Genomic DNA, 51,927 nt, shown 5'->3' on the forward strand with positions numbered 1-51,927 from the left:
GCCGGCGCCCGCCGAGCGGGCCACCGCACCCGCGGGGCCCGCGGGACCGGCACCGGAGACCGTGCAGTCGGTTGGGCGCGTGCTGTCGGAGGGCGGCGCCCCCGAAGCACTCGCGCCGCAGACCGCCGCGCTCCTCGGTGAGGGCGCTCAGGACGTGCTGCGCGCGGACCCCTGGCAGTTGCTCCGGGTCGGCGGGGTGCGGCCGGAGCAGGCCGACGGGTTCGCCCGCGCGCTGCTCGGCGCGGAGTGCGGCCCGGACGACGAGCGGCGCGGCCGTGCCGTCACCGTGTGGCTGCTGGAGCAGGCGGCCCTGGCCGGGCACACCGCGCTGGAGCTGCCACGGCTCACCGCCACGCTGGCCCAGCGGGGCGTGCCGGATCCCGACGCCGCGGTGCAGAGCACGCTCGCCGAGGGCGAGGCACTCGCCTTCCAGGACGCCCTGGACGAGCCGGGCGCCCGCCCGGAGCGCACGGCGAGCGGCGCGGAGGGCGCGGACGGAGCGGACGCGGAGGGCGAGGAGCGCCCCGTCCGGGTGCTGATCGGCCTGGAGCGGTACGCGCTCGCGGAGGAGAGCCTCGCCGACGGGCTGGCCCGGCTGGTGAACTCGGCGCCCAAGCAGGACGGCTCCGCGGCGGACTGGGAGCGGGCGGCCGCCTCCGCTCAGGGCTCGGCGGGCGAACTGATCCGTGCCGTCGCGGCACACGGGCTGGTCCTGCACACCGGTGGCGAGGCGTCCCTGGCCGAGCCCGCCGCCCTGCTGCACGCGGCGCACGCCCTGGGCCTGCGAGCCTGGGCCGCCGCGCCCGGCCCGCTCGGCCGCGACCGCTTCGCCGCCCTGCTGGGCGCTCCGTCGGCCGAGCCGCCCTCCTCGGGACCGGCCGCTCCCGCCGCGGTCACCGTGACGGGGCTGCTGACCGGCGTCGAGGGACCGGGGCGGGACGCCGAGGGGGCGCTGGACCTCGACCTGCTCGTCGTGCTCGACGCGCCGCAGCTCGACGTCGAGGCGGGCGCCCTGCTCGCGGAGTCGCTGCCGGACGGGGCCCGGCTGGTGCTGGCCGGAGACCCGGCGGTGCTCTGGTCCGTGGGTCCCGGGCGGGTCTTCGCGGACCTGCTGGCGGCGCGGGTCTGCCCCCAGATCGCCTCGCGGCGCCCGGACCCCGGTCCGCTCGGCGAGCTGGTCTCCGGCATCGGCGTCGGCGAGCTGAGCCAGGTGGAGGCGCCCGGCAAGGAGGTCGTGATCGTGCCGGTGCGGGACGCGGGCGAGGCCGTGCACCGCACCGTCCAGCTCGTGGCGGACTCGGTGCCGCGCGCGATCGGCGTCCCGGCCGAGGAGACCCAGGTGATCACGCCGGGCCACGGCGGTGCCGTGGGCACCCGGGCGCTCAACGCGGCGCTGAAGGAACGCCTCAACCCCGGCCCCGGCCGTTTCGGCGGCTTCGACCCCGGCGACCGGGTCGTCCACACCCCCGCGCCGGGCCGGGTACTGCCGGGCCGGGTGGTCACGGCCGACGCCGACGGTCTGCACCTGTCGTGCGCGGGCGAGACCGTGGTCGTGCCCAAGGACCGGGTGGAGGGGTCCGTACGGCACGGCTGGGCGCTGACCGCCCACCAGGCGCTGGGCGGCCGCTGGCCCGCGGTGGTCGTGGTGCTGCCCGGCGACGCCGTACCGGCCCTCAGCCGTCCCTGGATCTACACGGCGTTCGGCCGGGCGGCCCGGCACCTGTCCGTGGTGCACGGCGTGGAGCAGGCCCTCCCCCGCGCGGTGGCGGAGATCCCGGCCAAGCCCCGCACGACCCGCCTGCCGACCCTGCTGGCCCCCCAGATCCCGGTCACCGACTGACGGGAAGCACGCCGCGCTCCGCGTCACCCGCCCGGCCGCCTAGGGCCCCGATCCCGCTCGCCGAGTCACCCCCGGGCGGCCGGCACCGCCGCCCCCGCCCGCCTGCGGGTGCGCCGCGACCGCGGCCGCCGGTCGGGTCCGGGCAGCCCCTGGCGCCCGGCCCTGAAGTCTCCGGTGGACACGGCGGTGTCGAGGTCCTCGTCCAGCTCGGCCAGGTCGGCGTCGCCCTCCTCGTCGTCGTCACCGTCGTCGCCGTCGTCGAAGTCCTCGTCGAAGACCGCGCTGACGTCGAAGCGGCAGACCACCCGCTGCGGGTCGACCTGCTCGAACGGGGCCTCCAGCCACTCCCCGGGTTCGGCGCTCTCGTCCGCGGCCGTCACCCAGAGCGTGGAGTCGCCCTCCTCAAGACCGAACTCCTTGTGCCGGGAGGCGATCTCGTCCGGCTCGAACTCGCCGAACAGCAGGCCGAGCGCGCCGTGCACCGTGTCCGAGGTCTCCAGTCCCGGCCCCTCGCCGTCCGCCGCCTCGACCCGCCGGGCCTGGGCCATCAGCCGCTGCGGCTCGGCCACGGCGTAGTCGCGGCGGATCAGGACGCTCAGCGCGCTGGGTTCCTCGGGGCCCGTGTACGGCGGCAGCGTGTCCTCGCCGGGGATCTCGAAGGGCGTGACCTCGTCGTACCGGTCGTAGAGCAGTTCGTCGTACGCCTCCGCGGCCGCGGCCAGCTCGTTGAACGCGTCGTAGACGGCCGGGTCTTCCTCTCCCGACCGGCGTTCGACCGCGGCCAGGTGGCGGTCGAGCGCGGTCTTGACCGCCTCGGCGGCGGCGCGTACCTCGGCAGCGGTGGGCTGCGCAGCATCAGACATAGTGCAGACGCTATCCGTACCGGGCCCCAGCCCGCACAATAGATTCGATGCCGGAATACGAATTTGTCGATGTGTACCTACCGCGCGGGGTCACCCGCAAGGAGGCGGCACGTCAGCTGACGGACCATGCCGAGTACGGACACTGGGAGTTGTACCGCCTGACCCTGCTGCGCGACGGCAGCCGCAAGGTGCGGTTGCGGCGGCGGATCATCCGCCAGGTTCGCGCCACCTGGTGACGGAGGCGGACGCGGAGCGGGCCCCGCCGGTGCGGAGCCCGCTGCGTGCGCCGGTGCGCCCGTCTCACGCCGAGGCGCGCGCCTTGCGGTAGAGCACCGTGCCCGCGAGCAGCGCGCCGGCGCCCACCGGCAGGGCGAGGCCCAGCGGCAGGTCGCTGCCGGTCTCGGCGAGCGCCGCGTCGCCGGCGGGCTGGGCGACGGTCTGGGTGTCCGGCTGGTTGCCCTCCGTGGAGTCGCCCGGCGTTTCGCCCTCCGGACCGGACGGCTTGTCCGGAGTATTCGGCTTGCCGGGGTTGCCGGGGTTGTCCGGCTTCTCCGGAGGCGTCTCGTGGTCGCCGGGCGGCGTCGGGTGGCCTCCGCCCCCGTTGGCGCAGTCGTTGCCGGTGGCCGGGTTGAGGAGACCGACGACGTCGATGCTGTTGCCGCACACGTTCACCGGCACGTCGACCGGCACCTCGACGTGGTTGCCGGAACCGACGCCCGGCGAGTCCGCGGCGTGGCCGCCCGCGTGGGAGCCCCCGTGCGAGCCTCCGTGCGCCCCGTCGTGGCTCCCGGAGTCACCGGAGTCGCCGTATCCGCCCGAGTCGCCGTGCCCTCCGGAGGCACCGCCGCTCTTGTTGGCGCACGAGTTGCCCATCGCCGGGTTGAGGACGCCGACCACGTCCACCGTGTTGCCGCAGACGTTCACCGGCACGTGTACCGGGGCCTGCACCGTGTTGCCGGAGAGTACGCCGGGCGAACCCGAACTCGAGCCGTGCGCACCCGAGTCCGCGTGGGCGGCACCGCCCGCGGCGGCGATCACGCCGGTGGCCGCCGCCATCGTCATCAGGCCCTTGCGGGTGACCTGTCGCATTTCCTGAATCCCTGCCTTGTCCTGGTCCCGTGGTACCGAGAATGCCGAGAGTGCCGGAACTCCGGCGTCGCCGTCGTTACCCCGCCTCGAATGTCCCCCGAAAGGCCGTCGGCCCCGGAGCGCATGGCGTGCACTCCGGGGCCGGCGGAATCAGACCCTCACGGGGCGAGGCACAACGTCACTTGTTGATGCAGACGTTGCCGAAGGCGGGGTTCAGCAGACCGATCACGGAGATCGTGTTGCCGCAGACGTTCACCGGCACGTGCACGGGGACCTGAACGACGTTGCCGGAAAGGACGCCGGGCGAGTGCACGGCGGCACCCTGGGCACCGGAGTCGGCGACGGCCATGCCCGCGCCCGCGAGCACCAGACCACCGGTGGCTGCCGCGGCGGCGACGACCTTCTTGAGCATTGTTCCTCCTAGTTGGCAAACGCGATCTCAAATTTGCCGATCGCATCACCTGTAACGAGGAGGGAGTAATGAGGCTACGAGCTTATGAGCGGATTCACTCGTCCCGGTCGCCTCCCGTACGCACGGACGAATTCAGGACGCGTCGATGAAGCGGTCGAGCACCCGCACGCCGAACTGGAGTCCCTCCACCGGCACTCGCTCGTCCACGCCGTGGAACATGCCCGCGAAGTCCAGCTCCGGCGGCAGCTTGAGCGGCGCGAAACCGAAGCCGCGGATGCCGAGTTCGTCGAAGGACTTGGCGTCCGTACCGCCGGAGAGCATGTAGGGGACCGCCTTGGCCGCCGGGTCCTCGGCCACCAGGGCGGACTGCATGGCGTCGACCAGCGCGCCGTCGAACGTCGTCTCGACGGCCTTGTTGGCGTGCACGTCCTCGCGCCGCACGTGCGGTCCGAGGATCCGGTCGACGTCGGCGAGGAACTCCTCCTCGTAGCCGGGCAGGAAGCGCCCGTCCACGTGCGCGGTGGCCTCACCGGGAATGACGTTGACCTTGTAACCCGCGCCCAGCTGGGTCGGGTTGGCGGTGTTGCTCAGGGTGGCGCCGATGAGTTTGGCGATGCCGCCGAGCCTGGCGAGCGTGCCCTCCATGTCCTCCGGGTCCAGCTCGGTGCCGAGCGCGTCGCCCAGTTCGTCGAGGAAGGCGCGGGTCGTCTTGGTGACGCGGACGGGGAACTTGTGCCGGCCCAGACGCGCGACGGCCTCCGACAACTCGGTGATGGCGTTGTCGCGGTGGATCATCGACCCGTGCCCGGCGGTACCGGCCACGGTCAGCTTCATCCAGTGGATGCCCTTCTCGGCCGTCTGGATCAGGTACAGGCGGCGCTGCTCGCTCACGGTGAAGGAGAAGCCGCCCACCTCGCTGATCGCCTCGGTGACGCCCTCGAAGAGGTCGGGGTGGTGGTCGACGAGGTGACGGGCGCCGTAGGTGCCGCCGGCCTCCTCGTCGGCGAGGAACGCCAGCACGATGTCCCGCGGGGGCTTGCGCCCGCTGCGCAGCCGGTCGCGGACGACCGCGAGCGTCATCGCGTCCATGTCCTTCATGTCGACGGCGCCGCGCCCCCACACGCAGCCGTCGGCGATCTCCCCGGAGAAGGGGTGGTGGGTCCAGTCGTCCGCGTTGGCCGGGACGACGTCGGTGTGGCCGTGGATGAGGAGCGCGGGCCGGGACGGGTCCTCGCCCTCGATCCGGGCCACCGTGGAGGCGCGTCCGGGGTGTGACTCGAAGATCTTCGGTTCGAGTCCCACCTCGGCGAGCTTCTCGGCGACGTACTCGGCGGCCTTCCGCTCGCCCGGCCCCGAGTGGTCGCCGTAGTTGCTGGTGTCGATCCGGATCAGCTCGCGGCAGAGGTCGACGACCTCGTCCTCGCCGGTGACGCTCCTGGCCGTGCCCGAGTCGCTCACGTGGTTCCTCCCGCTGTCACTGCCGATGTCAGTGCCGATGTCACTGCTGGTGGGTCCCCCTCATCCTCCTCCCTGGGCCGTCCGGGCCCAAGGAGGGGGTGATCGGCCACCCCGGAAAGCCTGGTAATGTTTACGTCGTCGCCGCGGGGAACGACCCGCGCGACAGACACCTTGTCCGGGTGGCGGAATGGCAGACGCGCTAGCTTGAGGTGCTAGTGCCCTTTATCGGGCGTGGGGGTTCAAGTCCCCCCTCGGACACCAGCTAAAACCCCTGCTGAGCAGGGGTTTTCTGCTTTTGGTCTGCTGCTCTTCCTCTACAGTGGGCGCCATGACCACCCCTCTCTGCCCCTGCGGTCGGTCCGAGCCGTACGAGCGGTGCTGCGGGCGTTTCCACGCCGGGGCCGCCGCCGCCCCGACCGCCGAGATCCTGATGCGCTCGCGCTACAGCGCCTTCGTGCGCCTGGACGCGGGCTACCTCCTGCGCACCTGGCACCCCCGCACGCGGCCCGCGCGCCTCGACCTCGACCCGGGCACGCGGTGGACCGGGCTGGAGATCCTGGACACGGCCGACGGTTCCGCCTTCCACTCCACCGGGACCGTGACGTTCCGGGCGTCCTACCGGGGTGGCTCGCTGCACGAGCGGAGCCGCTTCGAGCGCGTGGAGGGGGCGTGGGTGTACGTGGACGGGGAGTTCCTCGACTGACGCCTCCCCCGGTGCCCTACGGCGCCAGGATGTCCAGCTCCTGGAGCGCGCCCTCCGTGATCTCCCGGGTCAGCCGCTCGGCGCGCTCCGCGTCACGGGCCCGGACCGCCTCGGCGACCTGGACGTGCAGGGTGACGGCGGCCGGGTCGGGGTCCTCGAACATCACGTCGTGGTGGGTGCGGCCGGCCAGGACCTCGGCGACGACGCCGCCGAGGCGGGCGAACATCTCGTTGCCGGAGGCGGTGAGGATGACGCGGTGGAAGGCCACGTCGTGGAAGAGGTACTCCTCCAGCCGGTGGCCGCGCGAGTTCGCGACCATGCCGAGCGCGCACTCGGTCAGCTCGGCGCACTGCTCCGCCGTGGCGTGCCGGGCGGCCAGGCCCGCGGCGACCGGTTCGACGGCCGACCTGAGCACGGTCAGGGAGCGCAGCTGCCGGGGGCGTTCGGAGCCGGCCAGGCGCCAGCGGATGACCTGCGGGTCGTAGACGTTCCACTCGCACTCAGGCAGGACCGTGACGCCGACGCGGCGGCGTGACTCGACGAGGTGCATGGACTCCAGCACCCGGACCGCCTCCCGCATCACGGAGCGCGACACCTCGAAGCGCTGAGCGAGTTCGTCCGTGCGCAGCACACTGCCCGCGGGGTATGCGCCCGCTGTGATCGCGGGGCCGAGGGTGTCCAGTACGCGGCCGTGCAGCCCCCGGCCCGGTGTGCTCATGCACTCAGCGTACGGGGCACGTCACCGGAACAAAAAGTCAGACTTATATGTCACAGACTCTTGAAGTTGTCGTACTAATAAGTTTCAGTTGCGTCGACATCAGGTGTCGACGAGGACAGCAGACAGCGAGAGTGCGATGCAGCAACTGCACACCCCCCACGTGGTCGTGGTCATGGGCGTCGCGGGCACCGGGAAGACCACCATCGGTCCCCTGCTCGCGGCCCGGCTCGGCGTTCCCTACGCCGAGGGCGACGACTTCCACCCACCGGCCAACATCGCCAAGATGACGGCCGGCACCCCGCTCACCGACGAGGACCGCTGGCCCTGGCTGGACGCCATCGGCGGCTGGGCGCACGGGCGTGCCGGGCTCGGTGGGGTGGTGAGCAGTTCGGCGCTGAAGCGGTCGTACCGCGACCGGCTGCGGGCCGCCGCTCCCGGTGTCGTCTTCGTGCACCTCACGGGCAGCCGTGAGCTGATCGAGGACCGGATGTCGCACCGGCAGGGCCACTTCATGCCGACGGCCCTGCTCGACTCCCAGTTCGCCACGCTCCAGCCGCTGCAGCCGGACGAGGCGGGAGTCGCGGTGGACGTGGCCGGCACCCCCGAGGAGATCACCGAACGGGCGGTCGACGCCCTGAAGGATCTCCCCGAGCCGGTCCGGTAACCCCCGCACCCCCACCCCCCACCTCCCCCGGGGTCGTGCCGCCTTCCGCGCGCACGGCCCCGCACTCCCCCGAATCCCCATCACCGCAAGGGAACCACCGTGACCAGACTCAGCGTCGAGATGCTGGCAGCGGACCCCGTCGAGCCGATCACCTCGGCGGGCCACGCCCAGCTGGGCATCGCCGTGCTCCTGGGCATCGCCGTCATCGTCCTGCTCATCACCAAGTTCAAGCTGCATGCCTTCCTGTCGCTGACCATCGGGTCGCTCGCGCTCGGCGCGTTCGCCGGTGCGCCGCTGGACAAGGTCATCACCAGCTTCACCGCCGGGCTCGGCTCCACCGTCGCGGGTGTCGGCGTCCTGATCGCCCTCGGCGCGATCCTCGGCAAGATGCTCGCCGACTCCGGCGGCGCCGACCAGATCGTGGACACCATCCTCGCCAAGGCCACGCCCCGTTCGATGCCGTGGACGATGGTGCTGATCGCCTCGGTCATCGGACTGCCGCTGTTCTTCGAGGTCGGCATCGTCCTGCTGATCCCGGTCGTCCTCATGGTCGCCAAGCGCGGCAACTACTCGCTGATGCGGATCGGCATCCCGGCCCTGGCCGGTCTGTCCGTGATGCACGGTCTGGTCCCGCCGCACCCCGGCCCGCTGGTCGCCATCGACGCGGTGGGCGCCAACCTCGGTGTGACCCTGGCGCTGGGCGTGCTGATCGCGATCCCGACGGTGATCATCGCCGGTCCGGTCTTCTCGAAGTACGCGGCCCGCTGGGTGGACGTCCAGGCCCCCGACCGCATGATCCCGCAGCGCGCCTCGGAGCAGCTGGACAAGCGCCCCGGTTTCGGCGCCACCCTGGCCACGATCCTGCTGCCGGTCGTGCTGATGCTGCTGAAGGCGCTCGTCGACATCATCGTCGACGACCCGGAGAACGGGGTGCAGCGCACCTTCGACGTCATCGGCAACCCGCTGATCGCGCTGCTGGTCTCCGTGATCGTCGGCATCTTCACGCTGCTGCGGCCCGCCGGGTTCGGCAAGGACCGTCTCTCCGGCCTCGTCGAGAAGGGGCTGGCGCCCATCGCCGGCATCCTCCTGATCGTCGGCGCGGGCGGCGGCTTCAAGCAGACGCTGATCGACTCCGGCGTGGGACAGATGGTCCTGGACATCTCCAAGGACTGGTCGATCCCGGCACTGCTGCTCGCCTGGCTGATCGCGGTGGTGATCCGGCTGGCGACCGGTTCGGCGACGGTGGCGACCGTCTCGGCGGCCGGTCTGGTCGCGCCGCTCGCGGCCGACATGTCGACCACGCACGCCGCCCTGCTGGTCCTGGCCATCGGCGCCGGCTCGCTGTTCTTCAGCCACGTCAACGACGCCGGCTTCTGGCTGGTGAAGGAGTACTTCGGGCTGAACGTCGGCCAGACCATCAAGACCTGGTCCGTGATGGAGACGATCATCTCGGTGGTCGCCGGCGCCCTGGTGCTGCTGTTGTCCCTGGTCATATAGCCGCACCACGCACCAGCCGGAAGGAACGGGAGTACGACGATGACGGCCCACCCCCTCTTCGACATCGGCGGGCGCACCGCCCTGGTGACCGGCTCCAGCCGGGGCATCGGGCTGGCGCTGGCCCGGGGCCTCGCGGAGGCCGGCTGCCGGGTGATCCTGAACGGACGCGACGGCGACCGCCTCGCCGAGGCCGCCGCCGGACTGCCCGGCGAGGTCCGCACCGCGGTGTTCGACGTGACCGACGGTCCGTCCGTGACCGCCGGGATCGCGGAGGTCGAGGAGCGGGTGGGCCCGCTCGACATCCTGGTCAACAACGCCGGGATGCAGCTGCGGGCGCCCCTGCTCCAGTTCGCGGACGCCGACTGGCACCGCATCCTGGACACCAACCTCACCAGCGCCTTCCTGGTGGGCCGGGAGGCGGCGCGCCGGATGACGGAACGCGGCCACGGCAAGATCGTGAACATCTGCTCGTTGCAGAGCGAGGTGGTCCGCCCGGGCATCGCGCCCTACGCGGCCACCAAGGGCGCGCTGAAGATGCTCACCAAGGGCATGTGCGCCGACTGGGGCCCGCACGGCGTCCAGGTCAACGGGCTCGGCCCCGGCTACATCGAGACCGAGCTGACCCGGCCGCTCGTCGAGGACGAGGAGTTCAGCGCCTGGGTGCGCGGCCGCACTCCGGCCGGCCGGTGGGGCCGTACGGAGGACCTGGTGGGCGGGCTGCTGTTCCTCGCCTCGCCCGCCGCGGACTTCGTCGGCGGCCAGATCCTGTACGTCGACGGCGGCATGACGAGCGTCCTGTGAGCGCCGCGGAGGGCGCCGGAGCGGCTGTCGCGCCGGGCTGTGTGATCCACGGCGCGGGCGACCTGCGGGTCGAGGACGTGCCCGTCCCCCGCCCGGGGCCGGGTGAGGCGCTGGTCGCCGTGCGCTACGGCGGCGTCTGCGGCTCGGACCTGCACTACTGGCGGCACGGCGGCGTCGGCGACTTCCGCCTGCGGGAGCCGATGCTGCTCGGGCACGAGGTGGTCGGCACGGTCGTGGCGTACGGCTCCCCGGACACACGCGGTCCGGCGGCCGGTACGTCCGTCGCCGTGCACCCGGCGACCCCGTGCGGGGTGTGCCCGGAGTGCGTGGACGGGCGGCGCAATGTCTGCCGGGACACCCGGTACCTGGGCAGCGCGGCCCGCTTCCCGCACGTCCAGGGCGGCTTCGCGGAGCGGATCGTCGTCCCCGCCGGGCAGTTGCGCGCCCTCCCGGCCGGTCTGGACCCGCGCCGGGGCGCGCTCGCCGAGCCGCTGTCCGTCGCCCTGCACGCCGTACGCCGGGCCGGGGACCTGGCGGGGCGTCACGTGCTGGTCACCGGGGCCGGGCCGATCGGCTGCCTGGTGGTCGCGGCGGCGAAGGCGGCGGGCGCGGCACACGTGACGGTGACGGACCTGCTGCCCGCGGCCCTGGAGTACGCGCGGGCCGCCGGCGCCGACACCCTCGTACGGGCGGACGACCCGGAGGACCCGGGGTGGCCGGTGGACGTGGACGCGGCGGTCGAGGCCTCCGGGGTGGCCGCGGGGCTCGACACCTGCCTGCGGCTGGTGCGGCGCGGCGGTGTGGTCGTCCAGCTCGGCATGCTGCCCCCGGGACAGAGCCCCTTCGCCGGGAACCTGCTGGTGAGCCGGGAGATCGAGCTGCGCGGGTCGTTCCGTTTCGACGGCGAGTTCGACGACGCGCTGCGCCTGCTCGCGGCCGAGCCCGCGTTCGACGCGCTGGTCAGCGCGGTGGTGCCGGTGCGGGACGCGGCGTCGGCGTTCGAGCTGGCCGCGGACCGCGGCCGGTCCTGCAAGGTGCTGCTGGACTTCGGCGCGGCCCCGGCCGCCTGAGGCGGAGGCGGAGCCCGGACGCGCCGGGCTCCGGTCCGCCCCTCCCCCGTTCCCGGCCCGGGGTCAGGAGGAGGCGGCCCTGTCCAGCTGGAACGCCTCGTTGCCCTGGCCGATGCGGGCGTGCCGCTCGGGGGCGCGGGAGCGCAGGATCAGCCCCTGCACCACTCCGGCGACCGCGGCGAGGCCGATGATGCCGGGCAGCACCCAGCTGAGGGCGGAGCCGGGTCCCGCGCCGACGAGGACGTCGAAGTCCTTGACCGTGTAGCCGGCGATCACCAGCAGGGCCAGGCCCGCGACGGTGGAGGTGGCCAGGCGTACGCCCTGGGCCCCGGCGGCCCCGCGCCGGACGAAGAAGGCCACGACGGAGAACGAGGCGGCGGCCATCAGCACGATCACGCCCAGGGCCCCGATGTTGCCGCCCCAGGTGAACAGGTGCAGCACGGGCCCGGTCGGGTCGCCCTGGGGCTTGTCGTCGGCGATCGCGAAGCCGATGACGACGACCGCGGACACGGCGGTCTGGAGCAGCGAGCCGGTGCCGGGCGCGCCGCTGGTGCCGCTGGTCCGTCCGAAGGCGGCGGGCAGCAGGCCCTCGCGGCCCATGGCGAAGGCGTAGCGGGCGACGACGTTGTGGAAGCTGAGCAGGGCGGCGAACATGCCGGTGACGAACAGGACGTGGAGCACGTCGGTGAAGGTGTCGCCGAGCCGTGACTCGGTCAGGAAGAACAGCAGTCCGGCGCTCTGTTCCTGCGCGGTGCCGACGATCCTGTCGGGGCCGGTGGCCACGGTCAGGGCCCAGCTGCTGAGCGCGAAGAAGACGGCGACCCCGCCGACCGCCAGGAACATGACACGCGGGACCAGCACGTGCGGCCGGCTGGTCTCCTCGGCGTACACCGGCGCCTGCTCGAAACCGAGGAAGGCGGCGATGCAGAAGCAGAGCGCGGTGCCGACCCCCGCGCCGGTCAGGGTGTCCGGGTCGAAGGCGTGCAGCGACAGCCCCTGGGCCCCGGGGTCGGCGACGGCGGCGATGTCGAACACCACCACGAGCACGACCTCGATGAGCAGCAGGACGCCCAGCACGCGCGCGTTGACGTCGATCTTCAGCCAGCCCAGCGTGCCGACCGCCAGGACCGCCAGCAGGGCCGGGATCCACCAGGCCACGTCGAGGTCGGCGTAGGTGGACAGCAGGCCGGAGACCTCGAAGCCGAAGATGCCGTAGATGCCGACCTGGAGGGCGTTGTAGGCGACCAGCGCGACCAGGGCGGCGCCCGCGCCGGCGGTGCAGCCGAGTCCGCGGGAGATGTAGGCGTAGAAGGCGCCCGCGTTGTGGACGTGCCGGCTCATCTCGGCGTACCCGATGCTGAACAGGATCAGCACCACGCCCAGCAGCACGAAGAGCAGCGGCTGTCCGACGATGCCCATGACCGCGAAGGTGGTGGGCATCACGCCCGCGACCACCATCAGCGGGGCGGTGGCGGCGAGGACGGACAGGAGCAGCCCACCCGTGCCCAGCCGGTCGGCGCGCAGCGCGCGCTCCTCGCCCTTGAAGGTGCTGATGGCGCCACCGCTCGCGGTTCTGCTCGTGCTCGAACTGCCCGTGGTCATCGCAGGACGTCCTTGTCTCGTGTGGGTGGTGTGCGTCGGGTCTTTCGGGCGGTCAGGCCGTACCGAGCGCGCCGGCCCGGGCGGCCCGGAAGGCGGGGAACGGCTCGCGGTCCGGGTACGACCACGGGGCCGGGGTGGCGTGCTCGCCGATGCGGTGGAACAGGGCGGCGGCCTCGGCGCCGCGGCCCTCGCAGGACTTGGCGTGGGCGAGGAAGTTGAGGTCGATCAGCCGGCGCGGATGGCCGTCCTGCTCCCACTCCAGCCACCAGTCGAAGGCCGCCTTCATCACCAGCCGGGCGCGCCGGCCGGCCCAGTGCCCCGAGGCGGCCGGGTCGGGGGACGCGTGCCCGGCGGCGGCCAGCACGCGGTAGCGCTCGGCGTGCGCGACGACCGGGAGGATGGCCAGCGGGGAGTCGGCGGGGGCCTGCTCGGCGGCCCAGTTGGCGAAGTCGTATACCTCGTGCAGCGGGTCGGGGCCGCCGTCGCCGCCGCGCTCGGCGAGCCGGGCCACCATCAGGTGGTGGGCGTGGTGGTGGTCGGCGTACCGTCCGCGCACCTCGTCGAAGGCCCGGATGACCTCCTCGTCCGGGCCCAGGGAGCGCTCCAGCACGAGGAGGCCGAGCCAGGGCGTGGGGTCGTCCGGCACCAGGGCGGCGGCGTCCCGGCACGCCTCACGGACCCGGGCGGGCTTCTCCTTGCCCCGCAGGGCCCGGTGGACCAGGGCGAGGGCGAGCAGCACCGAGGCGTCGGCGGAGTCGGGTTCGGCCAGCAGCCACTCGCGGGCCCAGGGGGCGCAGTGGGGCTCCTTGGCGAGCACCGCCACCCGGTGTCCCCGGCGGTCCCAGTCGTCACCCGTGTGGACCAGCAGGGAGCGCACGGACTGCCAGCGCCCCTGGGCCAACGCACCGCGTACGGCGATCAGTTCGGCGTCGTCGAGGGCCTCGTCGAAGGTCTGGGCCGCGCGTTTGCGGCCGCGGCCGAGGGGAGGCGGGGGTGGGGACACCGCGGGAAACTTCCTCACGCGACGCGGTAGGTCGTCGTAGCCGGATTTCCATGACCGGATTGCCATGAACTGATCACGCACAGCAAACCGGCAGCCAACGCTTGACGTCAAGGGGAATCAGTCCGTTACACGCGTCAACAGGTGTGACTCCAGGGGAAGTTGGTGCCGACCGCCACGCTTCCCCCACCCCGAATGCGTCACTCGCCCGGCGTCCGGTACCCACCCGCACTAGAGTCGTCCCCGACGCCCCGTGACCCGACCGACGATCGAGGTGCGCAGCGTGTCGGTTCTCGTTCTGGTTCTCGCCGTGTGCGCCGCGTGCTGTCTGGGTCTCGGTTTCGTCCTCCAGCAGAACGCGGCCGAGCGCGCCCCGCTGGGCGACTTCCTCTCGCCCCGCCTCCTGCTCGACCTCGTACGGGTGCCGCGCTGGCTGGCCGGCATGGGACTGATGGTGGCCGGCATGGTGCTGGGGGCGCTCGCGCTGGGCGGCGGCGAACTGACCCTCGTCGAACCCCTCCTGGCGACGAACCTCCTGTTCGCCCTCGCCCTCTCCCGCATCCAGACCCGGCAGCCGCTGGGCCGCCAGGGCTGGGCCGGTCTCGCGCTGCTCGCGGGCGGGGTGACCGCGTTCATCCTGGCGGGCGAGCCGCGCGGGGGCAGTGCGGTGACCGATCCGCTGCGGCACTGGCTGATCGTCGGGGTGATGCTGGGCCTCGCCCTCCTGCTCACGCTGTGCGCCGGGCGCCTGCGGCTGACCTGGGGGCCGACGCTGCTGGCCCTGGCCGCCGGCCTGCTGTACGGGGTGCAGGACGCGTTGACCCGGGTGAGCGGCCGGCGCTTCTCGGCGGGCGGCCTCGCGGACCTGCTGACGGGCTGGCAGCCGTACGCCGTGGTGGTGCTGGGCATCACCGGTCTGGTCCTGGTCCAGAGCGCCTTCGAGACGGCGCCCCTGCGCCGGTCGCTGCCCGCGCTGACGGCGGCCCAGCCGCTCGCGGGCATCGCCTGCGGGGTCGGTTTCCTCGGCGACCGGCTGCACACCGACGCCGTAGCGCTCGCGTGGCAGACGGGCGGCCTCGCGGCGGTCGTGGCGGGCATCGTCCTGCTGGGCCTGCACCCGGCGATGCCGCAGGGGACGGGCACGGGCGAGAGCGGGCGCGAACCGGCGCTGGAGCGGCGCTGAGGCCCGCGGCGTCCGCTGCTTGGATGGGCGGATGAGTTCTGCTGACGAGATCATCGACGTCGTCGACGAGAACGACCGCGTCGTCGGGCGGGCCCGGCGGGGCGACGCGTACGCCCGGGGGCTGCGGCACCGCTGCGTGTTCGTGTGGGCCCGCGACCCGCAGGGCCGGGTCTTCGTCCACCGCCGTACGGCTTCGAAGCTGGTGTTCCCTTCGCTGCACGACATGTTCGTCGGCGGTGTGGTGGGCGCGGGCGAGTCCTACGACGACGCGGCGCTGCGGGAGGCGGAGGAGGAACTGGGGGTGAGCGGGCTGCCGCGGCCGGAGTACCTGTTCACGTTCCTGTACGACGACGGCGCCGGGCGGACCTGGTGGTCGGCGGTGTACGAGGTGCGGGTGGCGGGGCCGGTGTCTCCCCAGGCGGAGGAGGTGGCGTGGTACGCGTTCCTCTCCGAGGGGGAGCTGGAGGGGCGGCTCGGGGAGGGTGAGTGGGAGTTCGTGCCGGACGGGGTGGCGGCGTACGAGCGGTTGCGGGCTTGGCGGGGGTGAGCGGTCCGGTGGTGCGGGGTGCCCGCCGCACCGCCCGCCGCGCCCACCCGTGCCGCCTGGGTGTACCTCCCAGGCCGTTCAGGCACCGGGGGAGGCGCGACTGTCCGCAGCCGGGCTCCGGATAGAGTCCCCGGGTGATCGAGTTCGTGCGGAACGTTCGGCTGTGGTTCGTGCCCGGGGAGGTGCGGCGGGAGGGGCGTACGCCCGACTACCGGTTCTCGCTGGCCAATGAGCGTACGTTCCTGGCCTGGCTGCGCACCGCCCTCGCGCTGATCGGCGGCGGGTTCGCCGTGGACCAGTTCCTGCCCGACCTGCGCTGGGGCTGGCGGGTGGGGCTCGCGCTCGCGCTGCTCGCCGCGGGTGTGCTGTGCTCGCTGCGGGCCGTGAACCACTGGGCGCGCTGCGAACGCGCCATGCGCCGGGGCGAGGACCTCCCCGTCTCCCGCTTCCCGGCGCTGCTCAGCCTGGTCGTCGCCGTGGTCGCCGTGGTGATGGTCGTCGTGGTCCTCGTCGGCTGGGAGGGCTGAGCGTGGGCGGCCCCGACCCGGCACCCGCGGACCGCGACCCCGGGCTCCAGCCCGAGCGCACCCGGCTCGCCTGGCGCCGCACCACGCTGTCCGGCACCGTCGTCGCCGTACTCGCCGCGAAGACCGCGCTGCACGGCGGTGCGACGGCCGTCCCGGTGCTCGCCGCCGCCCTGTGCTGCGCCCTCTGGCTGGCCTTCCTGCGGATCGCCCACGGCCGTATCGCCACGCTCGCCGCGGCGAACAGGCCGCACGCCCTCACTCCGGCGCACGCCGCCGCCGCGGCCCTGTGCACGCTGGCCCTCGCCGTCTGCGGGGCGTTCCTCGTGTTCTGAGGCGGGGAAGCCCCTCGGGACCGGCCGTAACGCCGATCACGTTCCGCCCGCCCACTGGACGGCATACCGACCGGTCGGCATCATGTGTCGGGTACTGTTCACCCGTCCCAGGGAGAGACGATGAGCCCCGACCACCCGCCCGGACTCGATCTCGACCGGTTGCGCGTCCTGCTCGACCGCGAGCGGCCGGGCCTGGTGACCGGCCCGCTGTCCGGCCGGCTGATCGAGGGCGGACGGTCGAACCTCACCTACGCCGTCTCGGACGGCGCCGACCGCTGGGTCGTACGACGCCCGCCGCTCGGCCACGTGCTGGCCACCGCGCACGACATGCGGCGCGAGCACCGTGTCATCGACGCGCTGCACCCGACCGACGTGCCCGTGCCGCGCCCGGTGCTGCTGTGCGAGGACGAGGAGGTGCTGGGGGCGCCCTTCTACGTGATGGAGTTCGTGGACGGCACCCCGTTCCGCACCGCCGAGCAGCTCGCCCCCCTCGGGCCCGAACGCACCCGCGCCGCCGTGCTGAACCTGGTCGACACCCTGGTCGGGCTGCACGCCGTGGACCCCGCCGAGGTGGGCCTCGCGGACTTCGGCCGCCCGGAGGGCTTCCTGGACCGCCAGCTGCGCCGCTGGGCCAAGCAGCTCGACGCCTCCCGCAACCGCGACCTGGCCGGCATCGACGAGCTGCACGCCACCCTCGGCCGGGAGCTGCCCCGCTCCCCCGCCCCCACGGTCGTGCACGGCGACTACCGCCTCGACAACGTCCTGATCGGCGGCGAGGACGACGAGATCCGGGCGATCCTCGACTGGGAGATGTCCACGCTCGGCGATCCGCTGACCGACCTGGGCCTGCTGGTGATGTACAGCAGCCCGCTCGGCATGCCCGACTCCCCCGTCTCCACCACCGCCCAGGCCCCCGGCCACCCCGCCCCCGCCGAGCTGATCGAGCGGTACGCCGCCCGCTCGGGACGCGACGTCTCCGCGGTCGCCTGGTACACGGCGTTCGCCTGGTTCAAGCTCGCCGTGATCCTGGAGGGCATCCACTACCGCTACACGCTGGGCCAGACGGTCGGCCGCGGCTTCGACCGCATCGGCGACCTCGTCCCCGTCTTCATCGAACACGGCCTGACCACCCTTCAGAAGGGCTGACTCCGCCATGGACTTCGCGTACGACGCACGCACCGAGGAACTCCGCGCCAGGCTGCTCGCCTTCATGGACGAGTACGTCCACCCGGCCGAACAGGTCGCCCACGAGCAGCGCGCCCGGCTCGCCTCCCCGTGGGACACCCCGCAGGTCGTGGAGGACCTCAAGGCCGAGGCCCGCCGCCAGGGCCTGTGGAACCTGTTCCTGCCCGACGCCGAGCACGGCGCCGGTCTCACCAACCTCCAGTACGCCCCGCTGGCCGAGATCACCGGCCGCAGCCCGCAGCTGGCGCCGACCGCGACGAACTGCGCGGCGCCGGACACCGGGAACATGGAGGTGCTGGCCCAGTTCGCCGACGAGGCACAGAAGAAGCAGTGGCTGGAGCCGCTGCTCGCCGGTGAGATCCGCTCGGCGTTCGCGATGACGGAGCCGGACGTGGCCTCCTCGGACGCCACGAACATCACCACGCACATCGAGCGCGACGGCGACGAGTACGTCGTCACGGGCCGCAAGTGGTACATCTCCGGGGCGATGAACCCGGACTGCCGGATCTTCATCGTGATGGGCAAGACGGACCCGGACGGCGAGGACATCCGCCGCCAGCAGTCGATGGTGCTGGTCCCGCGTGACACGCCCGGGGTGACCGTGAACCGGGCGATGCAGGTCTTCGGCTACGAGGACCACTACCACGGCGGCCACGCCGAGGTGACCTTCGACCACGCGCGCGTGCCGGTGTCCCACCTGATCGGCGAGGAGGGCGGCGGCTTCGCCATCGCCCAGGCCCGGCTCGGTCCCGGCCGGATCCACCACTGCATGCGGCTGATCGGCATGGCCGAGCGCGCCATCGAGCTGATGTGCCGCCGCGCGGTGTCCCGCGACGCCTTCGGCAAGGCGCTGGCCCAGCAGGGCGTGGTCCACAACTGGATCGCGGACGCCCGGGTCACCGTCGAGCAGCTGCGGCTGCTGGTGCTGAAGACCGCCTGGCTGATGGACACCGTAGGCAACCGGGGCGCGCACACCGAGATCCAGGCCATCAAGATCGCCACGCCCCGCGCGGTGGTCGGCATCATCGACCGGGCGATCCAGCTGCACGGCGCGGGCGGCGTGAGCCAGGACTTCCCGCTGGCCGAGCTGTACGCGGGGGCGCGGACGCTGATGATCGCCGACGGCCCGGACGAGGTCCACCAGCGCTCGCTGGCCCGCCGGGAGATCAAGAAGTACCTCTGAACGGACGAAGGCGCGCCCCCGGGGGCTCCGGGGGCGCGCCTCACGGTCGTGTCACGGGCGCAGGGCCCGCAGCAGCAGGTCGGCCAGGTGGTCGGCGACCTCCTGCGGGCTGAGCGGCCCGTTCGGCCGGTACCAGGTGGACAGGTGGTGGATGGACCCGAAGTGGTAGTCCACCACCAGGTCGGCCGGGGTCTCCTTGGTGAAGACGCCGGTCCGCTGGCCCTCCTCGATGAGGGCGCGGAAGCGCTCGTGGTAGCGCCGGCGCTCGGCGCGCACCTGTTTGTTCTTCTCCGGGCTGAGCTGGTGCATGGAGCGGAAGAAGATCGACGCGTCGTCGAGGTTGTCGATGGTCGTGACGACGACGTCGGCCGCCGCGTCCCGCACCCGCTTCTCGATGGGCGCGTCCGCGTCCGCGAAGGCGTCCAGGCGTTCCTGCTGGAGGCGCAGCACGCGCGCGTACACCTCGTGCAGCAGGTCGTCCTTGGAACCGAAGTAGTGGTAGAGCGCACCCTTGGTGACGCCTGCCGCCTCGACGATCTCCTGTACCGAGGTGCGGTCGTAGCCCTGCTCGGCGAAGAGCCGGGTGGCGGCGGCCAGGAGCCGCTGCGGCACCGGAGTGCCGTCCCCGTCCGTGGTCCTGGGCACTGCCGTCACCTGCCTTTCCGTTTTCACTGTCCGTTCACTGCTGCGTCCTGTTACTGCCGGAACGCAGTTCCCGACGGAGGATCTTCCCACTCGCCGTCTTCGGCAAGTCGGGCAGGATCTCCACCTGGCGCGGGTACTTGTAGGCGGCCAGTCTCTCCTCGCAGTACGCGACCAGTGCGTCCGGGTCCGCCCCGGCGCCGGGGCGGAGGCTGATGTACGCCTTGACGGTCTCCCCGCGGTACCCGTCGGGCACGCCGACGACGGCGGCCTCGCGCACCGCGGGGTGGGTGTAGAGCACGTCCTCGACCTCGCGGGGCCAGACCTTGAAGCCGGAGGCGTTGATCATGTCCTTCTTGCGGTCGACGACGTAGAGCCAGCCCCGGGCGTCCATGAAGCCGATGTCCCCGGTGCGCAGTTCGCCGCCGGGGAAGGTCTCGGCGGTGGCGTCCGGGCGGCGCCAGTAGCCGGGGACGACCTGGGGGCCGCCGACGACGATCTCGCCCTGCTCCCCGAAGGGCACCTCCGCGCCCCGGTCGTCGACGATCCGCACGACGGTCTCGGGTCCGGGCACACCGACCGCCAGGGTCCCCGACACGGGGTCCACCGGGGCCTCCAGGTGCGGCGGCACGGAGGCGCAGGGCGCGGTGCACTCGGTGAGTCCGTAGCCGTTGCGGATGTACGGGCCGAAGCCCGCGCGGAACTTCTCCACCAGGGCGGGCGGCAGCGGGGCGCCGCCCGAGGAGATGTTCGCGAAGGACGCGAAGTGCTCCCGGGTGACCGAGGGGTGGGCGGCGAGCGCCATTAAGGCCGTGGACGGGCCGACCGTGTAGTGCGGCCGGTGCTCGGCGAACGCGTCCAGGACGACGCCCGCCTCGAAGCGGTACGCCAGGACGAGCGTGCCCACGCTGTTCAGGCAGGCGCCGAACTCGCAGACCATGCCGGTGATGTGGAAGAGCGGGGCCAGCGCGAAGTAGACCGGTGCCTCGGGCAGACCGAGGCCGGTGCGCTGCCGCTCGGCGTTGTACATGATGTTGCGGTGGGTGTTGGTGGCGCCCTTGGGTGTGCCGCTGGTGCCCGAGGTGTAGCTGATGAGCGCGGTGTCGCCGGGCTCCGGGTCACGGCCCTCGGGTGCCCGGTGCCCGGCGCGGGCGACCCTGGCGAGGTCGTCGGCGTCGGGGGCGTCCGGCTGCCGCTCGAACGTCAGCACGCGCGCGTCCTGGCGGTTCTGGAAGTCCAGCTCGCACCCGGTGAGCACGATCCGCACCGGCGAGTCGGCCGCCGTCTCGCGCAGGTACGCCTCCCAGGCGCGGTCGGAGCAGATCAGCGCGGCCACCTCGCCGTCCCGCAGGACGTGGCCGACCTCCCCCGACTTGTACATCGGGTTGACGGGCACCACGACCGCGCCCGCCTTCCAGGCGCCCAGGACGGCGAGCACGAAGTGCGGGGAGTTCTGCAGCAGGACCGCGACCCGGTCGCCCCGCTCCAGACCGCGCGCGGCGAGGTGCCCGGCGACGGAGTCGCTCAGTTCGTCCACCTCGCGGTAGGTGAGGCGGCCGTCGAAGTAGGCGAGGAAGACGCGGTCGGGGGCCTCGGCGGCCGCCCGGCGCAGGGCGTGCACGAGGGAGGCGTCGGGGTCGAGCGGGGCCTTCTGCGCCTCGGTCAGCAGGCTGAGCCAGGGCTTGGCCGCGTAGGGGGAGCCGGTCACCGGGCCGTCGCCTCCTCCCACTGCCGCTGGAGCCGGTTCATGCCGTGCAGCCAGCGGTCGGGTTCGGTGGCCCGCGCCTGGTAGTACTCCGCCACCTCGGGGTGCGGCAGAATCAGGAACCGGTCCTCCTCGATGCCCTTGAAGAGGGCGTCCGCGACGTCCTGCGGTTCGATCGCGGTGGGCTGGAGGACCAGTTCGCCCGCGCTGCCGCTCGCGGTGAGCATGTCGGTGCGCACCCCTTGCGGACAGATGGCGTGGACCTTGATGCCGCGGTGGCGGTAGGTCAGGGACAGCCACTCGGCGAAGGCGTACGCGCCGTGCTTGGTGACGCTGTAGGGGGCGGCGCCGATCATGGTGAGCAGCCCGGCGGCCGAGACGGTGGAGACGAAGCGGCCGCTGCCGCGCTCCAGCCAGTCCGGGAGCAGTTCGTGGGCCGCCCGCACGTGGGCCATGACGTTGACGTCCCAGGCGAGCGCCCAGACGGCCTCCTCGGCGGCCTCCGTACCGCCGCAGCCGACGCCCGCGTTGGCGCAGTACACGTCGACGGTGCCGCCCAGCGCCTCGCGGGCCTCGGTGACGATCACGGAGGCGTCGCCGGGGACGGCGACGCCGCCGATCTCGTCGGCGACGGCCTTCGCCCGGCCGGCGTCCAGGTCGTTGACGACGACGCGTGCCCCCTCGGCGGCGAAACGCCGGGCCAGCGCGGCCCCGATGCCGCCTCCCGCCCCGGTGACGACGACTCCGGCGTCCTGCACGGCTTCCACCATCGGCCTCCTTCGGCACGACTGCGACACGGCTGCGACGCGGCTGCGACGCGGCTGCGGCTGGGCTGCGGGTCGGCTGCGGCACCCGCGCGGCGACTCCGCCGCAGCGTCAGACTAACCAGTCGGTATGTTCGACGGAAGAGGTGAACCGCGGTCTACTCCATTCCCTGCGGCCCGGGCGCGGGTTAGCGTGCGTGCGCATGACACCCGCCGCGATCACGGAGGTCACCGCATGACGCTGTCCAGACGGAACCTGCTCGCCACGACGGCCGCGGTGGCGGCCGGCACCACCGCCGCCGCCGCTTCGGCGGGCACGGCGCAGGCCGCGCCCGCGGGGCACGGGGGCCGCCGGCTGCGCACCGGCTTCGAGCGCCTCGCCGACGGCGGCTACGCCCCGCTCAGGGGGCAGAAGGTCGGCGTCGTCACCAATCCGACCGGCATCACCCGGGACGTACGCCACATCGTGGACGTCATGCACGCCGACGACCGGGTGGACCTGACCGCCGTCTTCGGCCCCGAGCACGGCTTCCGCGGTACGGCGCAGGCGGGCGGCTCCGAGGGGCGCTACGACGACCCGGCGACCGGGCTGCCGGTCTACGACACGTACCTGAAGAGCGGGCAGCCGCTCGCGGACGTGTTCACGGCGTCCGGCGTGGACACCGTCGTCTTCGACATCCAGGACGTGGGCGCGCGCTTCTACACGTACATCTGGACCCTGTTCGACTGCATGGAGGCGGCCTCGCTCGCGGGGAAGCGGTTCGTGGTCCTGGACCGGCCGAACCCGGTGACCGGGCGGGCGGCCCTCGGTCCGGTCCTGCACAAGGAGTTCGCGACGTTCGTCGGCCGGCAGCCGATCGCGCAGGCGCACGGCATGACGGTCGCCGAGCTGGCGCTGCTGTTCAACGGCGAGTTCCTGACGTCGCCGGTGCCGCTGGAGACGGTGACGATGACGGGCTGGAAGCGCTCGGAGTTCTACGAGGCCTCCGGACTGCCGTGGGTGCCGCCGAGCCCGAACATGCCGACGCCGGAGTGTGCGCTGGTGTACTCCGGGACCTGTCTGTTCGAGGGCACGAACCTCTCCGAGGGGCGCGGCACCACCCGCCCGTTCGAGCTGCTGGGCGCGGAGGGCGTCGACGGGGGCTGGGCCGCCGCGGCGAACGGCCTCGGCCTGCCGGGTGTCCACTTCAGGGAGGCGTACTTCGCGCCCACCTTCTCCAAGTTCCAGGGCAGGACCGTCGGTGGTGTGCAGCTCCATGTGCACGACCGGGCCGCCTTCGACCCGGTGCGCACCGGTATCGCCCTCCTGGTGACCGCGAAGCAGTCGTGGGACGGCTTCGCCTGGCGGCCGGACCACTGGATCGACAAGCTCACCGGGTCCACCCGGGTGCGCACGATGATCGACGCGGGCGCGGACACCGACGAGGTGGTGGCCGGCTGGGAGGCGGAACTGGCGGCGTTCGGCAGGACCCGCCGCCAGTACCTGCTCTACAGGTGACCGAGGTGCCGGCCGGTCACCGGTGGGACGTGAACTCCACGACCTGCTGGTAGGTCGGCCGGTTCTGCCAGCTGATGCCGCCGTGCTTGATGCCGCCGAGGGTGCGGTGGATCACCGAGTCGGCGCACCACTGGTCTCCGGCGGAACAGTTGTCGTCGCCGGGATAGACCTGGGCGGCCGTGCGGCCCGCCGCCTCCTTCAGGGTGGTCACCAGGGTGTCCCGGCAGGCGGCGAGGTCGCCGTCCCCGCAGTAGGTGTGCGCCAGCGGGCCCTTGACGGACTCGCCGAGCACGGCCCTGATGTCCTTGTCGACATAGCTCCACCAGCCGTACTGGAAGGCGCTGCCGGCGTGGGCGCCGGTCGGGCCGTGGGCGGCGGACGGGGACTCGTCGACGGGCAGGTTGCGGGTGAAGGCGCTGTACAGGTCGCTGCCCAGGCCGGATTCGAACTCGGCCTTCACCAGCAGCGGCCACCAGGCGTCCAGGGTGCGGATCGCGTCAGTGTGGGCGTACTTCTTGGAACCGGCCGAGGTCTCCGTGCGCAGACCGCCCGCGGACCGCCACGCCTTGAGCCGGTCCACGGCCGTCTTCGCCGCGGGATCGGTGACCGGCGCGGACTCGACCACCTTCAGCAGGTCGGGCAGGACGTCCTCGGCCCGCAGGTCGGCGAGGGCCGCCTCGGCCATGGCCTTGACCAGCGCGGTGCGGGTGACGCCGCCTTCGGCGACCAGCTTCTTCACCCGGTCGTCGAGGAGGTTGCCGCGGTGGACCGAGCCGTTGCCCCAGGAGGCGGCCGGGTAGTCCTTGGCCTGCTTGTTGTTCCAGGAGACGTAGTAGTCCTGGTCGACCGACTGCGGATGGGCGGACGCGCCGGTGTACCGGGCGGTGTTGCCGGCCGGGTCCCAGCCCTGCCACTCGTACGCCTGCCGGGCCCAGACCGGGAACTCGGCGTCGACGCCGTTCGCCCGTACCGGGTTGTCTCCGCTGTTGTAGTACGCGGTGTGCTCGGAGTCGGCGTAGAACCAGTTGAAGGTGTAGTTGATGTGCTGGACGGCGCCCTGGAAGCGCTGCGGGCTGTTGAGGTAGTCCGGGTCGTTCAGCATCTGGAAGCCGATGATGGAGTCGGCCTCGTGCAGGTAGGAGGAGCGCAGGGTGGTGTAGGCGACCTTCTTGCCGCCGACGGTGGCCCGGGACTCGACGGGGCCGTACTTGGTGCGCCAGACGCGCATCGTGTAGGAGCCGGCCGCGGTGGAGTCGGCGACCGTCGGCTTCCAGGCGTTGTGCCGCTCGACCTTCTCCATCGGCGTGCAGGTGCCGCGGTAGAGGTAGTGGTAGTCGTCCTGGCACAGCTCGACCGCGTAGGTGTCGATGATGTCCTGGCCCGAGGTGGTGGCGCTCCAGGCGTAGTCCTGGCCGCGGCCGAGTTCGACGTACATGCTCAGGCCCGCGAACGAGGCGCCGCGGGCGCTGATGCCGGGGCCCTGGATCTCCTGGAGCATGAGCAGTTGCGGGGCGAAGTAGCCGGTCTGCGGTCCGAAAACGGCGACCGGATGTCCGCTCGCGGTGTGCTCGCCGCTGACGACCAGGGCGTTGGACATGCCGCGCCGGGCCGAGGTCACGGCCGTGTCCGCGGCCTTGGCGGAGGCGCCGGTCGCGCCCGCGGCGCCGGCGCTGCCGGTGCGGTCGTACACCAGCGGCTCCGCCGCGACCGACCCGGCGTCGGGCAGGGCGCGGCCCTGCGGGTCGTCCGGGGTGGGCAGGTACGGGAAGCTGCCGTCCTGCTGGGTGAGGACGGCCTCCGGGTCGTTGCGCTGGCGGAAGGACTCCCAGACCTTCGTGCCCTCGGCGACGCCGTACTTCTCCTGGGCGGCGAGGAGGGAGAGCGCGTTGTTGACCTCGCCGCCGCCGCCCGCGCCGAAGAGGGAGCCGATGACGGAGGCCAGCGCGATCAGGTCGGAGCGCTTGAAGTGCTCGATGGTGCCGGCGTTGGTGATGGCGTCCTTGTGGCCGGTCAGGACGTACTCGCCGGGGAAGTAGCGGCCCTTGTCGGAGGCGTCGATGTAGGAGTTGACGCCGGCGACGTAGGCGTCCACGTCGGCGAGGGCCAGGTCGCCGCGTTCCCCGGCCTTGGCGGCGGCGCTCTCGATCTGCGCCTCCAGGTCGTCCTCGGTGTAAGGGGCGCTGCGCCAGAACTGCTGCTCCAGGCCCTGGTTGGCGGGGGCACCGCCGGCGAAGGGGGTCAACTGGCCGCGTCCGACGTGCCGGAAGAGGTCCATCAGCCACAGCCGGTCCTGGGCCGCGGCGTAGCCGGCGCCGAATTCGGTGCCGTAGCGGGTGGTGCCGGTGATGTGCGGCACGCCGGTCTTCTTGTCGCGGACGATGGTGACGTCGTCGCGCCCCGCGGGGCGGACGGTGGAGGCGGCCTGGCCGTCGGGGACGCCGAAGGAGGCGTCGTTGAAGAAGGTGTTGATCTTGTCGTTGGTGAGGCCGGAGTAGCCGGTGGCGAGGTTCGCGTAGGGGCCGAGCTGGTCCTCGGCGTGCGCGGGCTGGGTGCCGAACGCCTGGTTGAGGAGGATCTGGGCGAGGGTGGCGTTGCCGTTCTGGCCGGGCGGCAGGATGTCGGAACACTGCCCGCCGCAGTGGTCGTTGGCGGCGGCCCGGGCGGCCGTGACCTCGGCGGTCGTGTCCCCGGCGGCCATCGCCGGGGAAAGGGGTGACAAAACTCCGGCAATGAGCGCGCATACGGAGGCGGCCTTCAGGAACCCGTGGAAGCCGCGGGGAGTTCTCAGTCTGTCGAGGGCGTTGCGTGGGGTGCGCCGTGGCATGGCAGTTCCTCCCGACGGGGGTGTGGCGGGACGTTACCGCCGGTATCCCCGACTGGGAAGGTGAACATGCGTCACTTTTTGGGAGCGGGTGGATCGGCTGATGGGGGGCATCGGAAATCGGATGGAGCCGAATCGGTTGTCGATACGTCTATTCGGCGACGTCCGTACGACGACGCCGAAGTGACCGAAGTACAGGTGCAGGTGTGACGGAGGTGCAAGGCGATGGCCGGTTTCCGAAGTCTGGCGAGACAGGTTCGCGATCCACGGTGCGACCTGGCGCTGCGGCGCTATTCGCTGCGCAAGTGCCTTGAGCGTTTCGCCCCTTATGGGCACAGGGCGACCTGGGACCATCTCTGCTCCCGGGCCGGGTTCGGTCCCGAGGACCGCTCCCCCGACCCAGCGCGGCTCGTGGCCGCACTGGAGGAGCTGGAGGAGGCGCGTTCGGTGTGGCTGGCCTACGAGGTCGAGTTCGCCGAGCGGCGCAGGAAGGAGAAGCACGACGGGCTGCGCAGGCCGGGCAGCGTGGACGACTGGCACCGGCTGACCTGGGGCGGGTTCGGGGTGGCCTGGTGCGACGACCCCCGGGTCCATCCCGACGGACCGCTGGCGGAGGTGCTGCGCCGGCTGATCTCGGCGCTGGAGCGTGAACCGGGCTCGGTCTGCCCGGTGTGCGACGGAGAGCGCCTCGTCTGGCGGTACGACCTGGACCACGAGCCCTCGACGGGGCCGGTCTGCACGGACTGCGGCATCCTCGTGCCGCGGCCCGTCCTCACCCCCGACGCGCGCGCGGACGCCCGGCGGGGACGGTTGCTGATGTCGGCGTAGCCGGCCGCGGGGGTGTGCCGGGGATGCCGCACCCCCGGTGGCCGGTACGGCACCGGGCCCGGCGGGCGTGGTCAGTGGCGCCCGGCACCATGGGGGGATGGTGCAGCTGTGTGTGAACGGGGCGCGGGGGAGCGCCGACGGTTCGGTGGTGCCGCTGTCGCCGGAGGCGGTCGCCGACTCGGTGGCCGCGGCGGTCGCCGCCGGGGCCACGGACGTCCACGTCCACCCGAAGACACCGTGCGGGCGGGACACGTTGTCGCCGCGCGTGATCGCGGCGACGCTGGAGGCGATCAGGGCGCGCGTCCCGGCGTCGGTGCCGGTCGGCGTGACGACGGGCGCCTGGGCCGAACCCGATCCCGCGGCCCGGGTGGCGCGCATACGGAGCTGGACGGTGCTGCCCGACCACGCCTCGGTCAACTGGCACGAGCCGGGCGCCGAGGAGACGGCCGCCGCCCTGATGGAGCGCGGGGTGGGAGTGGAGGCGGGCGTCTGGTCCGGCACGGACGGGGCGGCCCGGTTCCTGCGCTCACCGCTCGGGCCGAAGGTGCTGCGCGTGCTGGCGGAGGTCACGGACCCCGGCCCGGCGACCGCGCGGGGCTCGGCGCGCGCCCTGCTGACCGCCCTCGGCCCCGCCCACGGCCGCCCGGTCCTGCTGCACGGCGAGGACGGCGGCGCCTGGCCGGTGCTGCGCCTGGCCGGCCGGCTGGGCCTGGCGACCCGGATCGGCCTGGAGGACACCCTGTTCCTGCCGGACGGCGGCCGGGCCGACTCCAACGCCGCCCTGGTCACCGCGGGACTGAGGGAGTGGGCCGCGGCGCGCCGGGGCGACCGCTGACGGCCGGGCCCGGGTCACCGGAGCGTCAGTCGTCGCAGCACGGCGCTTCCCGGCCCTGAGCGCGGCTCGGCCGCCCGCCGCCGGGGGCGGCCGTGGAGGCGGTGGAGGTGGCGGGGCCGCGGCGCTCCACGAGCAGGCGCGAGCCGGCGCGGCGTTCGCCGAAGGCGTCGTCGGGGTTGGACAGGACGCAGGTCTCCAGGGACAGGCAGCCGCAGCCGATGCAGTCGGTGAGGTGGTCGCGCAGCCGGTTGAGCTGTTTGATCCGCTCGTCCAGTTCGGAGCGCCAGGACCGGGAGAGCCGGGCCCAGTCCTCCTCGGTGGGTGTGCGCCCCTCCGGCAGCTCGGCGAGCGCCTCGCGGATCGTGGCCAGCGGGATGCCGACCCGTTGCGCGGCACGGACGAAGGCGACCCGGCGCAGCGCGTCACGGCTGAAGCGGCGCTGGTTGCCCGAGGTCCGGCGACTGCTGATCAGGCCCTTGGACTCGTAGAAGTGCAGGGCGGAGACGGCGGCGCCGCTGCGCGCGGCGAGCTGGCCGACCGTGAGTTCTTGGATCTTCTCGGGAATCTGAGGCACTCCTCGGACCCTACCGATCCGATCACCCGCACGGAGGGGTCAGGTCCGTTGACAGACCCCGCGCGGGCGACCATGCTAAGCAGTCGCTTAGAGTCGAGCGCACAGGTCGAGCGAGCAGAGAGGCCGGAACATGGCAGAGCCGAGGATCTTCGCGTCCGCCGACGAGGTGAAGGCGGCGGTGGGCGAGCAGTTGGGACACACCGACTGGCTGGAGGTCGACCAGCAGCGGATCGACCTGTTCGCGGAGGCGACCGGGGACCACCAGTGGATCCACGTGGACCCGGAGCGGGCCGCCGCCGGGCCGTTCGGCACCACCATCGCGCACGGCTATCTGACCCTGTCGCTGCTTCCCCTCTTCGGACCGCAGCTGATCAGCGTCGAGGGCGTGAAGATGGGTGTCAACTACGGCACCAACAAGGTCCGTTTCCCCTCCCCCGTCCCGGTCGGCTCGCGGCTGCGCGCCACGGCGACGATCACGGGGGTCGAGGACGTCGACGGCGGCATCCAGGTGAGCCTCGCCTTCACCGTGGAGCGCGAGGGCGGCGACAAGCCGGTGTGCGTCGCCGAGTCCGTCTCGCGCTACTACGTCTAGCTAGGCCGCGCCCGAGCGGTCCCGGGCCCCCACCATCCTGAGCACGAGGTCGGCGTAGAGCGCGCCGACCTCGTCGGGCGTGCGGGGGCCGTTCACGTTGAACCAGCGGGCCACGTCGATGCAGAGCGACAGCACCGCGAGGGTCGTGCCCTTGACGTCCGGCACGTCGAACTCGCCCGTCGCCACGCCGTCCTCGATGATGCCGCGCACCGCGGCGTCGCACTGCCGGCGGAGCGTGAGGATCTCCTCCCGGGCCTCGGGACCGAGCGCGTCCAGTTCGTACTGCACGACCCGCGCGGTCGTGCGCCGCCCGGCGTGCCAGCGGACGAAGGAACTCACGGCGTCGGCGAGCCGTTCGGTCGCACCGCCCTCCCCCTGGGCCGCGGAGCGCAGGATGGCCACCGCGCGGGTGTGGCCGATGCGGCTGATGCGGTGGAGCAGCTCTTCCTTGGTCTTGTAGTGGATGTAGAGCGCGGCCGGGCTCATGCCGGCCCGCCCGGCGATGTCGCGGGTCGTGGTCGCGTGGTACCCGCGTTCGGCGAACGCCTCCACGGCCGCGACCAGAAGCCGCCGGGCCGCGTCAGGCGTGACCTCTTCCCACGGCTCGATGTCGCCGCCCGTCGTCTCGGCCGCCGTACTCATCGCTTGTTCGCCCCTCTCGGTGACAGGAGCACCACCATACCGCCGAAGCTGAGCGGTCGCTTAGGGGCGCTGTCCGGCGGGGGTGCCGCCCGGCTTCTGGAAGGGGTCGTGCTCGACCAGGATCTTGTCCAGCCGGGCCTGGTCCACCCGGCTCACTATCTGGCCGACCTCCTGCCGGTCCCGGATGATCTTGGCCAGGGTGAAGGCCGAGGTGACGAGGTACAGGACGGCGATCGCGAGGAAGGCCCGCACCCAGGCGTCGGCCTCGAGCCGGTAGATGCCGATGGCGGTGGCGGCCATGGCCACCGAGAACGAGGCGACCGCCTGGCCGTAGAAGGCCGCGGTGTTCTGCTGCTTGACCGGTGTGTCACTCATGGGGACAAGGGTCGGCGGACGTGGCCGGGGCCACATCCGCCGTCGTACTCAGTCCGGCTACTCAGAGCCCGGCGCTCAGAAGGCCGATACGCCCGTCAGCGCCCGCCCGATGACCAGCTTCTGGATCTGGCTGGTGCCCTCGTAGAGGGTCATCACGCGGGCGTCGCGCAGCAGCTTGCCGGCCGGGTACTCGTCGATGTAGCCGTAGCCGCCGAAGACCTGGAGGGCGTTGTTGGCGGCGCGCACGGCGGCCTCCGAGGCGAAGAGCTTGGCCTTGGACGACTCGACGGCGAAGGGCTGCCCGCGGTCGATCAGGTCGGCGACCCGCCAGGTCAGCAGCCGGGCCGCGTCCACGTCGAGGGCGATGTCGCTGATCAGCTCCTGGACCAGCTGGTGGTGGGCGATGGTCTTGCCGAACTGCTCCCGCTCCCCCGCGTACTTCACGGCCGCGTCCAGCGCGGCCTGGGCTATGCCGACGCAGCCGGCCGCGACCGACATCCGCCCCTTGGCAAGGGCCGACATGGCCACCGAGAAGCCCTTGCCCTCCGGCGCGAGCATCGCGGAGGCGGGCACGCGGACGTCCTCCAGGACCAGTTCGGCCGTGGCCTGGCCGCGCAGCCCGAGCTTGCCGTGGATGGTGCGCCGGGTCAGACCGGGGGTGTCGGTGGGCACCAGGAAGGCGGAGACGCCCTTGTGGCCGGGGGCGTCGGTGGAGCGGGCGAAGAGCAGGACGACATCGGCCCACGTGCCGTTGGTGATGAACATCTTGGTGCCGTTGACGACGTAGGCGTCGCCGTCGCGGACCGCGCGCGTGGCGAGGTTCCCGGCGTCCGACCCGGTGCCGGGTTCGGTGAGGCCGAAGCAGCCGACGTACTCGCCGGAGGTGAGCCCCGGCAGCCAGCGCCGCTTCTGCTCCTCGTCCCCCCAGGCGGCGATCGATTTGGCGACCAGGCCGAGGGAGACGGAGACGATCCCGCGCACGGAGCTGTCGCCGCGTCCCAGCTCCTCCGTGACCAGGCAGTACGCGAGGTGGTCGCCCCCGGACCCGCCGTACTCCTCGTCGATCGTGAGCCCGAGGAAGCCGACCCCGCCGAGCTTCTTCACGATCGACCGGTCCACCTCCTCGGCGCGGTCCCACTCGACGACGTGGGGGGCGATCTCGCGCTCCACGAAGTCCCGGGCGAGCTGCCGTACGGCGGTCTGCTCCTCGCTGAGCTCCAGGTTCATGCCGAGTCACCCCACAGAAAAGAAATCTTGAAAGCCGTACATTTAAATTAGCACTGCTAGTTTCAGCTCGCAGCCCTACTATGTGCGCCATGGCCCGACCGCGCAAGCCCCTGCTCAGCACCGACCGGATCGTCGAGACGGCCCGCGCGCTGGTGGACGCGGAGGGCCTCGCGGCCGTCTCCACGCGCCGGCTGGCCGCGGAACTGGGGGTCAGCGGGCCCTCGCTCTACAACCACTTCCGCACCAAGGACGAGATCCTGGAGGCCGTCGCCGACTCGGTGAGCGCCCAGGTCGACCTGTCGATGTTCGAGGACGGCCGGGAGTGGCGGACCGCGCTGCACGACTGGGCCGTCTCCTACCGCAAGGCCCTGCGCGACCACCCCAACATCGTCCCGGTACTGGCCCACGGCCCCGGCCGCCGCCCGGCCGCGCTGCACCTCGCGGACGCCGTCTACGGCGCGATGGTCCGGGCGGGCTGGCCCCTGGCCCAGGCCACGTCCATCGGCGCGCTGATGCGGTACTTCATCATGGGCTCGGCGCTCGGTTCCTTCGCCGGCGGCTTCGTGGACGACGCCGGCGCCTACGACCCCGCCGACTACCCGCACCTCCAGCAGGCCCACCTCCTGGCCGAGCAGCAGGAGAAGATCGACGAGCGGGCCTTCGAGACCGGCCTGACAGCGCTGCTGGACGGGCTGGCGCAGCAGTACGCACTGGTCGCGCAGGACGTCTGAGAAGGCTCCGAGAACACTTCGGCGCCCACCGAACGGTGCGTGGCGCATCCTGGGACGCATGACCGAGAGGGAAGCGGAGGCACCCGGCCTGGCACGGCTGGCCGGACTGCTCGCCGACGAGACGCGCGCCGCCTGTCTGCTGGCGCTGCTGGACGGGCGGGCGTGGACCGCCGGTGAGCTGGCCCGGCACGCCGGGGTCGCCGCGTCCACGCTCAGCGAGCACCTGGGCAAGCTCGTCGCGGGCGGGCTGCTCACCGAGGAACGGCAGGGGCGGCACCGGTACGTGCGGCTGGCCGACGACCGGGTCGCGCAGCTCGTGGAGGACCTGGCCGCGCAGGTCGCTCCCGAGGCGGCCGCCCGGCGTCCGCGCACCCTGCGGGCGTCGAGCGCCGGGTCGGCGATGGCCCGGGGGCGCACCTGCTACGACCATCTCGCCGGGCGGCTCGGCATCGCGGTGACCGACGCACTGACCGGGCTCGGACTGCTGCGCCAGGACACCGGCTTCGCGCTCACGGACGCGGGGCTCGGCTGGTTCGACGCCGCCGGGATCCCGCTGCGGCCGACCGGTCGCCGGCCGCTGGCGCGGGCCTGCCTCGACTGGACGGAACGCCGTCCCCATCTCGCGGGCGTGGCGGGCGCGGCCCTGTGCCGGCACGCCCTGGACACGGGCTGGTGCGTGCGCATCGGCTCGGAGCGGGCGGTGAAGGTGACGCCGGCGGGTGAGGACGCGCTGTCCGAGCTGCTCCGGATCGACCCGGTGGCGCTGCGCTGAGGCGTGCCGGTCTCCCCGTCCGAAATCCGCCGGTCGTCCCGGCCTTCCCCTCCTAGTCTCGGGAGCATGATGCGCTTCACCTCGTCCCGCCGTCCGGACCTGCTCGCGGCCGGCGCGGCCACCGTCACCGTCGTGCTGTGGGCGTCCGCGTTCGTCTCGATCCGCAGTGCGGGCGAGGCGTACGCGCCGGGCGCGCTGGCCCTCGGGCGGCTGCTGTCGGGTGCGCTGGCCCTCGGCGTGATCTGTCTGCTGCGCCGGGAGGGCGTGCCGCCGCGCTCCGCGTGGCGCGGGATCGCGCTGTCGGGGGTGCTGTGGTTCGGCTTCTACATGGTCGTCCTGAACTGGGGCGAACAGCGGGTGGACGCCGGTACGGCCGCCCTGGTGGTCAACGTCGGTCCGATCCTCATCGCGCTGCTGGGCGCCCGGCTGCTGGGCGACGCGCTGCCGCCGCGGCTGCTGGCGGGGATGGCGGTGTCGTTCGCCGGTGCGGTGACGGTGGGCCTGTCGATGTCGGGCGAGGGCGGTTCCTCGCTGTTCGGAGTGGTGCTGTGCCTGCTGGCCGCGGTGGCGTACGCGGGCGGGGTGGTCGCGCAGAAGCCCGCGCTGGCGCACGCGAGCGCCCTTCAGGTGACGACGTTCGGCTGCCTGGTCGGGGCGGTGCTGTGCCTGCCGTTCGCGGGGCAGCTCGTGCGGGACGCGGCCGGTGCGCCGACCTCCGCGACGCTCAACATGGTCTACCTGGGCGTGTTCCCGACGGCGCTGGCGTTCACGACGTGGGCGTACGCCCTGGCCCGTACGACCGCCGGCCGGATGGGCGCGACCACGTACGCGGTGCCCGCGCTGGTGGTGCTGATGTCGTGGCTGGCCCTGGGCGAGGTGCCGGGGATCCTCACCCTGGCGGGCGGCGCGCTCTGCCTGGCGGGCGTGGCGGTGTCCCGCTCGCGCAGGCGCCGCACCGCCGCGCCCCCGGAACGCGGCGAGCCCGCGCCGGAGCCGCGACGCGAGGACCCGGAGCGGGTCTAGCACCCCGGTCCCCACGCCCCCGGCATCCGCACGCCGCGACGTGCGGATGCCGGGCGGGCCGACCGGGAGGCTAGAAGACCACCAGGGCCCGTCCGCCCTTGCCTGCCAGCATGTTCTCGAAGGCCGCCGGGATGCCGTCGAGGGCGATGCGTTCGGTGACCAGGGCGCTGAGGTCGAGGCGGCCGGCGCGGGCGTGTTCGGCGAGGACCGGGAGGTCGCGGGCGGGGTCGGCGTTGCCGTAGACGCAGCCGGACAGGGTGCGGCCCCAGTGGAAGATCTCCAGGGCGTTGAAGGTGACCTGCTGGTCCTTGCCGCCGATGCCGACGACCGTGGTGCGGCCGCCCCGCCGGGTGGACTCCCAGGCCGTGCGGATGGTGACCGCGCGGCCCACGCACTCCACGGCGACGTCGACGCCCTGCTTGGCGGTGAGGGCGCGGATCTCGCGGGCGGTGGTGTCGGAGGCGATGAGGTAGTCGGTGGCGCCCGCGGCGCGGGCCAGCTCCTCCTTCTCGGCGGACACGTCGACCGCGACGATCTTCGACGCGCCCGCGATCCGGGCCGCCTGGAGGGTGGCGAGGCCCACTCCCCCGACGCCGAAGACCGCGACCGTCTCGCCCTCGCGGACCTTCGCCGAGTGGTGGACGGCGCCGTAGCCGGTGAGGACGGCGCAGCCGAGGAGCGCCGCCTCGGTGAGGGGGATGCCCTCGGGGGCGGGCAGGACGCAGCCCGCGGCCACCACCGTCTCCTCGGCGAACGCGGCGACGTTCAGGCCGGGGTGCAGGTCGGTGCCGTCGTCGGCGCGGCGGGCGTGCACGTCGGCGGCGCCGGCCAGGGCGTTGGCGCACAGCCAGACCTCGCCGAGCGAGCAGGCGTGGCAGGCGCCGCAGGACGGGGCCCAGTTGAGGACGACCGCGTCGCCGGGCGCGACGTGGGTGACGCCCTCGCCGACGGCGACGACGGTGCCGGCGCCCTCGTGGCCGAGGACGGCGGGCAGCGGCACGCGCATGGTGCCGTTGGACAGGGACAGGTCGGAGTGGCAGACCCCGGCGGCGGCGAGCCGCACCCGGACCCGGCCGGGGCCGGGCTCGGGCAGCTCGATCCCGGTGACCTCCAGGGGGGCGCCTGCGGCGGGTACGACGGCGGCACGGACTGCGGTACGGACGGCCATGAGGTGGGGCTCCCCTGCGGGCTAGAACTGGAGGGACTTGGTCTGGAGGTACTCGGCCAGGCCGTGCGCGCCCAGTTCGCGGCCCACGCCGGACTGCTTGTAGCCGCCGAAGGGCGCCAGCGGGTTGAACCGGCCGCCGTTGATGTCGACCTGCCCGGTGTCCATCCGGCGGGCGAAGGCGACCGCCTCGGCCTCGTCCCCGGCCCAGACGGCACCGGCGAGGCCGTAGACCGTGCCGTTGGCGATCCGCAGGGCGTCGTCCTCGTCCTCGTAGCGCAGGACGGACAGGACAGGACCGAAGATCTCCTCCTGGGCGATGGTCATCTCCTCCGTCACGTCGGCGAAGACCGTCGGGCTGACGAAGTACCCCTGCTCGCGCGGGGCTTCGGGGCCGCCCGCGACCAGGCGCGCGCCCTCGGCGACGCCCTTGTCGATGTAACCGCGCACCCGGTCCCGCTGCCTGGCGTTGACGACGGGGCCGATCCGGTCGCCGTACTTCGCGGCGGCCCCGGCGGCGAGCGACACCGCCTCGTCGTACTGGTCGCGGTGGACCAGCATGCGGGTCCAGGCGCTGCACGTCTGGCCGGAGTTGGACATGACGTTGGCGACACCGACGTTGACGGCCTTGGCCAGGTCGGCGCTCGGGAGGATCACGTTGGCGGACTTGCCGCCGAGTTCGAGGGCGACCTTCTTGACGGCGGCGCCCGCGGTGGCACCGATCCGGCGGCCGACGGCGGTGGAGCCGGTGAAGGAGACCAGGTCCACGCCGGGGTGTTCGGCGAGCGCCTGCCCGGCGACCGGACCGAGGCCGGTGACCAGGTTGAAGACGCCCGCCGGGACGCCCGCCTCGTGCACCGCCTCGGCGAAGAGCTGCGCGATGAGCGGGGTGTCCTCGGCGGGCTTGAGCACCAGGGTGCAGCCGGCCGCGAGCGCCGGGGCGGCCTTGGCGACGATCTGGTGGAGCGGGTAGTTCCAGGGGGTGATGGCGCCGACCACGCCGACCGGCTCGTGGTGGACCACGGAGTTGCCGACCTTCTCCTCGAAGGCGTGGGTCGCCGCCAGCTCGGCGTAGGACCCGGCGACCGCGATCGGGGCGCCGGCGTGCACGGCCTGGGAGAACTTCAGCGGGGAGCCCAGTTCGGCGGTGACCGTCTCGGCGATCTCGTCCTTGCGGGCCGCCAGGACGTCCCGCAGGGCGCCCAGGCGCGCGGCCCGTTCGGCGGGCGGGGTGGCGGCCCAGCCCGGCAGGGCGGCGCGGGCGGCCCGTACGGCGCTGTCGACGTCCAGGGCGTTGCCGGCGGGGACGCGGCCGATCACCTGCTCGTCGGCCGGGTTCACGACCTCGATCGTGTCCCGGCCGTCGGCGGGGCGCCAGGCTCCGTCGATGTACATGCCGTCGTGTGCCTTCATCGCGTTCCTTCCGGGCGGGCCTCGTCGTCCGACCCCAAACTAGCGCCGTTAGTTTTACGGCACCAGGGGCTCTCACGATGGTGGCGCGGCTCACCCTCCCGGACGGCGCGGGCTGGGCGGACTCACTCCTCCAGGCCGGGCAGCCGTGCCGGGGCGGGGCAGATGCGGTCGCCGTGCTGGTCGAAGACGAACAGGTGGGCGAGATCGACGAGGAGGGGCACCTGCATGCCGTGCCGGAGGTCGATGTCGGGGGTGGTCCGGACGATGAGGTCGCCGGGGAGGCGGCCGTCGGGCGGGGTGACCGCGGGTCCGGGCTCCTCCGGTTCGTCCATGACGACCACCGGCCCGGCGCGCAGGGCCCCCGCCCGCTCCCGCAGCCGGTCCAGGACCGTGCCGTCGCGGCGGCGGCGCCCGGCCGGCCGGGTGACGGGGCGCGGGGCCTCCAGGTCGGGCACGACGGCCGGCTGCGAACCGGTGTTGAAGTGCACGAGGATTTCGTGCCCCTGGAACTCGACGTGCTCCACCAGCCCGGTGAGCAGCACCTCGCCGGGGCGGGCGGCGGAGGGTTTCGCGATCCGGACGGCCTCCGAGCGCAGGCCCACGATCACCTCGCGGCCCTGCTGGACGCGGAGCAACTGGTGGTCCAGCGAGAGCGGTTCGGGCAGGCGCAGGAACTGCTTGCCCAGGCTGATGGTCATCGCCCCGTCGAGCGGCGCCCGCACGAGGCCGCGCAGCAGGTTGATGCGCGGGGTGCCGATGAAGGCGGCGACGAAGACGTTGCGGGGCAGGGCGTAGACGGCGCGCGGGGTGTCCACCTGCTGGAGGACCCCGCCACGCAGGACGGCGACCCGGTCGCCCAGTGACATGGCCTCGGACTGGTCGTGGGTGACGTAGATCGTGGTGACGCCCAGCTCCCGGGTCAGCCTGGTGATCTCGGCGCGCAGGTGGTTGCGGAGCTTGGCGTCGAGGTTGGACAGCGGCTCGTCCATCAGGAAGGCGGTGGGGTGGCGGGCGATGGCCCGGCCCATCGCGACCCGCTGGCGTTCACCGCCGGACAGCTGCGCGGGGAGCCGGTCGAGGAGGTCCTCGATGCCCAGCATGCGGGCGGTGGCGTCCACGCGGGGACGCGGATCGGTCTGCGGGTCCTCGACGCGCAGCGGGAAGCCGATGTTCCCGCGGGTGGTCATGTTGGGGTACAGGGCGAAGTTCTGGAAGACCATCGCCATGCGCCGTTCGGCGGGGAGCAGGTCGTTGGCGTACGCGCCGTCCAGCGTCAGCTCGCCCTCGGTGATCTCCTCCAGTCCGGCGATCATGCGCAGCACGGTCGACTTGCCGCAGCCGGAGGGGCCGAGCAGGACGAGGAACTCGCCCGGCGCGATGTCCAGCGACAGCCGGTCCACCACGCGGACGCCTCGCGCGTAGGTCTTGCTCACGTCGTGCAGGGAGATGGCGCGTGTCATGGAGGTGCCCCCGGGGGCTCACTGGGCTCTGGTGCTCCGCGGTCGGACGCCCTCGTGCGGGTCGTACGGGGCGTGTGAGTCACGGAAGTTAACGGACCGTGCCCGGCCGGGGGAAGACGCTGGACCACAACTCGGCACGAACGTCCATCTGGTGAGAAAGCGGACGCCCGGATTCAGGGCGCGCGGCGTCTCATACGGTGATCGCGTCGAGCCGTCGAGCGGTCAGCCGTCCGCGTCGCCGCCCCGGCCGCGGTTGCCGCCGGAGCGGCCCGACGCGCGCACCAGTTCGCCCGCCGCGAGGGTCGCGCGCGCCACCGCGCGCGTCCAGGGCGGGCCGCCGCGGGACGCCCAGATGACGCAGGCGCAGCCGACGACCACGAGGAGGAGGACTACGGACAACAGGAGGAGGATCACGCTCATCCCTTCGCTTCCCGGCACGGCCGGCTGTCACCGGCCCGGTCCGGGCCGTCCTGCCCCACCGCCCCGCGCCGGTGGTCGGCCGTCAGGTCGCCCGCACCGGTCGACGGCGAGCGCAGGGCGACGCCCGAGGAGAGCAGGAGCAGCGCGCCCAGCATCACGAACGGCGCGGCCACCCCCGCGACGCCCGCGATCAGGCCCGCGGCGGCGGGTGCGGCGACCTGGCCGAGGCGGTTGCCGGTCAGGCGCAGGGCGAGGGCCGTGGAGCGCGCCTCGTCGGGGGCCGCCTGGACGACCGTGGTCATGGACAGCGGCTGGCCGACGCCCAGGCAGAAGCCGAGGACGGCCAGCATCAGCGCGAGCGCCCAGACCGGCACCGGCAGCGCGACCCCGGCGCACAGCAGGGCGGCCAGCAGACACGTGACCGTGAGCAGCACCGTGCGGCCGAGCAGCCGCAGCAGGGGCGTCAGCACGAGCCGGCAGGCGATCGTGGCGGCGGCCCGCAGGCTGAGCAGGACGCCGATCACGGCCGGGGAGATCCCCCGGTGCTCACCGACCACCGGCAGGTAGGCGGTGAGGATGTCGGTCGCGGAGAGCACGGAGAGGCTGATCAGGATGCCCGCGGGCACGCCCCGGGCGCGCAGGATGCTCCCCACGGGGACGCGCGCGCCCCGTTCCGCACCGGACTCGGCGGCTCCGGGGTGCTCTATGCGCCACAGGGAGGTGAAGGCGACCGCCGCGCCCGCGCCCGCCACCATCAGGGCCAGCGCGCTGCTGCCGCCCATGTCGGGGCCCCCGATCAGCGCGCCCGCGGCGATGGGGCCGATGAGCTGGCCGAGCGAGGCGCCGATGGTGAAGTGGCCGAAGTTGCGGTCCTGTTCGTGCGGCGCGGACTGGCGGGCGACCAGTGACTGGGCGCCGATGACGAAGCAGAGGTGCCCGAGGCCCATGACGCCGCTCCACAGGGCCATCGTCCACAGGGACCCGGCGACGCCGCTCAGCGCGCAGCCCCCGGCGATGAGCACCACCCCGACGGGCAGCAGCGGCGCACAGCGGCCGTGGTCGGTGCGGCGGCCCAGCGGAACGGCGGCGAACAGCGGCAACAGGGCGTACACCCCGGCGATGACGCCGACGGCCCGTTCGTCGGCGCCCAGCGCGAGGGCCCGGTAGGAGACGGCGGGCCGGGCCATCGACACCGCCCCCTGCGCGAAGCCGAAGGCGATGACGAGGCGGAGCAGCCAGCCGCGGTTCCCACCGGGCGCCATGATCGTGTCCCTTCCCGAGGATCTCCGACGGTCAGATGATGCCGAACAGGATGCCCGCCGCGAGGATCACCAGGCTCGTCAGGACGGCCCACTTCACCACGAACCGCGTGTGGTCGCCGAACTCGACCTTGGCCATGCCGACCAGGACGTACACGGCCGGGACGAGCGGGCTGGACATGTGCAGCGGCTGGCCGACGATCGAGGCGCGGGCGATCTCCAGGGTCGACACCCCGTGCGCCTGACCGGCCTCCGCGAGCACCGGCAGGACGCCGAAGTAGAAGCCGTCGTTCGACATGAAGTAGGTGAGCGGCAGGCTCAGCAGGCCGGTGACCAGGCCCATGTGCGGGCCCATGCCGTCGGGGATGGTGTCCACGAGCCAGTTGGCCATGTGGTCGACCATGCCGGTGCCGGTGAGGACGCCGGTGAAGACGGCGGCGGCGAAGACCATGCCGGAGACGTTCAGGACGTTGTCGGCGTGAGCCGCGACGCGGGCCTTCTGGTCGGGGATGTGCGGGAAGTTGACCGTGAGGGCGAGCGCGGCGCCGATCAGGAAGAGCACCGGGATCGGCAGCAGCTCCATGATCATGGCGGTGAGCAGCCCGACCGTGAGCAGCGCGTTGAACCAGTACAGCTTGGGACGCAGCGTGGCCCGGTGGGGGTCGAGGCCCTTGAAGTCGTCCTCGGTCTCCTCGCCCCGGCCGTCGGAACGGGCCGAGCCGTCCGCCCCGCCGTGAGCGCTGCCGCCACCGGAACCGGAACGCGCACCGGACGCACCGGCACCCGCACCCGCACCGACCAGCACCGTCTCGCTCTCCGGCACCGACTCGGACTCCCGGCCCAGCGCCTCGTCCAGCGACAGCGTGCCCAGCCGCCGGCGCTCGCGCAGACCGAGCACGTACGCGAGGACGACGACCGCGACGAGGCCGACGGCCAGGGCCGGGATCATCGGGACGAAGATGTCGGTGGCGTCGACCTTCAGCGCGGTGGCGGCGCGGGCGGTGGGGCCACCCCAGGGCAGTGTGTTCATCACACCGTTGGCCATCGCCGCGACGCCGGTCATCACGACCAGGCTCATCTTGAGCCGCTTGTACAGCGGATACATCGCCGAGACCGTGATCATGAAGGTGGTGGAGCCGTCACCGTCCAGCGAGACGATCGCGGCGAGCAGCGCCGTGCCGACGACGATGCGCATCGGGTCGGCCTTGCAGAACTTCAGGATGGCCCGGACGATCGGGTCGAAGAGCCCGACGTCGATCATCACACCGAAGTAGACGATCGCGAACATGAGCATCGCCGCGGTGGGGGCGAGGCTGGACACGCCGTCGATGACGTAGTCGCCGAGATGGGCGCCCTTGCCGACGAGCACGCAGAACAGCGCGGGAATCAGCACGAGCGCCGCGATCGGCGACATCTTCTTCATCATGATCAGGACCAGGAAGGTCGCGATCATGGCGAAGCCGAGGATGGTCAGCATGAGTGAGTACCTAACGTTCGCCCTTGAACATCCCACCGGGGCAGGCGGTGCGAGCGACGTTAGGTGGCGCGAGGGAGCGTTAACAAGACGTTGACATGCGAGCAATAAGCGCAGAACTCCAGGTCACAGCTCTGCGCCGGTCAGTGGCGTGAGCGTGACGGGTACGCCGTTGAGGACGGCGTTGCCCGAGAGCGGGTCGAGCGTGCCGCCGTCGAGGAGCTGGTTGACGTTGGCGCCGGGATCGGCGGCGGCGTGCGTCTGGCGGGTGCCGGGCCGGTCGTGGCCCCAGCCGTGCGGGATGCTGACCACGCCGGGCCGGACGCTGTCGGTGACCTCGGCGGGGACGGTCACCGCTCCCCCGGGCCCCGTCACGCGCACCGGTTGCGCGGCGCGCACACCCAGCCGTTCGGCGTCCTCGGGATGCACGTGCAGGGTGCAGCGGTTGGAGCCGCCGGTCAGGGCGGGGACGTTGTGCATCCAGCTGTTGTTGGAGCGCAGGTGGCGGCGGCCGACCAGGACGAGCCCGGCGGCTCGTTCGGCGCGGGCCCGCACGAGGCGCGGCAGGTCGGCGGCGATCGGGCCCGGCAGCAGCTCCACCTTGCCGCTGCGGGTCTTCAGCGGCTGCGGCAGGCGCGGGCGCAGCGGGCCGAGGTCGATGCCGTGCGGGTGGGCGAGGAGGCGTTCCAGGGTCAGTCCGTCCGGTCGGGCGCCGAAGCCGTCGCCGTAGGGGCCGAGGCGGAGCATCAGGTCCAGGCGCCGCTCGGGACCGTTCTCACCGGTCAGTTGTGCGGTGAGTGCGCCGGGGTCGCGGCCGTGCACGGGTGAGTGCGGCTCCCGTACGGCCTTGGCGAGGGACTGCTCGATCACCAGGGCGTCCACGGCGGCGGGGTCGGTGCCGTGCGCGCCGGTGACGGCCAGGGTGAGCCGGGCGAGGATCTCCGACTCGGCCATCCTGCCGGGCTCCAGCGGGACGGCGGGGCGGGTGTAGCGGACCTGGTTGCGCACGGCGAGGGTGTTGAAGGCGAAGTCGTGGTGCGGGCTCTGGGCCGGCGGGGGCGGCGGCAGGACGACGTGGGCGTGCCGCGAGGTCTCGTTGAGGTAGGGGTCGACGCTCACCATGAAGTCGAGGGAGCCCAGCGCCTTGTCGAGCCGGTCGCCGTCGGGCGCGGACAGGACCGGGTTGGCGGCGACGGTGAGCAGCGCGCGGACCGGTTCGCCGGTGCCGGTGGCGGTGTCGATCTCCTCGGCGAGGGCGGACAGCGGCAGCTCGCCCTTCGCCTCGGGGTGTCCGCTCACCCGGGAGTGCCAGCGGCCGAGCGCGAACCCGCGGCCGGGTCCGGCGGGGCGCGGGGTCCGGTCGGTGGCGGCCTGCGGGAAGAGCGCGCCGCCGGGCCGGTCGAGGTTGCCGGTGAGGATGTTGAGGACGTCCACGAGCCAGCTGGCGAGGGTGCCGTGCGGGACGGTGCAGCTGCCGATGCGGCCGTAGACGGCGGCGGTGGGGGCGGCGGCGAGTTCCCGGGCGAGCGCGCGGGTCACGTCCGGTGCCACGTCGCAGGCGGCGGCGACGGACTCGGGGGTGAAGTCGCGCACGGCGTCCCGGACTTCGCCGACCCCCTCGACGTGCGGGGCGAGCGCGCCGAGGTCGACCAGGTCCTCCTCGTACAGCACGTGGGCCACCGCGGCCAGCAGCAGCGCGTCGGTGCCGGGGCGGATCGCCACGTGCCGGTCGGCGAGCTTCGCGGTGCGGGTGCGGCGCGGGTCGATGACCGTGAGGGTGGCGCCGCGGGCCTTCAGGGCCTTGAGCCGGCCGGGGAAGTCGGGGGCGGTGCACAGACTGCCGTTGGACTCCAGCGGGTTGGCGCCGATCAGGAGCAGGTGGCCGGTGCGGTCGAGGTCGGGCACCGGGATGGCGTTCGCGTCGCCGAAGAGCAGTCCGCTGGAGACGTGCTTGGGCATCTGGTCGAGGGTGGACGCGGTGAAGAGGCTGCGGCTGCCGAGGGCGCCGAGCAGGACGTTCGGGTAGAGGGCGCCGGCCACGGTGTGGACGTTGGGGTTGCCGAGGACCACGCCGACGGAGTGCGGCCCGTACCGCTCGACGAGGGGCCGGACGCCGGCGGCGACCGCGTCGAACGCCTCCTCCCAGGTGGCCTCGCGCAGGGCACCGTCCCTGCGCACCAGGGGCGCGCGCAGCCGGTCGGGGTCGGAGTCGACGGCCCCGAAGGAGGCGCCCTTGGGGCAGATGAAACCGCGGCTGAAGACGTCGTCCCGGTCGCCGCGGGCGGCGGTGACCGTGGTGCCGTCGACGGTGAGGGCCAGGCCGCAGGTGGCCTCGCACAGGGGGCAGATTCGCAGGGCGGTGCGGGGCACGGGTCCTCCCGGAAGGCGGCGGTCCGCTCTGGGCGGCGGTCCGCTCTGATCGGCGGTGGCGCTCTCTGCCCGGCGAGCATACCGACCGGTAGGCATGGTGGGGAGGGGGCGGGCGAACGGCGGCAGGGGCGGGCGGACGGTCGTGCCGCTCCGCCGCGTCAGTCGAGTACCCGACCGAGATAGGCCCGCAGCAGCTCCCGGGCCTCCTCGATGATCTTCTCGTCCCCGTCCGGTGCGACCCGGAAGGCGAGTTGCACGAGGGTGTCGGCGGTCTCCACGGCGACGAGGAAGACGCGGCGCAGGTCGTCGTCGGGGCGGCGGCCCAGGTGGCCGGAGAGCAGTTCGGTGAGCCGCTCGGCGACGCGGTGGTTGGGGACGGCGTGGCGGTCGCCGACCGGTATCTGGTTGCCGAAGTCGATCAAGGAGAAGCCGGGCGCGGTCCGCTTCATCGCCAGGTACTCGTCGAGTACGGCGTCCAGCGCACCGCGCCAGCCGCCGTCGCCCGCCTCCGTCAGCCGGTCGGTCACGCGCTCCGCGTAGCGCTCCAGATTGCGCTGGGCCAGGGCGTCGGCCATCTGCCGCTTGTTGCCGAAGAAGCGGTACACGGACCCGATGGGGACGTCCGCGCGCTGCGCCACGGCCCGGGTGCTCAGGGCGTCGTAGCCCACCTCGTCGAGGAGGTCGGCGCAGGCGTCGAGGATCCGGGTCAGCCGTTCGGCGCTGCGCCGCTGCACGGGGGCACGGCGGAGCGGGGTCGCGTGGGACACGGTCCTCATGATGCCCTCCCGGCCCGGACGGGTGAACCGTGACCTCCGGTACCGCCGGGGGCACCGCCCGGCCCCGGCGTCCCGGCGCACCCGGTGGGCACGGCGGCCCCGCTCACCGGTCCGCCGCCGGTTCGGTGACCGTCAGCCCCTCGACCTCCTCCGGCCGCGTCGCGCCGGTCGGCTCGGCGTCCGACGCCGTGACGTCCGCCGTGCTCTCGACGGGCTCGCCGTCGACGGCCCAGACGGTGTCGTCGTCGGCGTACAGGCGGACCGTGACCTGGTGCGTGCCGCGCGGGACCAGGCCGGCGGGGATGCGGTAGTGGGGGCCGCGCAGGCGGGTGAGGAGGTCGCCGTCGAGGAAGAGGTGGGCGACGCCGCGGCCGGCCACCGCCTTCGCCTCCGCGTCGTCCGGCGAGAACCGGAAGTCGCGGACGGTCAGGCGGACGTCCCAGCTGTCGTCGGCCTCGGGCTGCACCTCGATCCCGACCTCGGGGGCGTGCTCGGCCTCCGCCTCCCGGTAGCGCCGGCCCTCCTCGTCGGTGGCGTCGATCAGCTTGCCCACCGGCGTGGCCGCATCACCGGCCTTCGGTTCCTCCACGTCACCGGAGCCGCAGCCCGCCGATCCCGTCAACAGCAGGACACAGACCGCGAGCACGGCGAGCACTCCCCGCGTCCACGACATGACGCGAGACTAGAACACGGGTCCGACACTCCGGATCCCCCGGGGGTCTGGTTCCGGTCATCCTCACGGCGTACGCCCGAGAAGGCGCGGAGCGGGGAAGTCCTCTTGTGCCCCCTTGCGCGCGGGAAACCGCAATCCTACGGTGTGCCATAGGAATCGGCCGGGAACGGATTGCGAGGGAGCGATCGATGAGCGGGGACGCGCGGAAGACCGCGGAGGGGCTGGCCTATCTGTCCGGTTTCGGCAACGAGCACAGCTCGGAGGCCGTGGCCGGAGCGCTGCCCGAGGGCCGGAACTCGCCGCAGCGGGCGCCGCTGGGCCTGTACGCGGAGCAGTTGAGCGGCACGGCCTTCACGGAGCCGAGGGCGCGCAACCGGCGCTCCTGGCTGTACCGGATCCGTCCGTCGGCCGCGCACCCGGCGTTCACCCGCGCCGGCAACGGCGCCCTCCGCACGGCGCCCTTCAACCAGGCCGTGCCCGACCCGAACCGGCTGCGGTGGAACCCGCTGCCCCACCCCGGGCCCGCCACGGACTTCGTCGCGGGGCTGTGGACGCTCGGCGGCAACGGCGACGCGACCCAGCGCACCGGCATGGCCGTGCACCTCTACCACGCGACGGCGTCCATGGAGCGCGTCTTCAGCGACGCGGACGGCGAGCTGCTGATCGTCCCGGAACGCGGCGGACTGCTGCTGCGCACCGAGTTCGGGCTGCTGCACGCCGAGCCGGGCCATGTGGCACTGGTCCCGCGCGGGGTCCGCTTCCGCGTGGAGCTGCTGGACGAGGACGCCCGCGGTTACGTCTGCGAGAACTACGGCGCCCCCTTCCAGCTCCCCGACCTGGGCCCGATCGGCGCCAACGGCCTCGCCAACGCCCGGGACTTCCGCGCACCGGTCGCCGCCTACGAGGACGACGAGAGCGCGCCGGGCCCGGTGGAGGTGGTCAACAAGTTCTGCGGCAACCTCTGGACCGCCGAGTACGACCACTCCCCGCTGGACGTCGTCGCCTGGCACGGCAACCACGTGCCGTACGTCTACGACCTGCGCCGCTTCAACGTCATGGGCACCATCTCGTACGACCACCCGGACCCGTCGATCTTCACGGTGCTCACCTCCCCGTCGGACACGCCGGGCCTGGCGGGCGTGGACTTCGTGGTCTTCGCGCCGCGCTGGCTGGTGGGCGAGGACACCTTCCGGCCGCCGTACTTCCACCGGAACGTGATGAGCGAGTACATGGGCCTGATCGAGGGCGCCTACGACGCCAAAGCGGAAGGCTTTGTACCGGGCGGCGGCTCGCTGCACAACATGATGTCCGCGCACGGCCCGGACCGGGAGACCTTCGACCGGGCGAGCGCCGCCGAGCTGAAGCCGCAGCGGATCGACGACGGACTGGCGTTCATGTTCGAGACCCGGTGGCCGGTGACCCTCACCCCCCAGGCGGCCCGCGGCGAGCACCTGCAACCCCGCTACGACGACGTCTGGCAGGGCCTGGAGCGGCACTTCCGCCCCTTGCACTGAGGATTCCCCTACCGGTACGGATGGCCCGTGACCTCCTTCGCCCCGGACTCCATCGTCCTGAACCGCAAGCTGCCGCTCTGGTACCAGGTGTCGCAGTCGCTGCGCGCCTCGATACTCGGCCGCTCGCCCCGGGACCCGCTGCGCCTGCCCACCGAGGAGCAGTTGGCCGGGCACTACGGGGTGAGCGTGCTGACCATGCGGCAGGCGCTGAAGGAGCTGGAGGACGAGGGGCTGATCACCCGCCACCGCCGGCGGGGCACGTTCATCGAGCCGCACGCCCGGCGGGGCGCCCCGGTGCGGCTGCTCGGCTCGGTGGACGCGATCGTGGCGCAGCAGTCCGGCATGAAGGCGGAACTGCTGGACCACGGCACCGCCGCCGTGCCCCCCGAACTCGCCGAGTTCTTCCCGGAGATGGCGGAGGTGGCGACGTACCACCGGCTGCGCTGCGACGAGAAGACGGGCGAGCCGACCAACCACGCCCGCAACTACGTCCGTCCCGAACTGGCCGGGCGGATCGACGTGGACGACCTCGCCCGGTGGCCGATGACCAAGGTGCTGCGGGACGTGGTGGGCATGGACATCAGCCGGATCACGGACACCGTGGAGGCCCGGCTGGCGGACCCGGAGACGGCGCGGCTGCTCGAAGTCCCGCTGCTCAGCCCGATCCTGCACTACACGGGCATCACCTACGACACCGCGGGACGGGTCCTCGACGTGGCCGTCATCCACTACCGGGGCGACCGCTTCTCCTTCACGGTCACCCTGGATGCCACGTGAGGCCCTGGTGCCCCGTCGTACGATGCCCGGCGTGACGCACGACGACGCCCCGCCGCTGGCGGACCTCATGCCGTGGTCCGTCGCACCGCCGCGGCTCGGCCGGGGGTGGCCGACGGCTCCCGACGCGGCGTCCCTCAAGGCCCGCTGGGACACCCTGCTGAAGGCCGAGGGACCCGGCCGGGCGACCCTGTTCGAGCCGACCCGCTCGCGCACGCCGCACTCGGCGGTCGGACGGCTGCCGGGCGGCGCCGGGGGCACCGAGCGGCTGGCGCGCGCCGCGGGGCCGTGTCCCGAGCCGGTCCGGGTGCTGCGGGCGCCGTTCGACGAGCAGTGGCTGATCCCCGACCACCGGCTGATCGACGCGGCCCGTCCGGAGCTGTGGCGGGTGGCGGACGAGCGGCAGGTGTTCGTCGTGGAGGTGCCCGACGCCGCCGGAGGGCCGCTGCTCCTCACGACCTCGCTGCTGCCGCTGTTCGGCCCGGCCCGCGTCCGCCCCCTGCACCGGCGCCCCGGCGGCGCGGAGCCCAACCTCGCCCCGGGCCTCCTGGACCACCTGGCCGCCCGCCTCGGCCTGCGCCCCGGCCCGCTGGACGTGCTCGCCTGGTCGGTGGCGGCCGTGCGGCCCGGCTCGCTGGTCCCGCTCACCGCGGACCCCGCGCTGTGGGAACGCGGGGTCGAACTGGGCCGGCGGGCCCTGTGGCTGATGCGCCGCGACGGGGAGCGCCCCAAGCTGCCCGGCGGCCGCCGCCCGTACGTCCGCGCCCCGCTGCCCCCGCGCCCGCTGACCCTGCGCTACGACCGGGACGAGGAGGCCCTGTTCCTGGACGAGGGCCGGGTCTCCCCCGTGCCGCCCGGCGCCTGGGACTTCGAGGCGGGCGGGGTGCGGGTGCTGGAGCAGTGGTTCGCGGCCCGCACGGCCGAGGGCGAGCCGGGCACGCTCAACGCGATCCGTCCGGCCGGCTGGCCGCAGACATGGACGTCGGAACTGCTGGAGCTGATCACGGTGCTGGCCCTGCTCGCCGAAGTACGGGACCGGTGCCGCGAGTTGGCGGTCACCGACCGGATCAGCGCGGACGAGCTGCGCGAGGCGGGCGTCCTGCCGGTGCCGGCGTCGGCCCGTCGGCCGGCCTCCGTCCTGGACGACCGGGAGGAGGGGCCGGAGGGGCAGCTGGCGCTGCTGTGATCCCCGGCGGAGTCGGGGCCCCCGCTCAGGCGAACCCGTCAAGGACCCGCGTCAGCGCCCGCTCGAAGACCCCCTCCAGGTCGATCGGCCCCGCGTCCTCGGCGAAGGACGCCGCCAGCCGCGGGTAGGCGCCGCTCGCGACCTGCCGGCCGAGGTAGGAGATGCGGGCCGCGTTCTCCTGCTCCGCGGACCACGGCAGCGAGCGGGTGCGTTCGGCGGTGGCGATCTCGTTGCCGACGTACGTCGTCACCACGCCGTTCACCATCGCGACCAGCTCCATCTTGGTGCCGTAGGGCGCCTCGAAGGGGTCCAGGCAGGCCAGGCAGTGCTCCAGGTAGCGCAGGGCGTTGGGGCTGAAGCCGTAGACGGGGGACATCAGGCGGGGCAGCCAGGTGTGGCGGTGCATCAGGGCGCGGGTCTGGTGGGCGACCCGGATCATGTCCGCGCGCCAGTCGCCGCTCGGTTCCCACAGCTCGTGCTCGCCGCTGACCGCGTCCATCATCAGCTCGTACAGGTCCTCCTTGCGGGGGACGTAGTTGTAGAGCGACATGGTGCCGCAGCCCAGCTCGCCGGCGACGCGGCGCATCGAGACCGCGTCCAGGCCCTCGGCGTCGGCGATCCGCACCGCGGCGGCGGCGATGTCGGCGCGGGAGTACGCCGGTCTCGGCCCCCGCCCGGTGCGCTCGGGGCGCGACCAGATCACTTCGGGTACGGCCGCTCGGCCCGCCATCGTGCATCACCTCGGCCACCATCCTAGTTACGTACACCGTACGTAGTGCGCTATGGTCGACGCATGACTACTACGTACGCTGTACTTAGTGAAGGTCTGGAGAAGCGCTTCGGCACCGTGCGCGCGCTGCGCGGCCTGGATCTCGCGGTGGCCGAGGGCACGGTCTGCGGGCTGCTCGGGCCGAACGGGGCGGGCAAGACCACGGCGGTCCGGCTGCTGACGACGCTGCTGCGGCCGGATGCTGGGTCGGCCCGGGTCGCCGGACACGACCTGGTGCGCGAGGCCGCCGCGGTCCGGCGCCGGATCGGGGTGACCGGGCAGTACGCGTCGGTCGACGGGGACCTCACCGGACGGCAGAACCTGCGGCTGTTCGCCCGGCTGCACCGGGTGCGGGACGCGGCGGCGCGGGCCGACGAACTGCTCGACCGCTTCGGCCTGGCCGACGCCGCCGACCGGCCCGCCTCCACCCTGTCCGGCGGCCTGCGGCGCCGCCTCGACCTGGCCGCGAGCCTCGTGCGCCGCCCCGACGTGCTGTTCCTGGACGAACCGACCACCGGGCTCGACCCGGCCAGCCGCAACCGCATCTGGGAGGCCGTGCGCGCCCTGAAGGCGGAGGGCACCACCGTGCTGCTCACCACGCAGTACCTGGAGGAGGCCGACCGTCTGGCCGACGACATCGCCCTGGTGGACCGGGGCCGGGTGGCGCACACCGGGTCGCCGGCCGAACTCAAGGCGCTGGTGGGGGCGTACGCGGAGGCGGTCGTCGCGGACGCGGCCGCCCTGGGGCGGGCGGCGGCGGTCCTGGACCGGCTGACCGGTGCCGAGCCGGCCCTGGACCACGAGCGGCGCACCGTCGGCGCCGTCAGCACCGATCCGACGCTGACCCTGCCCCGCCTGGTGCGCGAACTCGACGCGGCGGGCGTGCCCCTGGCGGACGCGCGCCTGCGACCGCCGACCCTCGACGACGTCTTCCTCCGCCTGACCGACGGCGGCGACAGCGACAACAGCAACGACAGCGACGACGGCAAGGAGCTGGTGGCATGAGCACGGTGACGACGGGGTCGTACGACTCGGCGTACGGACTGGCGCACGACGGGGCGGCCATGCTGGGCCGCCAGTTGCGGCGGGTCCGGAACAACCCGGGCCTGCTGATCCTCACCCAGACCATGCCGATCACGATGCTGCTGTTCTTCGGCTACGTCTTCGGCAGCGCGCTGGCGATGCCGGGCGAGGAGTACCGGGCCTTCCTGGTGCCGGGCCTGCTGGTCGCCACGGCGGCGAACGGCATCATGACCGGCATGTTCCAGGCCGCCCAGGACATCCACCGGGGCGTGACGGACCGCCTGCGGACACTGCCGGTGAACCGGGCCGCCGTGCCGCTCGGGCAGTCGGTCGCCGACGTGCTCGTGACGGCCGCCGGGACGGTGCCGCTGCTGCTCGTCGGGCTCGCGGTGGGCTGGCGGGTGGCGGGCGGCGCGCTCGGCGCGGTGGCCGCGCTGGGGCTGTTGCTGCTGTTCCGGTTCGCGACGACGTGGATCGGGATCTTCCTGGGGCTGCTCACCCGCAGCGAGGAGGCCGCCGGTCAACTGGGCGGCGCGACCTTCATCCTTCCGCTGCTGTCCAACGCGTACATCCCGACCGAGGGACTGCCGGGCTGGCTGCGCACGGTCGCGGAGTGGAACCCGATCAGCGCGGTGACCACGGCGCTGCGGGACCTCTTCGGCAACGCGCCCGTGCCGGAGGGGGCCGCCTGGCCGGTGACGCATCCCGTCGCCGGGTCGCTGGCCTGGTGCGCGGTGCTGCTCGCGGTGTTCGTCCCGCTCGCCGTGCGCCGGTACGCGCACGGGGGTCGCTGAACGAGCCGGGGCGCGTCACCGCCGGTGGGGAGAGGGCGGGACGTGCACGCGGAAGCGGGGAACGGGAACGTGCCACACGCGTACGGGTCGGACGTACGGAGTCGGGTGTACCGGGAACGACCCGCGCTCGGGAGCACACCGGAGCGCCACTGCGTGCCGTGGGGATGACGGACGAGTGCAGCGGCGCCGCGCCGGGAGGTGTGACCTCCGGAGCGCGGGCCTCAGTTGCCGCCGAACAGCGAGCGCCGCAGTCGGCGCAGCGGCGCGAACAGCGAGACCCGGCGCACCCTGGCGCCCCTGTTGCTGCGCTTGTGCGCGGGTTCACGCGCGGTCAGCTCACGCATCAGCGACGTCGCCTCCACGGTCTCCCGCGGCGGGAGGGCAGGCCCTCCGAGTACCGCGAGATGACGGTCGAGGCGCGAGCTGGTCGCGCTGCTCCCGCAGGTGATGGCAGGGACCCTTGCCCTGCTGCGCACTGTTATCTGTTCCATGTCACTCCCCACCCGTACGAGTCCACCCGGCCCGGGCAGGGTAACCCTATCGCCCCGGTACGGCATGCGTGTATCGCGGTCACAGGATTCACCTTCCCCGTAAGGGGGTTGACGATTACTCTCCGAATCCGACAGATTCCAGGGCGAGTTGGACGACCGGCGCACTCGTCGGCAGGTCCGACCCTCCGCCGGGTTCGACCGTCACCGCGAGTGACATCGCGGAGCGGCCGAGTCCGGAGGCGATCAGGGGCGTGTCGCCGTCGAAGAGCCCGAGGGAGCGCGGCTCGGCGCCGGGGCGCACCAGCCACAGTTGGCGCACGCGGTCGCCCGGCGGCTCGCCGTACCCGCTGAGGGTCACCACCGCGCGCCCCTCGGAGGCGGAGGCGACCACCGCGACACCGCGGCCGCGACCGTCCGCACCGCGCGTCGCACGGGCGTCCGGAGCGGCGAGAACGTGGGCGATCTCACGTGTCCGGTCGCGTGCGGCGTCCAGCTCGTCCTGGGTGTGCTGGGCCCGCACGGCGAAGAGCGAGGCGACCACGAGCGCCGCGGCGGCCGTCACCGTGGCAAACGGCACGAGCAGGGGCCGCGGCCGGGCCCCGCGGGAGCGCCCGGCCGCGGACCGGCCGCACCACATCCGGGCCGGCGGCCGCAGGGGGGGCC

52 protein-coding genes and 1 tRNA gene are annotated in these 51,927 nt (G+C 73.2%); 26 read left to right on the top strand and 27 right to left on the bottom strand.

Annotated features, from left to right (window positions below; translation table 11 throughout):
• On the top strand, nt 1–1,840 hold a 1,840-nt coding region (locus tag BZZ08_RS25845), incomplete at its 5' end, for a helix-hairpin-helix domain-containing protein (RefSeq protein ID WP_104634650.1).
• A 65-nt stretch (nt 1,841–1,905) separates the two neighbouring features.
• Here BZZ08_RS25845 and BZZ08_RS25850 read toward each other — a convergent pair.
• Nucleotides 1,906–2,703, bottom strand: coding sequence for a hypothetical protein (locus BZZ08_RS25850; RefSeq protein ID WP_241965566.1), 798 nt, complete (start codon nt 2,701–2,703; stop codon nt 1,906–1,908).
• A 47-nt stretch (nt 2,704–2,750) separates the two neighbouring features.
• Here BZZ08_RS25850 and BZZ08_RS25855 point away from each other — a divergent pair, with 47 nt between their 5' ends.
• A complete protein-coding gene (locus BZZ08_RS25855; protein ID WP_003977152.1) occupies nt 2,751–2,939 on the top strand; it encodes a DUF5703 family protein in 189 nt (62 codons plus the stop codon).
• 64 nt (nt 2,940–3,003) lie between these two features.
• Here the strand turns inward: BZZ08_RS25855 and chpC are convergent, their stop codons facing one another.
• From chpC to BZZ08_RS25870, 3 genes are all read right to left on the bottom strand, one after another.
• On the bottom strand, nt 3,004–3,792 hold the full coding sequence (chpC, locus tag BZZ08_RS25860; RefSeq protein WP_104634651.1) for an LAXTG-anchored chaplin ChpC: 789 nt from the start codon (nt 3,790–3,792) through the stop codon (nt 3,004–3,006).
• Between the two features lie 178 nt (nt 3,793–3,970).
• On the bottom strand, nt 3,971–4,204 hold the full coding sequence (gene chpH, locus BZZ08_RS25865; RefSeq protein WP_003977150.1) for a chaplin ChpH: 234 nt from the start codon (nt 4,202–4,204) through the stop codon (nt 3,971–3,973).
• 132 nt (nt 4,205–4,336) lie between these two features.
• Nucleotides 4,337–5,662 carry a M20/M25/M40 family metallo-hydrolase gene (locus BZZ08_RS25870; RefSeq protein ID WP_104634652.1) on the bottom strand — a complete coding sequence of 442 codons (1,326 nt, stop codon included), beginning with the start codon at nt 5,660–5,662 and terminating at the stop codon, nt 4,337–4,339.
• A gap of 173 nt (nt 5,663–5,835) precedes the next feature.
• Between BZZ08_RS25870 and BZZ08_RS25875 the strand changes: the two genes are divergently transcribed.
• Nucleotides 5,836–5,923 (top strand) — tRNA-Leu (locus BZZ08_RS25875).
• Nucleotides 5,924–5,990: 67 nt separating this feature from the next.
• Nucleotides 5,991–6,365: a YchJ family protein gene (locus BZZ08_RS25880; RefSeq protein ID WP_104634653.1), complete on the top strand. Its 375-nt coding sequence runs from the start codon at nt 5,991–5,993 to the stop codon at nt 6,363–6,365.
• Nucleotides 6,366–6,381: 16 nt separating this feature from the next.
• Here the strand turns inward: BZZ08_RS25880 and BZZ08_RS25885 are convergent, their stop codons facing one another.
• Nucleotides 6,382–7,083 (bottom strand): FadR/GntR family transcriptional regulator, encoded by a 702-nt coding sequence (locus tag BZZ08_RS25885; RefSeq protein WP_030187728.1) that lies wholly within the window; start codon nt 7,081–7,083, stop codon nt 6,382–6,384.
• Nucleotides 7,084–7,219: 136 nt separating this feature from the next.
• On the opposite strand from BZZ08_RS25885, the gene BZZ08_RS25890 reads away from it, so the two are divergent.
• The 4 genes from BZZ08_RS25890 to BZZ08_RS25905 all read left to right on the top strand — a co-directional run bounded on the left by BZZ08_RS25890 (nt 7,220) and on the right by BZZ08_RS25905 (nt 11,115).
• On the top strand, nt 7,220–7,747 hold the full coding sequence (locus tag BZZ08_RS25890) for a gluconokinase (protein ID WP_104634654.1): 528 nt from the start codon (nt 7,220–7,222) through the stop codon (nt 7,745–7,747).
• Nucleotides 7,748–7,846: 99 nt separating this feature from the next.
• Complete coding sequence (locus BZZ08_RS25895) at nt 7,847–9,244, top strand: GntP family permease (RefSeq protein WP_104634655.1); 1,398 nt, start codon at nt 7,847–7,849, stop codon at nt 9,242–9,244.
• A gap of 39 nt (nt 9,245–9,283) precedes the next feature.
• Nucleotides 9,284–10,045: an SDR family oxidoreductase gene (locus tag BZZ08_RS25900; protein ID WP_104634656.1), complete on the top strand. Its 762-nt coding sequence runs from the start codon at nt 9,284–9,286 to the stop codon at nt 10,043–10,045.
• Nucleotides 10,042–11,115: an L-idonate 5-dehydrogenase gene (locus BZZ08_RS25905; protein ID WP_104634657.1), complete on the top strand. Its 1,074-nt coding sequence runs from the start codon at nt 10,042–10,044 to the stop codon at nt 11,113–11,115. Before BZZ08_RS25900 ends, BZZ08_RS25905 begins: the two co-directional genes overlap by 4 nt.
• A gap of 63 nt (nt 11,116–11,178) precedes the next feature.
• Here BZZ08_RS25905 and BZZ08_RS25910 read toward each other — a convergent pair whose 3' ends face one another.
• Nucleotides 11,179–12,717 (bottom strand): APC family permease, encoded by a 1,539-nt coding sequence (locus tag BZZ08_RS25910; protein ID WP_104634658.1) that lies wholly within the window; start codon nt 12,715–12,717, stop codon nt 11,179–11,181.
• Between the two features lie 52 nt (nt 12,718–12,769).
• Entirely contained in the window at nt 12,770–13,720 is a 951-nt protein-coding gene (locus BZZ08_RS25915; RefSeq protein WP_198601694.1) for a hypothetical protein, read from the bottom strand.
• Between the two features lie 280 nt (nt 13,721–14,000).
• Between BZZ08_RS25915 and BZZ08_RS25920 the strand changes: the two genes are divergently transcribed.
• The 6 genes from BZZ08_RS25920 to BZZ08_RS25945 all read left to right on the top strand — a co-directional run bounded on the left by BZZ08_RS25920 (nt 14,001) and on the right by BZZ08_RS25945 (nt 18,674).
• Entirely contained in the window at nt 14,001–14,900 is a 900-nt protein-coding gene (locus BZZ08_RS25920; protein ID WP_104634691.1) for a DMT family transporter, read from the top strand.
• Between the two features lie 31 nt (nt 14,901–14,931).
• Entirely contained in the window at nt 14,932–15,447 is a 516-nt protein-coding gene (locus BZZ08_RS25925; protein ID WP_198601695.1) for an NUDIX hydrolase, read from the top strand.
• Nucleotides 15,448–15,581: 134 nt separating this feature from the next.
• Nucleotides 15,582–15,974 (top strand): YidH family protein, encoded by a 393-nt coding sequence (locus BZZ08_RS25930; RefSeq protein ID WP_104634661.1) that lies wholly within the window; start codon nt 15,582–15,584, stop codon nt 15,972–15,974.
• Between the two features lie 2 nt (nt 15,975–15,976).
• A complete protein-coding gene (locus BZZ08_RS25935) occupies nt 15,977–16,306 on the top strand; it encodes a DUF202 domain-containing protein (protein WP_198601696.1) in 330 nt (109 codons plus the stop codon).
• Between the two features lie 120 nt (nt 16,307–16,426).
• A complete protein-coding gene (locus BZZ08_RS25940; RefSeq protein ID WP_104634662.1) occupies nt 16,427–17,452 on the top strand; it encodes a phosphotransferase family protein in 1,026 nt (341 codons plus the stop codon).
• A gap of 7 nt (nt 17,453–17,459) precedes the next feature.
• Nucleotides 17,460–18,674: an acyl-CoA dehydrogenase family protein gene (locus tag BZZ08_RS25945; RefSeq protein ID WP_104634663.1), complete on the top strand. Its 1,215-nt coding sequence runs from the start codon at nt 17,460–17,462 to the stop codon at nt 18,672–18,674.
• Nucleotides 18,675–18,725: 51 nt separating this feature from the next.
• On the opposite strand, the gene BZZ08_RS25950 is transcribed toward BZZ08_RS25945, so the two are convergent.
• The 3 genes from BZZ08_RS25950 to BZZ08_RS25960 are packed head-to-tail and all read right to left on the bottom strand — an operon-like array spanning nt 18,726 to nt 21,791.
• Nucleotides 18,726–19,319, bottom strand: coding sequence for a TetR/AcrR family transcriptional regulator (locus BZZ08_RS25950; protein WP_104634664.1), 594 nt, complete (start codon nt 19,317–19,319; stop codon nt 18,726–18,728).
• A 34-nt stretch (nt 19,320–19,353) separates the two neighbouring features.
• A complete protein-coding gene (locus BZZ08_RS25955; protein ID WP_104634693.1) occupies nt 19,354–21,024 on the bottom strand; it encodes a class I adenylate-forming enzyme family protein in 1,671 nt (556 codons plus the stop codon).
• The gene (locus BZZ08_RS25960; RefSeq protein WP_104634665.1) at nt 21,021–21,791 is read right to left on the bottom strand and encodes an SDR family oxidoreductase; all 771 of its coding nucleotides are present in this window, start codon (nt 21,789–21,791) and stop codon (nt 21,021–21,023) included. The genes BZZ08_RS25955 and BZZ08_RS25960 overlap by 4 nt, the downstream gene beginning before the upstream one ends.
• 229 nt (nt 21,792–22,020) lie before the next feature.
• Here BZZ08_RS25960 and BZZ08_RS25965 point away from each other — a divergent pair, with 229 nt between their 5' ends.
• Nucleotides 22,021–23,283, top strand: a complete 1,263-nt coding sequence (locus tag BZZ08_RS25965) for an exo-beta-N-acetylmuramidase NamZ family protein (protein ID WP_198601697.1) — start codon at nt 22,021–22,023, stop codon at nt 23,281–23,283.
• Between the two features lie 16 nt (nt 23,284–23,299).
• Here the strand turns inward: BZZ08_RS25965 and BZZ08_RS25970 are convergent, their stop codons facing one another.
• Complete coding sequence (locus BZZ08_RS25970) at nt 23,300–26,107, bottom strand: penicillin acylase family protein (protein ID WP_198601698.1); 2,808 nt, start codon at nt 26,105–26,107, stop codon at nt 23,300–23,302.
• 222 nt (nt 26,108–26,329) lie between these two features.
• Between BZZ08_RS25970 and BZZ08_RS25980 the strand changes: the two genes are divergently transcribed.
• Nucleotides 26,330–26,932, top strand: a complete 603-nt coding sequence (locus BZZ08_RS25980) for a hypothetical protein (RefSeq protein WP_104634668.1) — start codon at nt 26,330–26,332, stop codon at nt 26,930–26,932.
• 97 nt (nt 26,933–27,029) lie between these two features.
• Nucleotides 27,030–27,767 carry a 3-keto-5-aminohexanoate cleavage protein gene (locus BZZ08_RS25985; protein WP_198601699.1) on the top strand — a complete coding sequence of 246 codons (738 nt, stop codon included), beginning with the start codon at nt 27,030–27,032 and terminating at the stop codon, nt 27,765–27,767.
• A gap of 25 nt (nt 27,768–27,792) precedes the next feature.
• Here the strand turns inward: BZZ08_RS25985 and soxR are convergent, their stop codons facing one another.
• Complete coding sequence (gene soxR / locus BZZ08_RS25990) at nt 27,793–28,341, bottom strand: redox-sensitive transcriptional activator SoxR (RefSeq protein WP_104634669.1); 549 nt, start codon at nt 28,339–28,341, stop codon at nt 27,793–27,795.
• A gap of 130 nt (nt 28,342–28,471) precedes the next feature.
• Between soxR and BZZ08_RS25995 the strand changes: the two genes are divergently transcribed.
• A complete protein-coding gene (locus BZZ08_RS25995; protein ID WP_104634670.1) occupies nt 28,472–28,933 on the top strand; it encodes a MaoC family dehydratase in 462 nt (153 codons plus the stop codon).
• Here the strand turns inward: BZZ08_RS25995 and BZZ08_RS26000 are convergent, their stop codons facing one another.
• The 3 genes from BZZ08_RS26000 to BZZ08_RS26010 form a co-directional block, all read right to left on the bottom strand.
• On the bottom strand, nt 28,934–29,575 hold the full coding sequence (locus BZZ08_RS26000; protein ID WP_104634671.1) for a TetR/AcrR family transcriptional regulator: 642 nt from the start codon (nt 29,573–29,575) through the stop codon (nt 28,934–28,936).
• A 60-nt stretch (nt 29,576–29,635) separates the two neighbouring features.
• On the bottom strand, nt 29,636–29,950 hold the full coding sequence (locus BZZ08_RS26005) for a YiaA/YiaB family inner membrane protein (protein WP_104634672.1): 315 nt from the start codon (nt 29,948–29,950) through the stop codon (nt 29,636–29,638).
• 75 nt (nt 29,951–30,025) lie between these two features.
• Nucleotides 30,026–31,177, bottom strand: coding sequence for an acyl-CoA dehydrogenase family protein (locus BZZ08_RS26010; protein WP_104634673.1), 1,152 nt, complete (start codon nt 31,175–31,177; stop codon nt 30,026–30,028).
• A gap of 89 nt (nt 31,178–31,266) precedes the next feature.
• On the opposite strand from BZZ08_RS26010, the gene BZZ08_RS26015 reads away from it, so the two are divergent.
• The 3 genes from BZZ08_RS26015 to BZZ08_RS26025 all read left to right on the top strand — a co-directional run bounded on the left by BZZ08_RS26015 (nt 31,267) and on the right by BZZ08_RS26025 (nt 33,703).
• Complete coding sequence (locus tag BZZ08_RS26015) at nt 31,267–31,908, top strand: TetR/AcrR family transcriptional regulator (RefSeq protein ID WP_104634674.1); 642 nt, start codon at nt 31,267–31,269, stop codon at nt 31,906–31,908.
• 58 nt (nt 31,909–31,966) lie between these two features.
• The gene (locus BZZ08_RS26020; protein ID WP_104634675.1) at nt 31,967–32,680 is read left to right on the top strand and encodes an ArsR/SmtB family transcription factor; all 714 of its coding nucleotides are present in this window, start codon (nt 31,967–31,969) and stop codon (nt 32,678–32,680) included.
• 69 nt (nt 32,681–32,749) lie between these two features.
• Nucleotides 32,750–33,703 carry a DMT family transporter gene (locus tag BZZ08_RS26025; RefSeq protein WP_198601700.1) on the top strand — a complete coding sequence of 318 codons (954 nt, stop codon included), beginning with the start codon at nt 32,750–32,752 and terminating at the stop codon, nt 33,701–33,703.
• A gap of 70 nt (nt 33,704–33,773) precedes the next feature.
• On the opposite strand, the gene BZZ08_RS26030 is transcribed toward BZZ08_RS26025, so the two are convergent.
• The 9 genes from BZZ08_RS26030 to BZZ08_RS26070 all read right to left on the bottom strand — a co-directional run bounded on the left by BZZ08_RS26030 (nt 33,774) and on the right by BZZ08_RS26070 (nt 44,713).
• Entirely contained in the window at nt 33,774–34,871 is a 1,098-nt protein-coding gene (locus tag BZZ08_RS26030; RefSeq protein ID WP_104634677.1) for a zinc-binding dehydrogenase, read from the bottom strand.
• A 21-nt stretch (nt 34,872–34,892) separates the two neighbouring features.
• Nucleotides 34,893–36,281, bottom strand: coding sequence for an aldehyde dehydrogenase family protein (locus BZZ08_RS26035; RefSeq protein ID WP_104634678.1), 1,389 nt, complete (start codon nt 36,279–36,281; stop codon nt 34,893–34,895).
• Nucleotides 36,282–36,403: 122 nt separating this feature from the next.
• On the bottom strand, nt 36,404–37,741 hold the full coding sequence (locus BZZ08_RS26040; RefSeq protein WP_104634679.1) for an ABC transporter ATP-binding protein: 1,338 nt from the start codon (nt 37,739–37,741) through the stop codon (nt 36,404–36,406).
• A 222-nt stretch (nt 37,742–37,963) separates the two neighbouring features.
• A complete protein-coding gene (locus BZZ08_RS26045; protein WP_104634680.1) occupies nt 37,964–38,161 on the bottom strand; it encodes a hypothetical protein in 198 nt (65 codons plus the stop codon).
• Nucleotides 38,158–39,423: an MFS transporter gene (locus tag BZZ08_RS26050; RefSeq protein ID WP_104634681.1), complete on the bottom strand. Its 1,266-nt coding sequence runs from the start codon at nt 39,421–39,423 to the stop codon at nt 38,158–38,160. The genes BZZ08_RS26045 and BZZ08_RS26050 overlap by 4 nt, the downstream gene beginning before the upstream one ends.
• A 31-nt stretch (nt 39,424–39,454) precedes the next feature.
• Nucleotides 39,455–40,897 (bottom strand): CitMHS family transporter, encoded by a 1,443-nt coding sequence (locus BZZ08_RS26055; RefSeq protein ID WP_104634682.1) that lies wholly within the window; start codon nt 40,895–40,897, stop codon nt 39,455–39,457.
• Between the two features lie 123 nt (nt 40,898–41,020).
• Nucleotides 41,021–43,264 (bottom strand): molybdopterin-dependent oxidoreductase, encoded by a 2,244-nt coding sequence (locus tag BZZ08_RS26060; protein WP_104634683.1) that lies wholly within the window; start codon nt 43,262–43,264, stop codon nt 41,021–41,023.
• 158 nt (nt 43,265–43,422) lie between these two features.
• Nucleotides 43,423–44,040, bottom strand: coding sequence for a TetR/AcrR family transcriptional regulator (locus tag BZZ08_RS26065; RefSeq protein WP_104634684.1), 618 nt, complete (start codon nt 44,038–44,040; stop codon nt 43,423–43,425).
• A gap of 103 nt (nt 44,041–44,143) precedes the next feature.
• Nucleotides 44,144–44,713 (bottom strand): hypothetical protein, encoded by a 570-nt coding sequence (locus BZZ08_RS26070; RefSeq protein ID WP_104634685.1) that lies wholly within the window; start codon nt 44,711–44,713, stop codon nt 44,144–44,146.
• 188 nt (nt 44,714–44,901) lie between these two features.
• Between BZZ08_RS26070 and hmgA the strand changes: the two genes are divergently transcribed.
• Genes hmgA through BZZ08_RS26085 form a run of 3 tightly spaced genes read left to right on the top strand, consistent with a single transcriptional unit; the run spans nt 44,902 to nt 48,187 of the window.
• Nucleotides 44,902–46,227, top strand: coding sequence for a homogentisate 1,2-dioxygenase (gene hmgA, locus BZZ08_RS26075; RefSeq protein WP_104634686.1), 1,326 nt, complete (start codon nt 44,902–44,904; stop codon nt 46,225–46,227).
• Between the two features lie 27 nt (nt 46,228–46,254).
• A complete protein-coding gene (locus BZZ08_RS26080) occupies nt 46,255–47,004 on the top strand; it encodes a GntR family transcriptional regulator (RefSeq protein WP_104634687.1) in 750 nt (249 codons plus the stop codon).
• A 22-nt stretch (nt 47,005–47,026) separates the two neighbouring features.
• A complete protein-coding gene (locus BZZ08_RS26085; protein WP_198601701.1) occupies nt 47,027–48,187 on the top strand; it encodes a type ISP restriction/modification enzyme in 1,161 nt (386 codons plus the stop codon).
• Between the two features lie 25 nt (nt 48,188–48,212).
• Here BZZ08_RS26085 and BZZ08_RS26090 read toward each other — a convergent pair whose 3' ends face one another.
• Complete coding sequence (locus BZZ08_RS26090) at nt 48,213–48,917, bottom strand: TetR/AcrR family transcriptional regulator (RefSeq protein ID WP_104634688.1); 705 nt, start codon at nt 48,915–48,917, stop codon at nt 48,213–48,215.
• A gap of 63 nt (nt 48,918–48,980) precedes the next feature.
• Here BZZ08_RS26090 and BZZ08_RS26095 point away from each other — a divergent pair, with 63 nt between their 5' ends.
• The gene (locus BZZ08_RS26095) at nt 48,981–49,961 is read left to right on the top strand and encodes an ATP-binding cassette domain-containing protein (RefSeq protein WP_104634689.1); all 981 of its coding nucleotides are present in this window, start codon (nt 48,981–48,983) and stop codon (nt 49,959–49,961) included.
• Nucleotides 49,958–50,773 carry an ABC transporter permease gene (locus BZZ08_RS26100; RefSeq protein WP_104634690.1) on the top strand — a complete coding sequence of 272 codons (816 nt, stop codon included), beginning with the start codon at nt 49,958–49,960 and terminating at the stop codon, nt 50,771–50,773. Before BZZ08_RS26095 ends, BZZ08_RS26100 begins: the two co-directional genes overlap by 4 nt.
• 221 nt (nt 50,774–50,994) lie before the next feature.
• Here the strand turns inward: BZZ08_RS26100 and BZZ08_RS26105 are convergent, their stop codons facing one another.
• A complete protein-coding gene (locus BZZ08_RS26105) occupies nt 50,995–51,264 on the bottom strand; it encodes a hypothetical protein (protein WP_003977105.1) in 270 nt (89 codons plus the stop codon).
• A 115-nt stretch (nt 51,265–51,379) separates the two neighbouring features.
• A partial coding sequence (locus BZZ08_RS26110; protein WP_104634696.1) for an anti-sigma factor occupies nt 51,380–51,927 on the bottom strand: 548 nt, incomplete at its 5' end.

Origin of the sequence: Streptomyces sp. MH60 (assembly GCF_002939385.1) — a bacterium.
GTDB lineage: Bacteria > Actinomycetota > Actinomycetes > Streptomycetales > Streptomycetaceae > Streptomyces.

Bases quoted from the DNA above. Each gene is read 5' to 3' on its own strand.
- BZZ08_RS25850 (WP_241965566.1), bottom strand. From the start codon at position 2,703: ATGTCTGATGCTGCGCAGCCCACCGCTGCCGAGGTACGCGCCGCCGCC.
- BZZ08_RS25855 (WP_003977152.1), top strand. From the start codon at position 2,751: ATGCCGGAATACGAATTTGTCGATGTGTACCTACCGCGCGGGGTCACC.
- chpC (WP_104634651.1), bottom strand. From the start codon at position 3,792: ATGCGACAGGTCACCCGCAAGGGCCTGATGACGATGGCGGCGGCCACC.
- chpH (WP_003977150.1), bottom strand. From the start codon at position 4,204: ATGCTCAAGAAGGTCGTCGCCGCCGCGGCAGCCACCGGTGGTCTGGTG.
- BZZ08_RS25880 (WP_104634653.1), top strand. From the start codon at position 5,991: ATGACCACCCCTCTCTGCCCCTGCGGTCGGTCCGAGCCGTACGAGCGG.
- BZZ08_RS25885 (WP_030187728.1), bottom strand. From the start codon at position 7,083: ATGAGCACACCGGGCCGGGGGCTGCACGGCCGCGTACTGGACACCCTC.
- BZZ08_RS25890 (WP_104634654.1), top strand. From the start codon at position 7,220: ATGCAGCAACTGCACACCCCCCACGTGGTCGTGGTCATGGGCGTCGCG.
- BZZ08_RS25900 (WP_104634656.1), top strand. From the start codon at position 9,284: ATGACGGCCCACCCCCTCTTCGACATCGGCGGGCGCACCGCCCTGGTG.
- BZZ08_RS25910 (WP_104634658.1), bottom strand. From the start codon at position 12,717: ATGACCACGGGCAGTTCGAGCACGAGCAGAACCGCGAGCGGTGGCGCC.
- BZZ08_RS25925 (WP_198601695.1), top strand. From the start codon at position 14,932: ATGAGTTCTGCTGACGAGATCATCGACGTCGTCGACGAGAACGACCGC.
- BZZ08_RS25940 (WP_104634662.1), top strand. From the start codon at position 16,427: ATGAGCCCCGACCACCCGCCCGGACTCGATCTCGACCGGTTGCGCGTC.
- BZZ08_RS25945 (WP_104634663.1), top strand. From the start codon at position 17,460: ATGGACTTCGCGTACGACGCACGCACCGAGGAACTCCGCGCCAGGCTG.
- BZZ08_RS25960 (WP_104634665.1), bottom strand. From the start codon at position 21,791: ATGGTGGAAGCCGTGCAGGACGCCGGAGTCGTCGTCACCGGGGCGGGA.
- BZZ08_RS25965 (WP_198601697.1), top strand. From the start codon at position 22,021: ATGACGCTGTCCAGACGGAACCTGCTCGCCACGACGGCCGCGGTGGCG.
- BZZ08_RS25970 (WP_198601698.1), bottom strand. From the start codon at position 26,107: ATGCCACGGCGCACCCCACGCAACGCCCTCGACAGACTGAGAACTCCC.
- BZZ08_RS25980 (WP_104634668.1), top strand. From the start codon at position 26,330: ATGGCCGGTTTCCGAAGTCTGGCGAGACAGGTTCGCGATCCACGGTGC.
- BZZ08_RS25985 (WP_198601699.1), top strand. From the start codon at position 27,030: ATGGTGCAGCTGTGTGTGAACGGGGCGCGGGGGAGCGCCGACGGTTCG.
- BZZ08_RS25995 (WP_104634670.1), top strand. From the start codon at position 28,472: ATGGCAGAGCCGAGGATCTTCGCGTCCGCCGACGAGGTGAAGGCGGCG.
- BZZ08_RS26000 (WP_104634671.1), bottom strand. From the start codon at position 29,575: ATGAGTACGGCGGCCGAGACGACGGGCGGCGACATCGAGCCGTGGGAA.
- BZZ08_RS26005 (WP_104634672.1), bottom strand. From the start codon at position 29,950: ATGAGTGACACACCGGTCAAGCAGCAGAACACCGCGGCCTTCTACGGC.
- BZZ08_RS26010 (WP_104634673.1), bottom strand. From the start codon at position 31,177: ATGAACCTGGAGCTCAGCGAGGAGCAGACCGCCGTACGGCAGCTCGCC.
- BZZ08_RS26015 (WP_104634674.1), top strand. From the start codon at position 31,267: ATGGCCCGACCGCGCAAGCCCCTGCTCAGCACCGACCGGATCGTCGAG.
- BZZ08_RS26020 (WP_104634675.1), top strand. From the start codon at position 31,967: ATGACCGAGAGGGAAGCGGAGGCACCCGGCCTGGCACGGCTGGCCGGA.
- BZZ08_RS26025 (WP_198601700.1), top strand. From the start codon at position 32,750: ATGCGCTTCACCTCGTCCCGCCGTCCGGACCTGCTCGCGGCCGGCGCG.
- BZZ08_RS26030 (WP_104634677.1), bottom strand. From the start codon at position 34,871: ATGGCCGTCCGTACCGCAGTCCGTGCCGCCGTCGTACCCGCCGCAGGC.
- BZZ08_RS26035 (WP_104634678.1), bottom strand. From the start codon at position 36,281: ATGAAGGCACACGACGGCATGTACATCGACGGAGCCTGGCGCCCCGCC.
- BZZ08_RS26040 (WP_104634679.1), bottom strand. From the start codon at position 37,741: ATGACACGCGCCATCTCCCTGCACGACGTGAGCAAGACCTACGCGCGA.
- BZZ08_RS26045 (WP_104634680.1), bottom strand. From the start codon at position 38,161: ATGAGCGTGATCCTCCTCCTGTTGTCCGTAGTCCTCCTCCTCGTGGTC.
- BZZ08_RS26050 (WP_104634681.1), bottom strand. From the start codon at position 39,423: ATGGCGCCCGGTGGGAACCGCGGCTGGCTGCTCCGCCTCGTCATCGCC.
- BZZ08_RS26055 (WP_104634682.1), bottom strand. From the start codon at position 40,897: ATGCTGACCATCCTCGGCTTCGCCATGATCGCGACCTTCCTGGTCCTG.
- BZZ08_RS26065 (WP_104634684.1), bottom strand. From the start codon at position 44,040: ATGAGGACCGTGTCCCACGCGACCCCGCTCCGCCGTGCCCCCGTGCAG.
- BZZ08_RS26070 (WP_104634685.1), bottom strand. From the start codon at position 44,713: ATGTCGTGGACGCGGGGAGTGCTCGCCGTGCTCGCGGTCTGTGTCCTG.
- hmgA (WP_104634686.1), top strand. From the start codon at position 44,902: ATGAGCGGGGACGCGCGGAAGACCGCGGAGGGGCTGGCCTATCTGTCC.
- BZZ08_RS26085 (WP_198601701.1), top strand. From the start codon at position 47,027: ATGCCCGGCGTGACGCACGACGACGCCCCGCCGCTGGCGGACCTCATG.
- BZZ08_RS26090 (WP_104634688.1), bottom strand. From the start codon at position 48,917: ATGGCGGGCCGAGCGGCCGTACCCGAAGTGATCTGGTCGCGCCCCGAG.
- BZZ08_RS26095 (WP_104634689.1), top strand. From the start codon at position 48,981: ATGACTACTACGTACGCTGTACTTAGTGAAGGTCTGGAGAAGCGCTTC.
- BZZ08_RS26100 (WP_104634690.1), top strand. From the start codon at position 49,958: ATGAGCACGGTGACGACGGGGTCGTACGACTCGGCGTACGGACTGGCG.
- BZZ08_RS26105 (WP_003977105.1), bottom strand. From the start codon at position 51,264: ATGGAACAGATAACAGTGCGCAGCAGGGCAAGGGTCCCTGCCATCACC.